This window comes from Streptosporangium minutum (assembly GCF_002149035.1).
GTDB classification, from domain to species: Bacteria; Actinomycetota; Actinomycetes; order Streptosporangiales; family Streptosporangiaceae; genus Streptosporangium; species Streptosporangium minutum.
In genome coordinates, this window is the sequence record NZ_NGFP01000002.1 from 57,672 (window position 1) to 106,437 (window position 48,766).

Genomic DNA, 48,766 nt, shown 5'->3' on the forward strand with positions numbered 1-48,766 from the left:
GGCTGTCCTTGCGGATCGTCCACGCCGTGGACCGGTGGCCGTACGAGATCCTTGAATTTCCCGCACCGGGCCGGCCCGACCACTTGACGCGCCTCGGTAAGCAGGTGCTCGCCGAGGCGGCCAGGGCAGCCGCGGAACGCGGGCCGGACGTCTGCGTGACCACCGAGCTGATCGAAGGGACGCCGGTCGAAGTCCTGTGGGAGCAGGCCGAGACGGCCGTCGAATTGGTGATCGGCAGCCGCGGCCTGGGCGGTTCCGTCGGATCGCTGCTCGGCTCGGTCCCCATCCGCCTGGCGGGTCACGTGCGCGGCGCCGTGGTGGTCGTGAGACCGGGCGTCGGAGAGCCACACGGTGAGGTGGTCGTGGGCATCGGCGGTTCCGCCGAATGCGAGCCCGCTCTGGGCTTCGCCTTCGAACAGGCTCGACTGCGAGGACGCCCGTTGCGGGCGGTCCACGCCTGGCGAGCACCGGTTCACGGGTTCACGCCTGAGGCCGCCCACGACATGGACGAGGTCCGGCAGGGACACCGCCGGGTGGCCGCGGACCGGCTCGCCGGCTGGCAGGAGAAATTCCCGACGGTCGACGTGGTGCAAGACGTGACATGTGCGGACCCGGTGCCGACTCTCGTGGCCGCCTCGGCACGAGCCGGCCTGCTCGTCGTGGGGTCCCGCGGTCTCGGCGCCGTCGGCTCGGCCGTACTGGGGTCGGTCAGCCGCGGGGTCCTGCACCACGCCCCCTGCCCCGTCGCGGTCGTACGGCACGATCCGGCATCGCCGCCGTCTCCGGGGAACGTCGTGGTGGGGCTCAAACAGCACGACTGACAGCGAAAGCTACGTGAAATCGTCGCGTTCGCAGCGCGTACCCGCAGCCTGCTCACTCCATCCATGGACATAACGGGTAGCTCGCTTACCAGCACCTGTCGGGAAACAGGCCGAAAGTCCCTGCGCGGATGGTCCAGCGCCTCTGGGATCTCCCGATCCCCATGTCCGACGCTTGAACGGACAGGAACCCTACGTGGGGAGAAGAACATGTCCTCCAACGACACCAGTCAGCCGGTCGGTCCGGACGCGCACGAGGGCTCCTCGCCGATCGTCGTCGCGGTGGACGGCTCGGCCGATGCGGGCAGAGCGGTGAGATGGGCCGCCGACGACGCCTTCCGCAGGCGGTCGCCGCTGCGGATCGTGCACGTCGTGGAGCGCGGCCCCTATGACATTCACCGGTTCGCCGCCCCCGAGCGGCCCGACACGATGGTCATGAACGGGTGGAAAGTATTGGCCGAGGCCGAGCAGACGGCGCGAAGGCGCCAGCCGTCCGTCGAGGTGGGCACCGAACTGGTCGAGGGAAACCTGACCAGGACCCTGTGCGACCAGGCTGTGGGCGCCACCGCGATCGTGCTCGGCAGCAGAGGCCTGGGCGGCTTCGCCGGAGCACTGCTCGGGTCGGTGAGCACGCACGTGGCCGGCCATGCCCACGGCCCAGTGGTCGTCGTCCGCCCCGGCGACGAGGAAGCGCACCGTGAGGTGGTCGTCGGCGTCGACGACTCCTCGCAGTGCGAGCCCGCGCTGGCCTATGCCTTCGAGCAGGCCAGGCTGCGCGGCTGCGCCCTGCGCGCCGTCCACGCCTGGCAGGTGCCGGTGTACGCCTTCGCGCCCGAGATCTCCTACGACATGGACGAGATCCGCCAGGCACAGTACCGGGCGGTCCAGGAACGGCTCGCGGCCTGGCAGGAGAAGTTCCCCGAGGTGGAAGTGGTCGAGGACGCCCACAGCGCGCACCCCGTCGACGCTCTCACCAACGCCTCCACCAGAGCCGACCTGGTCGTCGTGGGGTCACGGGGGAGGGGGGCGGTCGGCTCGATATTGCTGGGCTCCGTCAGCCGGGGCGTGCTGCACCACGCCCACTGCCCCGTGGCGGTGGTCCGATCCTGAGCACCGAGCCGTCCAGGGGCCGGATGCCCTGATCGGAGCAGATCTCTGCTTCCGGGGCGACTCAGCCCGCCGCAGGAGGCCGAGGACATGAGGCGGTCGCGGCCGGAGAGGGGGGCTTTCGCCGCTGATGCTCTCGACATCACTACAGGATCGTCGTGATTGAGGGGTCTTTGAGGAGGTCAATCATGAAGGTTTCAGACGTCATGGGCACCAGAGCGGTCGCGGTGCGACCGGAGGCGCCCTTCACCGAGATCGTCGAGGCCATGCGGCGTTTCAAGGTCGGTGCGCTCACCGTCATCGACGCCGATGAACACCCCATCGGCGTGGTCTCCGACGATGACCTGCTGCTCAAGGAGACCGACTCCACGTCTGCGGGCGGGGCCTTCGACAGCCCCCGCAGACGCGAGGAGCACCACAAAGCCGCAGGCGTCACGGCGCGAGAGATGATGACCAGTCCCGCGATCACGGTCACGAAGGACACCGCCGTCCGGGACGCGGCGCGGCTGATGCACCGCTACCGGATCAAGCAGCTTCCCGTGATCGAGTCGGCCACCGGACGTCTCGTCGGAACCGTGCAGCAGAGCGATCTGCTGAAGGTGTTCACCCGTCCGGTCGAGGAGATCGACCGCGAGATCACCGAGATCTGCAATCACCTCTACGTCGACCGGGAGCACCTGACGGTCGACGTGGAGGCGGGTGTGGTCACGCTGACGGGTCACGTCGGTTTCCGCTCGCAGATCTCCCGCCTGGTCGCGGCCGTCCATGGGATCGACGGTGTCCTCGACGTGGAGAACCGCCTGGCCTACCGATCCGACGACCTGACCCCCACCCTGCCCCTTCCGTGACGGAGGTGAAGTCATGAGCGCTCGCACCACCGAGGAGATCGCCCCACCCGGGCGCTGGAGATGTTCCACCTGCGGGAGTTCCTGCGGCAGGAGCCGCTGTCGGGCCGGTATCCCCAGATGATCATGCGTCTGGGCCGCACCTCCGGCGACAGCGAGGGCGTCCGGCGGCCGGTCACCGACCTGCTGGAAGAACGCCGGCCCAATGGTGCGCCACCGTCGCGGCGCGGGGGGACGCCAGTGCGAGGAGCGGCTACGTCGTCGGGAGGCCGACCGCGTTGGACGCGTCGGCCTCGAAGTATTCCGTTGTGGCGAAGGGGCCGACGTGATCCTCGAAGAAGCTCCTGACGCCGTCGATCGAGTCATGGACGATGACGTTCACCGCCTTGGTCCCGTCGGTGCCCGCCACCGCCAGCGTCCACTTGGCACCCTTGGGAAGCCGGCCGTACGCCTTCTTCACGGAATCCCAGAAACCGTCGTTGTCGGAAATCGTGGAAACAGCCATGACATGCACCGTGGCGCCCTCCTCGTTGACTCTCGGATTCACTCGGCAATTGATATGGAGATACTGTGCGGCACCGTTCTTGAAGTCGTAGATCGCGACGGTCTGAGGGTCCTCGAGCGGATCGTCCGAAGGCATCAGGAAGTGGGTCTCGCTGATCGGGAACAGCTTGTGGTCGAGCTGTTCCGGTTTATCGAGGAGTCGCGCCTCCATGGGGTTCAGGGTGAATTTGAGGTGGAGCTTCCCGTGGTCGGCCACCACTTCGTAGCGGGTGCCGGGGCGCTCGTAGGAGCCTTCGTACCTGGACAGATCGAGGGCCAGGGCCGGGTCGGGCTCCGGCAGGCCGGGGATCGTGACCGCGCCGAGATCGGCCAGGATTTCGTTGAACACCTTCCGGTAGAAGCTGTCGCGCGGCCCGGCGTTCGCCAGCATCGAGACGGCGATGTTCGATTCCGGCAGGATCCGCAGGCGGGCGCTCTGGCTGACTGCGCTGCCGTCGTGGGCGTAGACGGTCCGGCCGTGCCAATCGCAGACGATGAGGCCGAGTGCCCATTCCGGCCCGAACATGTACGGGTCAGGTATGGGCACCCGCGACTCCGTCATCTCACGGATGACGCCGGGGGAGACGATCCTGGTCCCGTTCGGCGCCTTTCCCCCGTTGAGGAAGACGTGCGCCATCATCAGCAGTTCCCGCGCCGTCGTGCTGACGTTGCCTCCGGGGCCGAAGGAGCGCGGCAGATGACCCAGCGGTGAGAGGACGGGTCCCTCTTCGAGGGATCGGATCAGGTATCCGGTCGCGGCCCGGTCCCGGTCCGCGTGTTCACGCCGGCTGCTCGTCGAGGTCAGTCCCAAGGGGGCGAACAGACGATCCTTCATGATGTCGTCCCACCGCTTGCCGTCGATCACCTCCATGATGCGGGCGAGGATCGCGTAGCCCAGGGCCGCGCTGTAGCCGTGAGTGTGGCCCAAGGGGTGGACCTGGCGTGCGCCGGCGATGTTCTCCACCATGCGCTCGTACACGTCGTCGTCCTCGCCCGGATCTCCGTAGCTCTCCTCGATGCCGTTGGTGTGGTTGAGGAGATGGCGGGGTGTGACCTTGGCGCTGACGCCGGGGTCGGCGACCCGGAAATCAGGGAGGTAGGTCCGCACCGGCTCGTCCAGGGCGACTTTCCCCTCGTCGACGAGTTGCATGAAGGCGAGAGCGGTCCATGTCTTGGATACGGAGCCGCACTGGTAGACGCTGTCGGTCGTCGCGGGCTCCCGCGTGGAGATGTCCTTGACGCCGACCGCGAAGTCGGTGATCCCCCCGTCGTGGAGGACGCCGATCACGGCACTCGGGATCCGGTATTCCGCCAGCAGCTCGGAGACGCGCGCTCGCATCCGGGTCACATCCAACGCTCTTGCCATAAGGGGTTCCTCGTCCTGTCCGATTCTTTCCAAGTGGGAAAAGGCTACGTTGCATTTCAAGATGCGTCAACGAAAAACCCCACTGGTGTGCTTGAAATGCTGGGCTTTCAGTCGATCGTTGCAACGGTATTGTTGATAAATGCAATCCACGCCAACCATCCGTTGCAATGTACTGTTGGTGAACGCACCCGTGAACCCGCACCGACAGGAGGGCGATCCGATGCCCGGAGGCAGGCTGACCCACGAGGATCGCCGGCAGATCGCGACCTGGCTGGCCGAAGGGCTGGGATACGCCGAGATCGCCAGGCGGCTGGGCAGACCCACGTCCACAATCAGCCGCGAAGTGGCACGCAACAGCGCGCCCAGCGGCTACCTGGCCGACCGCGCCCAGCAGGTCGCCGGGCAGCGCGCCCACCGCCGCAGACCGGTTCAAGCCACGGAGCCGCCGGTCGACGGGCGGCCGGCCGAGTCCGTGCGCGGTTTCGTGGAGCAGTTCGCGACGCTGCTGGTCGGGACCGGCCTTCCCCGGATGCCCGCTCGCGTGTTCGTCTGCCTGCTCACCTCCGACTCCGGGGGCCTGACGTCCGCCGAGCTCGTACGCCGGCTACGGGTCAGCCCGGCGTCGGTGTCCAAGGCCATCGGCTACCTCGAGGAGATGGAGCTGGTCAGGCGCACACAGGGTTCCGGCCGCCGCGAACGGTACATCATCGAGGACGACGTCTGGCTCCGGGCGTTCAAAGCGGACACCGGGGCACACGCCGAGGTCGCGATGGCCGCGCGGCACGGGATCGAGATCTTCGGCGCCGGCACGCCCGCCGCCACCCGGCTGGGCCAGATGGCTCAGTTCTTCACCTGGATCAGCGAGCAGATGAACGACAGCGGCCTCACCGACGCCGTCGTCCGCGACGCGCTGACAGTGCTGGCCGCGCTGGTGTACGCCGCTCGGCCACTCACCGTCGACGGACTCGCCACGGCACTGGGCTGGCCCGTCCAGCGGGCGGCCGACGCCCTGGACGCGATCAGCCGTCGTCCGATCCTCTCCGACCCGCTCACCGTGGAGCAGGTCAGGCGCGGCGCGTACGCCGTCACCCCGAGGCCGGACCGCCTGAGCTCCGCACAACGCGACGCACTGATCGTCAGTCCGCGCGGCCTGCGCGACTACCGCATGTAGGTGATCGGAAGAGGAGGCTCTGATAATCGCCGTGCCTCTCACATGGTGACCGGAGGTCCTGTGGGGAAAGGACTTTCGCCGGTGTCGCCGCCGTGCCGTCCAGCGATGTGATGAGGGCGAGGAAGGGAGAACGCCATGATCCTGGTAGGAGTCGACGGCTCACAGGCCGCGCTTGAGGCCGTGAGCTGGGCGGTACGAGAAGCCCGGCTCCGCGACGCCGGGCTGCGCGTCGTGCACGTCATGCCGGCCTGGCCGCTGGAGATGTCCGAGGACGCGCCGTACGCCGACGCGGGCCGGTGGATGCGCGACGGGGCCGCCTCCATGCTGACGGAGGGGGTGGAGCGGGCCCGGGAAGAGGACGGCCGTGTCAGGGTGGAGTCGCAGTTGCTCCCGGGCGACCCCCGGCTCGTCCTGATCGAGGCGGCCAAGGAAGCGGACCTCCTGGTGGTCGGCAGTCACGGGCTGGGCGGATTCTCCGGCATGCTGCTGGGATCGGTCGCGCTGGACGTGGCCGGGCACACCACCTGCCCGGTCGCCGTCGTCCGGAACCTGCCGGCGCAGGCACACGGCGAGGTGGTCGTCGGCATCGACGGTTCCCCGGCCGGCGCGGCCGCCATCGAATTCGCCTTCGCCGAGGCGTCCCTGCGCGGCGCCGCCCTGCGGGCGGTTCACGCCTGGAGCCGGCCCGTCGCCGGCTGCGGCCCCTTCGCCCTGGAGTCCGCGCAGGAGACGGCCGGAGGCGAGCGGCGCCTGCTGGCCGAAGCACTGGCGGGCTGGAGCGATCGCCATCCGGATGTCAAGGTCACCGAGCAGGTGGAGCACATGCATCCGGTGGAGGCCCTGAAGAACGCCTCGGCGAACGCCGACCTGCTGGTCGTGGGGTCACGCGGACGAGGCGGCCTCGCCGGACTGCTGCTCGGCTCGGTCAGCCACGCGCTGCTGCACCACGCCGCCTGCCCGCTGATCGTGACACCCGCTCCGGCGACGCCCCGGCACACCTGAAGTCGTAGACGGGATTCATGAGGGTGCGGGTCTCCTTCAGCCGCCCCTGCGATCATCCGCTGATCGTCGGATCGTGCGGTTTCACCCGCGGTCGGCATCAGGCGTTCGGGGCGCGGACGGCGGTCAGGGGATGCCCGCCACAGGCGGTCAGACGCCTCCGTTACCGCAGTTCAGAGGCTACTCCGGTGGAGATTTCCGCATTGCCGCCGGGTCCCCCCGCCGGGTGGGTGAATGCCTGCCGTCCTTTGAACGGCAGCTCAACCGCGGAGCTCTGCGTTGAGCCGTGCGGCCTGTCGTGTGAGGTGGTCGCGTTCGGGGAGGTTGGGTGCTGATCGGGCGGCTTCGGTGTAGAGCCGTGCTGCGGTCACCGGGTCACCGTCACGCTCGTGCAGGTACGCCGCGGCGGCGGTGTGGCGGGGCAGGGAGGGGTCGAGCCCCGCCAGGGCGGCCAGGCCGGCCCGCGGGCCGTCGGCCTCGCCGACCGCGACAGCCCGGTTGAGGCGGGCCACCGGGCTGCCGGTGAGGCGCACCAGTTCGTCGTACCACTCGACGATCTGCACCCAGTCGGTCTCCTCGGCCGTGCGGGCGTCGGCGTGGAGTGCGGCGATGGCGGCCTGGGCCTGGAACTCCCCCAGCCGGTCGCGGGTGAGGGCTGCCTGGAGCACGTCGACGCCCTCGGCGATCAGGCGGGTGTCCCACAGGCCGCGGTCCTGCTCGGTGAGAGGCACGAGCCTGCCGTCGGGGCGGGTCCGTGCCGGGCGCCGTGCGTGGTGCAGCAGCATGAGCGCGAGCAGGCCCGCCACCTCCTCATGCTTGGTCCTGGCCGCCAGTTGTCGGGTGAGCCGGATCGCCTCGGCGGCGAGGTCGACGTCGCCGGAGTAGCCCTCGTTGAAGACCAGGTAGAGCACGCGCAGCACCGTGGTGACGTCACCGGGCTGGTCGAACTGGGCGGATGAGACGGTCCGCTTGGCCCGGCTGATGCGCTGGGCCATGGTCGCCTCCGGCACGAGGTAGGCCTGCGCGATCTGACGCGTGGTCAGGCCGCCGACCGCGCGCAGCGTCAGCGCGACGGCCGAGGCCGGTGTCAGGGACGGGTGCGCGCACAGGAAGTACAGCTGGAGCGTGTCGTCCACCGCCTCGCCCGGGCCGGGCACGGGCTCGCTCTCGACGAGCACCTCGCGGTGCCGTCGGGAGGTGTCGGCGCGGGCGGCGTCGAGGAACTTACGCCAGGCCACGGTGACCAGCCAGCCTTTGGGGTCCCGCGGCGGGGCGTCCGGCCACACGCGTACGGCCTCGACCAGGGCGTCCTGCACAGCGTCCTCGGCCGCCGCGAAGTCGGCTCCGCGACGGACGAGGATGCCGATCACAGTGGGGGTAAGGGTCCGCAGCGGGGCCTCATCCACCGTCCGTCACTCCGTAATGGTCGGGGCCGCGGACAGGAACGGGCGCACCTCGAGCCACTCGTGGATCGGCTTCCCGCCCGCACCCGGAGCCGCGGACAGCTCGCCGGCCAGCTCGAGCGCCCGCCCGTAGGTCTCGACGTCGATCACCATCCAGCCGGCGATCAGGTCCTTGGTCTCCGCGAACGGGCCGTCGGTGACCGGCGGCCGCCCCTCGCCGTCGTAGCGGACGAACGTGCCCTTCGGGGAGAGCGCCTGACTGTCGACGAACTCGCCGGTGCCCTCGAGCCGAGCGGCGAAGTCCCGCATGTACTGCACGTGGGCCGAGAGCTCCTCCGGGGTCCACTGGTCCATCGGCACGTCGTTGACCGATGCGGGCGCGCCTCGGTAGTGCTTGAGCAGCAGGTACTTGGCCATCATGTTCTCCTTGGTGCGGTACGACCCCCATTGTGGCCGTGTTCACTGCGGGGACGGAGCCGCGCGCGGGTTCTCGACATCCCACCCGGACTTCTTCTGGCGGACACGGCCGGCGGAGGGCTGAGACGGTCAGTGCCTGGACGGCGCCAGATGGGCGCGCTCTCCCTGCGCGCCGAACAGGGTGAGCAGCTCCGCGGGCCGGCTGTCGGCGCTGCCGATCCAGTGCGGTATGCGGGTGTCGAATTCCGCGGCTTCGCCGACGCCGAGCCGGAACTCCTGCTCGCCGAGCACGAACCTGACGTGTCCGTCGAGGACGTAGAACCACTCGTATCCCTCGTGGGTCTGCAGGTTCATCGTGGGCGCTCGGCCGGCGGGCGGATAGATCACCTTGTAGGCCTGGATACCGCCGGCCCGCCTGGTCAGTGGCACTGTCACCAGCCCGGATCGCCGCACTGGCCGCAGGTGGATGCGCGGGTCACCGGTGGGCGGCGCCGCGACGAGATCATCGAGCGGGACGCCGTGCGCCCGGGCCAGAGGCAGTAGCTGCTCCAGCGTGGGGCGGAGCTTGCCGTTCTCGAGACGGGACAGGGTGCTCGCCGTGAGGCCGGTTTCGTCTGCCAGCGCCGCCAGCGTGGCGCTCCGTGCCCGGCGCAGGGCACGCAGACGCGGTCCGACTCCGGCCAGAACATCTCCTGCGGGGTGGTCCATGCCCCGATAATGCGGATCCGCAATTTTTCTTGCAAGTGGGGAACGGCGGTCGCGATGCTGTCGGTACATCACCGGCGTCGAAGGCGGGTATCGGATCACGCTCGGCACGCCGGCCGACGAAGGGGCGACTCAGATGGATTCCACCCGACGCCGACGGCCCGACGCCGCAGGCGACCAGGGCGCGACGGACGAGGAGGCCGAGCTGTTCTGGGAGCGGCACTACCGCACCCGGCGTACCTGGGACGCACGCGTCAACCCGCTGCTCGCCGAGACCGCCGCACCGCTGCGCCCCGGCGCCGCCCTGGATCTGGGCTGCGGCGCCGGCGGCGACGCCATCTGGCTCGCCCGGCGGGGCTGGCACGTCACCGCCGTGGACATCTCCACCACCGCCGTCGAACGGGTGCGGGAACGCGCCCGCGATCTCGGCGTCGCGGACCGGGTCGCCACCGAACAGCACGATCTGGCCGGAAGCTTCCCGGCCGGCCTGTTCGATCTCGTCTCCGCCCAGTACTTCCACACCCCGTTCCCGTTGCTCCGCGGCCGAGTCCTGCGCACCGCCGCGCGGGCCCTGCGTCCCGGCGGTCTGTTGCTGATCGTCGACCACGGCTCCACCGCGCCCTGGTCGTGGGACCAGGACCCCGGCATCCACCACTCCACACCCACCGAGGTCGCCGCCGAACTTGATCTCGACCCCGCGCACTGGTCCGTCCTGCGCGCCGACATGCCCCGCCGCCGGGCCACCGGACCCGGTGGTGAGACCGCCACCGTGATCGACAACATCCTGCTCGTCCAGCGAACCGCCGGATGACCGCCTGAACCACACGACGGCACGTCGGAACGGAGTGACTCGATGCCGGAAAACCAAGCACAGCGATCCAGGACGCGGGCGAAGGACACCACGCCTCCGCGGACCGGCGTCGACGAGAAGGCCACCCTGCGGGGCTTCCTCGACTATCTGCGGAACGCGGTCGCGGACAAGGTCGCGGGCGTGCCGGAACCGCGGGTCCGAACGGGGGGAGTGCCCTCGGGCACCAACCTTCTCGGGCTGCTCAAGCATCTGGCGTCCGTCGAACGGTTCTACTTTCTCGGTGAGGATGTCGGCGACTGGCGCGCGACCATGCGGCCGTCCGCGGAGGACACCGTCGACGGCGTGCTCGCCGACTACCGGAAGTCCGTCGAGCGAGCGAACCAGGTCATCGAGGCCTGCCCAGATCTGGCCCTTCCCGCCCCACGCCCCCCGCGCCCAGGGCCGGCGCCATCGATGCGATGGGTCCTGGTGCACATGATCGAGGAGACCGGCCGGCACGCCGGCCACGCCGACATCCTCCGTGAGCAGATCGACGGATCCGCCGGCCGCTGACAGGAATCCCCGCAGTTCGGCCGCCACGGAGAAGCCGGATGTCCGAGGTGTCCACGTTCACGGGGGAGCACCCCTTTACGGATTCAACGTGTGTAGCTCCGATGCTGCGACCTCGCCCGTCCTCAGGCTCCGGGTCCGCATGCCTCGCACGTGCCGGATAGTCCGTTGCAACGCAGGCCGGCGAGGCGCCGCCGGCGTTACCAGGGTGTGTCCCGTGATCTTGGTGTGGTAGGTATGAGCCCGGTGCCCGCCTTGGGGTTGTCCGGTCCATAACCAGTCGCCGGGAACCTCTAGGGTGGGTGATCGTGGCGATGGAACGATGGGCGTTGGGCGGAGACCTGAGCGTCGCGAGGGTCGGGTACGGCGCGATGAAGCTGACCGGTTGGCCGAAGGGCGACCGGCCCAGCCGGGAAACAGCCCTGACCATCCTGCGCCGGGCCGTGGAACTCGGGGTGAACCACATCGACACCTCGCACTATTACGCACGTGACGGGGTGGCGGCCAACGAGTTGATCCGAGAGGCGCTTCATCCCTACCCGGACGACCTGGTGATCGTGACCAAGGTGGGGGCGCTGGTCGAGGGCTCCGACCTCGCCCTCCCGTCAGACAAGAAGACCGGCCTCACCCCCGACAACCTGCGCCGTGGCATCGAGGCGAACCTGCGCACGCTCGGTGTGGACCGCCTGGATGTGGTGAACCTGCGGATGGGCGATCTGGACCCCAGCCAGACACCGTTGGCCGCCCCCCTGGAGACCTTGCTCGCGCTGCGCGAGGAGGGCCTTATCCGCCATCTGGGCATCTCCAACGTCAGCGCCGCCGAGTTCACCGAAGCCCGCAAAATCGCGCCGATCGCCTGTGTCCAGAACCTCTACAACCTGTCCCGGCGCGATGACGACCTCCTCATCGACACCTGTGCGGAGGACGGCATCGCCTATGTCCCCTTCTTCCCGGTCGGCGGCTTCCAGCCGCTCACGGCCGAGCATCTGAACGCCGTCGCCGCCCGCCACCGCGCGACCGTGGCGCAGGTGGCCCTGGCCTGGCTGCTGGCCCGATCTCCGAATATCCTGCTCATCCCCGGCACCGGCTCACTGGACCACCTCGAAGAGAACATCGCCGCCAGCACGCTGAGGTTGAGCACGGAAGACATCGCCGAACTCGTCGGGTGAGGACGGGCCATGGTGGACGCTCCCGGCACCCCCTGACGGGCGCATGAATCTCGTGACAGCCGACGCCAGAACGGCCTGCGGCACGATCGCGAAAGTACGCCGCCACCGCCAGAACCGCGCCGATCACGGCTCCAGCCGCACCGCCTCCCCGGCCGTCAGCGGGTCACCGGCTTGGACAACGAGCCCACGGACACCCTGTAGGAGCGAGCGACCGGCCGGTGGCATGCCGGGACCACTGAGCCGACCGTCGCCGGTGATGGATCACCGTGTTGCGGCGACCCCTCGAATGCGCCCGTCGCCTTCCTCCCGCTCGCGTTGTCCGCCGAGGTGGTGCGGACCGCGGTCAGCGGCCGACGGCTGTCTGTACCTCCCCTATCAGGATGGCCGCGTCGGCCACGGTCTGCTCGATCTGCTGCGTCGACCCGCCAACGTGACCGAGTAGCCTCTGCGCGCGGGCGGCGAAGTCTCGCGGAGCGATGGGCAGCCGGTCAGTCGAGGCCACCATGCCCTTCTCGTTGATCAGCCACCGGCCTGCGTGGCCGTGCAGGGCCTGGCAGGCGATGCCGATGGCGCGGAACAGGCAGCCGGCCGCATAGGCAGGGTCGGTGCCGACCGCCCCGTACCGCGCCAGCGCGACGGAGAAGTCGGCTTCCCACAGACCGTTCACGAGCGCGTCGCGCAGCGGCGGAGGATAAGTATGGGCGCGTTCCCGCAGGTCGGTGAGCTCCCCGCTGGGATCAGCCAGCACCCGGCACAGTGCCACCTCGCCGACATAGCAGTGGGAGTAAAAACCCAGCGGATGTCCGGCCTGAGCTCCGACTTCGTAGCGGCCTTCCCGGCAGTCGGCCCAGATCCGGTGAACCCGGTCAAGGTCGCGGTAGATCCAGTCGACTCGCCGGCCGTCGATGGTCAGCCAGCCACCGCCGTTCACCCACGGCCCCCAGCCACCCGGCGCGGTCAGCTCGGCCTGTTCGCCGGACGCCTGTACGGCCAGCGCGCGCAGCGCCGCCACGTCCAGATCACCTCGGTAATACAGCCCCAGATCGATGTCCGAATCCGGGCGGTGCGTGCCACGGGCCCTGCTGCCGCCGAGCACTACCCCGACCACTCCCGGGATCTCTGCCAGCCGCTGTGCAAGCGTTCCTAGCGCCACATCATCCACAAGGACATATCTGATCACATACTCGATCCTCCACTTACTCTCGCCCTCACGGGGCCGCGCGGCTGGAGCCGGTCCCGGACTCCCGCCTCTGACCCCCACGCACGGCTCCCACCCACCGAGGCCCTGCGTACCGGGTGGTCAGACGGCGTCCGCCCGCGCGTGGGTGTCGGGCATGGGCGACACCCATGCGCCTGTCAATCCGGTGCGACAACCTCCTTGAGGAAGACGACGCCGTCGATCGTGCCGAGCTGGGCCGGGTCCAGCGGGAAATAGGCGAAATCGTGGGAGATACGCGGGGCGGGCTCCGCGACGGCCCCGGCCAGGCGGCGGGCGTCGACGAGGGAGTGGTCCCACGGGAGCGTGGACAGCATGCCCTCGACGGTGTCCACAGGCGGAGTGTCGTCGCCGACCGTGCCGAGGGCCGAGGCCAGGAAGACGTACCGGTCGCCGAGGTGCGCCCCGGCGATCGCCCCCGCGCTCCACCACTCCAGCGTCTGGTCGCCGAGCGGCATGGAGCTCTTGGTCCGCTGCAGGTGGAGGTTGTGTGTGAAGACCAGAGCCGGGCCGTGCTCGGCGACGGCGCGCAGGTTGGCGGCCATCATCGCGTCCCGCAGGCCCGACAGCCTGGCTATCCGGGCCGGGGACGTGTCGGCCATCCCGTGGTGGTAGCGGAGCAGGCCGACGGCGGTGCGCCCGTACAGCGCCGCTCGCTCCCTGTCTTCCGCGCTCAGCCGCGGCGCCTGTGTGTCGAGCAGCGCCACCAGGTCGTCGGCGAGCAGTCGCAGCCGCTGGGCGTCGGCGGACTGGCCGATCGACTGGGACGGGTCCATGACCGTGGCCTCGTTCGACCACCGGTCGTCCGGGCCCAGCAGCGTGTCGAGGGTTTCGCCGGTGCAGGGGAGCGGGCCGTCGAGGAGGGCGTGGAGGCCGGTGAGCGCCTGGCGCGGGCTCTCGGCCCAGTATTCCAGCGGGCCGTCGAAGCCGAAGAACCGGAGCTTTCCGCCATGCTCCTCGTTGTACGCGCGCATCCAGCGTACGAGGTCGCGATTTGCCGGGAACGCGCCGAAGCCGTGGCTGAAGCCCCGTTCCATCACATCGTCGAGCGTGCCCGTGCCCGTCGTGATGTAGTCGTCCACCACCAGGCCCCTGAGGCAGTCGCTCTCGATGGCGAACGACCGGTAGCCCTCGTGCTCGACGAGGTGCTGGAAGATCTCGTTGCGCAGTTCGCCCAGTTCCCGCACGAAGTGCCTGGCCTCACCCAGGCCGAGCAGCAAGGGTTCGGCGGGAAGCGACCGGAGGAACGCCGAGATGCCTGCGCCGTCGAGCGGACGGGCTGTGTCCTTGATATCCATGCCTTCAACGGTATCGTTGAACTTTCGGTGTAAACTTTTCCCCGCTATACCTGCTCTCGTCGCGATGAACCTTCAACCCGCGATGCACCGATGAGGCCAGTGGGCCCGGCGCGCGAGCATGGCCTGCCCACGCCCGGTGCGGCGGTGACGGCCACCGTGCCGAGCACGCACACGGCGGCCGTTCCGTGGTGACCGGCCGCGCGCCGTCGGCGTCCGTCCCGTGCTCGATGACTCGCGGGACGGACGCCTGTCGCCGCGCCCAGGTCAGGTCTGCTCACGTGGACGCCGTCGAGCCGCGTGTAGTAGCGGTCGGGAGCCGTTCAGTGACCGGCGGCCGTGGCGCGTTCCCGGGCCAGACGTTCCTCGCCCGACAGCGTGTTGAGTGGCTTCTCCTTGATGAACAGGACAGCCACCAGCGCGAGCGCGGTGAGCGGCACCCCGATGAGGAACAGGTCGGCGGTGGCGGTCGCGTACACGTCCTGGATGACGCGGACGACGGGAGCGGGCAGTTTGGAGATGTCGGGTACGGCGTGGCTGTCGCCGCCCCCGCCGGTGGCGGCCATCGGGCCGAGCTTCTCCGTCATGAGGGTGGTGATCCGGTTGGCCAGTACCGCGCCCAGCGCACTGACGCCGACCGCGCCGCCCATGCTGCGGAAGAAGGTCAGCATCGAGGTGGTGGCGCCCAGGTCGTGGGCGGGCACGTCGTTCTGGGCGGCGAGGACCAGGTTCTGCATGAGCATGCCCACGCCGATGCCGAGCACCGCCATGTAGACGCCGAGCAGCACCGTGCCGGTCTGGCCGTCGATCGTGCTGAGCAGGCCCATCCCGCCGAGCATGACGACACCGCCGGCCACCAGGAAGCCCTTCCAGCGGCCCCACTTGGTGATGAGCTGACCCGCCACGGTGGAGGAGACCAGCAGGCCGAACACCATCGGCAGGCTCATCAGTCCGGCGACCGTCGGCGACTTGCCGAGCGCCACCTGGAAGTACTGCGACAGGAAGACCGTGCCGCCGAACATGGCCACGCCGACCAGCACGCTGGCCACGGTGGCCAGGGCGACGGTGCGGTTCCTGAAGATGGACAGGGGGATGATCGGCTCGGCGGCCCGCGACTCCACCCAGACGGCCACCGCAAGGATGAGCACGCCGCCGCCGACGAGCGCGGCGGTCTGCCAGGAGCCCCACGCGAACTGGTTGCCCGCCAGCGACGACCAGATCAGCAGGGTGGACACGCCCACCGTGATGAGCAGGGCGCCCAGGTAGTCGACCTTGACGTCCTTGCGGACCACCGGCAGGTCGAGGGTGCGCTGCAGCAGGATGATGGCCAGGATCGTGAACGGCACGCCGATGAGGAAACACCAGCGCCAGCCGAGCCAGGAGGTGTCCACGAGCACGCCGCCGATGAGCGGGCCCGCCACGGTGCCGACGCCGAACACGGCGCCGAAGATGCCGGCGTAACGGCCGAGCTCACGCGGTGGGATCATGGCGGCCATCACGACCATGGCCAGCGCGGTCATGCCGCCGGCGCCGACGCCCTGGACGACGCGGCTGACGATGAGGATCTCCACGTTCGGAGTGAAGCCCGCGATCAGCGAGCCCACCACGAACAGTCCCAGCGAGAGCTGGATCAGCAGCTTCTTGTTGTACAGGTCGGCCATCTTGCCCCAGAGCGGGACGGTGGCCGTCATGGCCAGCAGTTCCGCGGTGACGATCCAGGTGTAGACGGTCTGCGTGCCCCGCAGGTCGGTGATGATGCGCGGCAGGGCGTTGGCCACGACGGTCGAGGCCAGGATGGACACGAACATGCCCACCATCAGCCCCGACAGCGCCTGCAGGACCTTCCTTCTGGACGTGGGCGCCGCAGCCTCGGGCTGCGTGCTGGCGGTTGTCATCTTTCCTCAATTTCTCGGGTGGGGACCGGCGCTCCCCAGGACTCCTGCGGGCGCCAACTCAACGGAAACGTTCACGGGGACGGTCGAGAGGAGACGGTGATCGGAGCGGTCACGGATTGGGCAGGCCGGCGGCGAGCTGGGCGAAGGCCTCGTCGACCAGGTCGGCCAGCTCCGGGCGGCCGCCCGCGGCGCTCCAGCGGATCATCGCCACCCGGAAGGCCGCCATGGCCGCCGCGGTCGCAAGCTCGGGATAGCCGCTCGTGCCCAGCTCGATACCGGCCCGGCGGGCGACGGCGGCTGTGATGGCGCGTTCGGTCTCGGTGCCGCTGGTGACCAGCCGTGGGAGCAACGATGGGTTCTGCTCGAACACCTTCAGCCGCAGCAGCCATTGCTCGCGCTGTTGCTGGACGTGCTCGGCCTCGACCCGCGACATCAGCCGCAGCGCCTCCAGGACCGGCACGTCGGCGGGCAGTTCCTCCAGCCTCTCGCACAGTTCGGCGGCGGAGGCAGGGCCCGGGCCGATGAGCGCGTCCTCTTTGGACGGGAAGTAGTTGAAGAACGTGCGCGAGGAGACGTCCACTGCCTCGGCGATGTCCTCTACCGTGACCCCCGCCAGGCCGCGCTCGGCCACCAGCGTCAGGGCGGCGCGCTCCAGCGCCGTACGGGTCTCGAGCTTCTTACGGTCCCTCCGGCCGAGCTCGTCAGCGCTGTCCATGGTGGTCACAGTGTCGAGGATAGGGTAAAACTTTCAGGATCTGCAATATTTCAGTGTCCGAAGTGCGGCAGAGCACATGCGGGGCGTGCAGGCGGAACGAGCGAACCAGGCGGAATGCCGGCGGGTGGCGACCGGCCGGGCCTTGGCCGACGCCGCGCCGTCGTCGCGATCCGGGCTACGGCGGGGACGGTCTCCCGGGCGCGCTGGATCCAGTGGCCCGGAGGAAGCGGGCGCCCCACTCCTGGACATGCGCGGCGAACTCCGGCGGCCCCAGCACCTCGAACTCGGCGCCCACGTTGCCCAGCGCCTGGGTCGGCCAATCGAGGGAGGTCGAAGTCATGGTGAGTCGGCAGGTGTCGTGGTCGAGCGGTTCGACGGTGCCCCACTGGCCGACCGCCTGCCGTACCCGGGTGGCGGGGGCATGGACGAGCGCCTCGACCCGGTACGGGGCCGGGGCGTCGCTCGCTGCCTGGACGAAGGCCGCGGCGTCCTCGGCCGGGAGCGGACGCGGCCGGAAGCGCGTGCCGGTCGCGGCCGGCTCGATCAACCTGTCGAGGCGGAAACTGCGCCAGTCGTGCCGGGTCAGATCGTAGGCGACCAGGTACCAGCGCCCGCCGAGGGCGACGACGCGGTGCGGCTCGACCTCGCGGCCGGTGGGTGCGGAGCCTCTGGCGGTGTAGCCGAACCGCAGCCGCTCCTGGTCCCGGCAAGCCTGGGCGACCGTGGTGAGCACCCCCGCCGCGACGACCGGCCCGGACGTGGCGACGGAGAGGGTCATCTCCCGCAGGGCGTCCACCCTGGTCCGCAGCCGGGGCGGCAGGATCCGTACCACCTTGGTGAGCGCGCGCAGCGACGCCTCCTGCATCCCGGCGATCCCGCTCTGTGCCGCGTCGCCGATGCCCACCGCGAGGGCCACCGCCTCCTCGTCGTCCAGCAGCAGCGGCGGCAGGACGGCCCCGGGCGCGAGCTGGTAGCCGCCGTCGGTGCCCCGGGCGGCGCCGACCGGGTAGCCGAGCTCGCGCAGCCGGTCAACGTCGCGGCGCAGCGTCCGCTCGGAGACCCCGAGCCGCGCGGCCAGTTCCAGGCCGGGCCAGTGGCGGTGGGTCTGCAGCAGCGAGAGCAGTCTGAGGGTCCGTGAGCTGGTGTTCGCCATATCGCCATCCTCGCCCGACTTCCAGTCAAGAAGTGACCGGAAGCCTCTTTAAAGTCGATCTCGAAGGCCGTACCGACGTAAGGACCAAGAAATGATCACCCGTGAGATCCAGCTGACCGCGCAGATCGCCGGAGCACCGGCACTCGACGACTTCACCGTCGCCACCACCGAGGTGGACGGCGAGGTTCTGGTCCGGACCGACCAGGTAGGGCTCGCCGCGACCTACCTGGAGTTGATGCGCGCGGACTGCACCATCCCGGTACCGGCCTGGCAGCCGGGCCGGCGGGTGGGCGTGGCCGCCGTCGGCACCGTCATCCGGTCCGACAGCCCCGAGCTCGCGGTCGGCGACCTGGTCCAGTCGATGACCGGCTGGAGCGAGTACTCGGCGGGCCCGGCCGCCCAGTACATCAAGCTTGATCCCATCGCGGACCCCGGCTACCACCTCGGTCAGGGGCCGACCGCCTACTACGGGATGGCCGACGTGGCGGGCGTCGGCGAGGGCGACGTGGTGTTCGTCTCCGGCGCGGCGGGCGGGGTCGGCTCGCTGGCCGGGCAGATCGCCAGGTGCCTGGGCGCGGCGCGGGTGATCGGCAGCGCCGGCAGCCCGGCCAAGGTCGGCTATCTGGTGAACGAGCTCGGCTACGACGCCGCGTTCGACTATCACGACGGCTCGGCGGCCGACCGGCTCCGAGAGCTCGCGCCCGAGGGCATCTCGGTGTTCTTCGACGTCGTGGGCGGCGAGCAGTATCAGGCCGCGCTGCAGGCGGCCAGGCCCGGCGCCCGCTTCGCGCTGTGCGGCTCGCTGTCCAGCCAGCTCGGCGACGCGGCGGAGCGCTTCCCCAAGCCCGATCACGCCGCGGCCCGGGCCCGGGGCGTCGAGCTGCTGCCGTTCTCCTGCTACCACACCCCCGACCAGATCGCCGCCTGGCGGGAACACTTCAGTACCTGGCTGGGCGAGGGCCGCTTCGTCTACCCGCAGACGGTCGTCAAGGGCGGGATCGAGGATGTGCCGCAGGCGTTCTTGTCCCTGCTCCAGGGGTCCTACCGGGGCAATGTCTCGGTGCGGCTGTCGTGACGACCCTCTCGGGCAGGGCACTGAACCGGGCCCTGCTGGGCCGCCAGTTCCTGCTGGCCCGCACCGATCACACCCCGCTGGAGGTGATCGGGCGCCTGGTCACGCTGCAGGCGCAAGAGCCCAACTGGCCCTACGTCGGGCTGTGGAGCAGGATCAACGGCTTCACCCACTCCCGGCTCACCACACTGCTGCAGGATCGGAAGGTGGTCCGCTCCGGCCTGCTCCGCAGCACCCAGCACCTCGCCGTGGCCGACGACTTCCGCCGGCTGCGGCCGCTGCTGCAGCCCGTGCTCGACCGCACCGCCCGCTCGGCGTACTTCGCCCGCAACAGCGCGGGCCTGGACACCGTCTCGCTGGTCGCCACCGGACTTGAACTGCTGGCGGGCGGAACGACACCGCGAAAGGAGCTGGCCCGGCGGCTGGCCGAACGCCACCCAGGCCGCGACGGGCGCGTCCTCGCCGGAGAGGTCGAGCTCAGAGCCCCCCTCATCCACAGCCCGGCCACCGGCACATGGGGCTCGTGGGGCACCCGGTCGGCCGTCTCCGTCACGCCCGCCGGGACCTGGCTCGGCCGGCCCATGGCCCCGGTGACCGCCAAGGACCTGATCCGCCGCTATCTGGCAGCGTTCGGCCCGGCCGGGACCATGGACGTGCAGGCCTGGTCCGGGCTGACCCACCTCGGCGAGATCGTCTCCGACATGCGCGCCGAACTACGCCACTACCACGACCCCGACGGCAGGGAACTGATCGACCTGGCCGACGCGGAACTGCCCGATCCCGACACGCCCGCGCCCGTGCGGCTGCTGCCCGCCTTCGACAACGCCCTGCTCGGCCACGCCGACCGGACCCGCATCATCAGCCACGAGGACCGAAAGCGCGTGATGCCCGGCCAGGCACGGGTACGGCCCACCTTCCTCGTGGACGGCCACGTGCACGGAAGCTGGTCCCTCGAAGGCGACACCCTGCGCCTCACTCCGTTCCGCCCGCTGTCCGCGATCGATCGGGCGGCGTTGGAGCAGGAGACGGAGCGCCTGCTGCCGTTCGTGGGAGGCGAGAATGTGTCCTACAGCGGCCCGATCGCGATCAGGTCGTCCTGAGCGTCCGCCCCGGCATCGACCGCCGGACCCGAGCCGGGCAAGGTGAGCACGGGTCAGCATCGTGGCGCGTGGCCGGTCGACGTCCGCTCAGGCGGTGTCGCCACCGTCGGCGAGCAAGGTGCTGCCCGTCATGAAGGTGGACAGGTCCGACACGCAGAACAGGACGACGCGCGCGATGTCGTCAGGAACACCGATCCGGTTGATCGGGCTGTTCAGCATGAGGTCGGTCGGCGGGACGTCGTCGTCGCCCATCATGGCCGCGGCCATCATCATGTTGCCCTCGGTGGGGACGAAGCTCGGTGCCACTCCGAGCACGCGGATGCCCAGCGGGGCGAGTTCGAGGGCCAGCTCGCGCGTGAGACCGCGGGCGGCGTGCTTCGAGCCGACGTAGGCGGCCAGGCCGGGCGCGCTCCCGCGGAAACCGGCGGTGGAGACGATGTTCACGATGACACCGCCCGTGCCCGCCGCCGACATCCGCCGTGCCGCCTCACGCGCACCGACGAAGACGCCACGCGCGTTCACGTCGAACACCTTGTCCCACGTCTCCTCGCTCATCTCCAGCAGGGGGACGCTCGGGAAGATCCCGGCATTGTTCACCCAGACGTCCAAGCCGCCGAGTTCGGCGACCGCGCGGTCGGCCGCCGCGGCCACGGCCGCCGCGTCGGTGACATCCATGGCGGCGCCGATCGCGCGCACCCCATGGCTCTCCGCGATCTGCTTGGCGGCGGTCACGGCGAGATCTCCGTCGATGTCGCCGATCAGCAGATCGGCTCCCGCCTCGGCCAGGCGGAGCGCGATCGCCTTGCCCAGACCGCGACCGCCACCGGTCACGACCGCACGTCGCCCTCGCAGGGAAACGAGCTCGGCCAGGGACTTGCTCGACACATCGGCAGTGGACATGAATGGTCTCCTCTGTTTCTTCYGTTTCTTCAGGGAACGGGGCGGCACCGGGCGAAGCGGCCCGGGCCGACGTGGGAAGTGCTGCCGACAGCCTGGGTCCTCATCCGCTGCCGTTCTCGTTGATGCGGTAGTGCGCGTTCAACAGCGGCCAGGTCACCTCGGCCATCTCGGCGGAGGTACGGGGACACCCGCCCTCGAGCCAGTCCACGGCCACTCCGATGAGCGCGCCCGCGGTGAACGATGCCGTCACGTCATGCGGGACGCGCTCCGGCCACCCGCCGGCGTCGGCGTGCGCCAGGCGCTCACGGATGACCGCGGCGATGCGGCGGCGGATGTGACCGGCGACGCGTGCGCTGCCTTCCGACCCCAGCAGCGCGCGATACAGCCCCGTGTGCTCGGCCAGGCTGCCGAAGAACGCCGCCAGCGACTCGCTCGCCTCCTGCGCCAGGTCCGGCGAGTCCAGGGCGGGGCCGGGCAGGGACTCGATCAGGCGGTCGATCATCGCGGTGCAGGCGTCCTCGGCCAGTTCGTGAACGTCCCGGTAGTGGTCGTAGAAGGCGGAGCGGCTCACTCCAGCGCCCTCGGCGACGTCCGAGACGCTGATCCGGGACAGGTCGCGCTCCTCGACCAGCTCCATCAGCGCGTGTGCCAAGGCTGATCGTGTCCGGCGCACGCGCCGGTCACCTGACGGGGTGTTGCTCTCTCTGGCGGTCACCACGCCCGGCAGCCTATCCGATAAACGACAGTTGTAAGTTTCCTTGCACTTGTAGGTTAATGTGTCAGCGGGATGACGGAGGGATATCGACCTATAAACCACGCCTCGTGACCGCGTCCGGACACGTGCTGATCGTCGGTGCGTCCGCCGCCGGGCTGAGCACAGCGGAAGCGTTGCGGCGCAACGGCCACCAGGGCCGGCTGACCCTGCTGGACGCCGAGCCCCACCTGCCCTACGACCGGCCGCCGCTGTCGAAGCAGGTGCTGGCCGGGGCCTGGGAGCCGGAGCGGGCCCGGCTGCGCGGCCAGGCGCAGTTGGAGGCGCTGGGGGCGGAGTTCGCCCGGGGCGAGCCCGCGGTCGCGCTGGACGCGGCTGAGCGGACCGTCACCACCGCCTCCGGCCGGGTGCTGCGCGGCGACGCCGTCGTCATCGCCACCGGTCTGACCCCGTGCCGCCTGCCCGGCCAGGACGGGCTGGCGGGCGTACACGTGCTGCGCGGCCTGGACGACGCGCTCGCCCTGCGTGCCCTGCTGACCGCGGGCACGCGCCTGGTGGTCGTCGGCGAGGGCGTGCTGGGCGGGGAGATCGCCGCCACCGCCCGTGGCCTGGGCCTGGAGGTCACCCTCGCCGGCATGGGACGCGCCGTGCTCGGCGACCAGCTCGGCGACGAGATCGGCGGCCTCCTCACCCGGACGCACGCCGAGCGCGGGGTCCGGCTGCGGCTCGGCGCCGCCGTCGACGCGCTGACCGGCGAGGCCGGCCAGGTGACGGGTGTACGGCTGGCCGGCGGGGAACTGCTGCCCGCCGACGCCGTCGTGGTGGCCGTCGGCTGCCGCCCGGCGACCGGCTGGCTGGAGGGCAGCGGGCTCACGCTGGGCGACGGCGTGGAGTGCGACGCGCGCTGCCGTGCCGCCGAGGGCGTCTACGCCGTCGGGGACGTGGCCTCGTTCGTCCATGAAGGGCTCGGCAGGCGGCTGCGGCTGGAGAACCGGACCAACGCCACCGAGCAGGCCCAGACGGTGGCGGCGAACATCCTCGGTGCGGATCGCCCGTACGCGCCGATCCCGTACTTCTGGACCGACCAGTACGACGTCAAGATCCAGGCCCACGGCCTGCCGTCACCGGCGGCCGAGGTGGCCATCGCCGAGGGCGACCCGGAGCAGCGCCGCTTCGCCGCCCTCTACCGCGAGGACGGCCGGGTCACCGGCGTCCTCGGCTGGAACATGCCCAAGCAGGCCCGCCTCCTGCGCCAGCGGACATTGACCACCCCGCCGCTCCCGCCCACCTGAGGAACATCCGGAGGAGACATCGTATGAGCGCCAACGAGCAGGTCCTGAACTACCCGATCCCGAACGACACCGCGCTCGACCCGCCCGCCGAATGGGCCGAGCTGCGCGGCAAGTGCCCGGTCGCCCACGTGACCTTGCCCAGTGGCGACCAGGCGACGCTGCTGACCCGGTATGAGGACGTCAAGCAGGTGCTCGCCGACCCGCGCTTCACCCGCCTGCTGAACGCGCCCGACGCGGCCCGGCTGTCGGCCACCGAGGACGGCGGGCTGTTCAACAGCGAGATGGCGACGATCATCCCGGACAGCGGGGAGGAGCACCAGCACTGGCGGCGGCTGGTCGGCAAGTGGTTCACCGCCAAGCGGATGAACGCCCTGCGCCCGGTGATGGCCCGGATCGCCGAGGACCTCATCGACGACATGGTCAAGCGTGGAGCCCCCGGCGACCTGAAGGCGTCCCTGGGCTTCCCGCTGCCGGTGTACGTCATCTGCGACATGCTCGGCGTGCCCGCCGAAGACCGCGACCGGTTCTCGTACTGGTCCGACACGCTGCTCAACCTCACCCGCTACGGCAAGGAGGAGATCGAGGCCGCCCAGGCAGAGTTCTTCCAGTACATGTCCGACCACCTGGCCGCCAAGCGCGACGGGCCGGGCGAGGACCTGCTGAGCGAGCTGATCGCGGTCGGCGGCCCCGAGGACGGCGGCCTGAACGACCTGCAGATCCTGGTCACCGGCATGGCGTTGCTGGTCGCCGGGCACGAGACCACCGCCAACATGATCGGCAAGATGGTCTCCATGCTGCTGGCCGACCGCAGCCGCTGGGAGGCACTGCTCGCCGACCCGAAGCTGATCCGCACCACGGTCGAGGAGTCGCTGCGCCTGGACGCCAACTCCGGCTTCGGCCTGCCCCGATACCTGAAGGAGGAGACCGAGGTCAGCGGTGAGCACCTGCCCAAGGGGACCACGGTCATCTGCAGCATGGCCGCCGCCAACCGGGACGTGAGCGCGTTCGAGGACGCCGAGCGGTTCGACCTGACCCGCAGCCCGAACCCGCATCTGGCGTTCGGCGCCGGCGCCCACTCCTGCCTCGGGCAGGCGCTGGCCCGCACCGAGCTGCAGGTCGTGCTGGAAGTGCTGCTGCGCAAGCTGCCGAGCTTGGAGCTGGCGGTGCCGGTGGGGGAGCTGGAGCGGGTGGAAGGGCTGGCCGTCGGCGGCCTGCGCACCGTTCCCGTCCGCTGGTGACCCGTACGGATGAGGAGGTAACGCCATGAAAGTCGCTGTCGATGAGGACAAGTGCTGCGGCGCCGGCCAGTGCGTGCTGATCGCGCCCGAGGTGTTCGACCAGCGTGACGACGACGGCATCGTCATCCTGCTGGAGCCCGAGCCGGACGCGGACCAGCACGCCGCGGTCCGGGAGTCCGCCGCGGTCTGCCCAGCGTTCGCCATCGAGGTGATCGAGGAGGCGTGAGGGGGAGGTGCGTTCACCTTGAAAACCCATTTGTCGCCGGCGCGGCTCCGCTGCGAGGATCACACCCCATGAGCCGTCCCGTCATCTCCGAGATCCCGACCGGCCCCGTGACCGTCCCCGACGCCGTCGCGGCGCTCGCCGGCGGCGACACCGTCACTCCGGTGTGGCGCAACGAGCTCGGCGGCCTCACCTTCCGCCTTGAGGACGGGCACGACGGCATCAGGTATGCCAAATGGGTCGCCGCCGGCACCCCGGAGATCGACCTCTCCGCCGAGGCCGAGCGCCTGGCCTGGGCGCGGCGATGGGCGACCGTCCCGCGAGTCATCGAGCACGGGGCGGACGCCGACGGCGCGTGGCTGGTCACCGAAGCGATCCCCGGCCGGTCGGCAGTGGACCCCCGGTGGATCGCCGACCCGGCGACCGCGACGGCCGCGATCGGCCGAGGGCTGCGCCTGCTCCACGACACCCTGCCCGTGGAGCAGTGCCCGTTCGACTGGAGCGTCGATCGACGGCTCCCGCGCGCCGACGAGCGCATCGCCGACGGAGAGAGACCGGCCGGCTGGTCCTCCGAGCACCGGCACCTCGATCTGGCCGAGGCCCGGGCGCGCATCGGCGAGCCGCCCGCGATCGACCGCCTGGTCGTCTGCCACGGGGACGCGTGCGTCCCCAACACCCTGCTGCACGACGACGGCACGTTCGCCGCGCACGTCGACCTCGGTTCGCTCGGGGCGGCCGACCGGTGGGCCGACCTCGCGGTCGCGGCCTGGAGCACAGAGTGGAACTACGGCCCGGGCTACGACGGCATCCTGTACGACGCATACGGGATCACCCCGGACCCGGAGCGCATCGCCTATTACCGCCTGCTCTGGGACATGACCTGATACTCCAACCGCTGATCCCCGGGGCGATCGCGAACAGTCCCGGCTCGGCCCGGGGCAGCCGGCCGGCGGCCACCAGCTTCTTGAGCCTGGCCCGCGTGTCCTCCACCCGGCCTCGCGGCTGCGGCTCACCCGGCGCCCGGGCCACTCCTCGGCCGGCAGCGGCTTGGCTCTGTAGGCGAATTCGAGAGCCGGATGTCGGTCAGTGGCTCCGTGGACGCAACCCGATGTGCAGACCAGGCATCGGGTAGCACCCGGCCGTGCGTCTCCGTAGCACAACGATCAGCGGGCCCACCGCGCTACTCGATCATGAGCTCCTGTCTGCCAGGAGGAACAGCAGATCGGTCAGCTCTTCGTCCTGCGGCGCGCGAGTGCAGGATCCGCGCGCGATGAGCTGTTCGGTGATCTCCCAGATCAACTCGTGGGCGATGACCACGGTGGCCACGGTCCGATCATCGGTGGAGACGTATCTGTACGTCTCCTGGCAGGCGCGGCTCAGCAGGAAGGCGGAGACGGGAGCGGCGACCGCGGAGGCAAGCTCGTCAAGGACATCGCCCACCCCGACGAGCGGTATCGCAGAGCGACCGTCGTCGAGCCTCACACGCCAGCGCCGTCCTTCCGAGTCGGTAACCGCGGTCACGTGGCGATCTCGCAGCGCCTCCCCCAACCGAGGCGTGGTGGCCAAGTCGTGCAGGCGGTGCAGGGTGGCGTCCGACCAGACGGCCACCAGGGTGAGATCTTCCGCCAAGCGGTAGAAGTTCGTGCCGGAACTGCCGGCGCGTGGCGGGTGAACGGCCCAGAAGGCACCGTTCCACCAAGGGCGCTCGGCAGTCAGCGCTGTGTCAGGCACGGCGCCTTCGGCGCGCAACTGGTGCCACAGCAGCAGATCCAGCGCATAGCCGAACACCATCGCGTACAGGCTGTGATCGATCCCGCGCCTCCGCAGTTCTGCGGCGATCTCTCCTACCGGCTTCTCGACGGCGTCCACAAGCGGGATCGCCAGATGTCGGAGAGCGGCCCGCAAAGGGCTCGTCTCGCCCGAGCCCAATACCGGGAAGGCGGTTCGGAGCCGCTCGCCGTCACGTTCCAGAAGCCGGAACTCCAAGAGCTGAGACAGCTGCTCGTCGGAGACATCCAGATCGCCTCTCGCAGCGCCGTGACGTGCCGTGTACAAGGCCCGGCCATTACGTCCGTCGGACACCAGTCGATGCGGCGTCCGCATCGCATTCGGGCAGTAGCAGTGCAGAGCCCAGAGGGCGAGGTCTTCGGGGTCGGAGATCTCATCCACTGCGTCATCCATCCGGCCAGTGTCCGGCATCCTGCGATCTTTGTCATCGTGTCGAAGGCGCCAGATCGCCTCCTACGCCGGGGTGGCCCGGGGATGCGGTGTCAGTCCAGACTCCGGGAAACGGTCTTCGGCCATCCGGGAAGCGGTCTTGCCCATGGCCCTCCTGCTCCAGGTCAGGCCTGTGCGTGAACACCCCCGAGGCCGCCGGCTGCCACCTCTACCGCACAGGCCACGTGCCGGGGCCGGGCCGCCGGCGTGGATCTGGATGACGCGGCCCCCGGGCGGGTCCGAGATCGGCCGGATCCGGTCCAGGGTGGGCGACGGCAGACCTTCGAGAGCGGCCGGGAAGACGGTCGTGCTGCCTCGTGGCCGGAAGCCCTGACGGGTCTACCGAACCGGGGCGACTCCGGGCGAGCGATCCTCATCCCGTCGCGTCACCGCGTAGCCGGGTACCGACGGCCACCGAACCGTCAGCACCACCGACTCTTCTTCCGCGAACCAGGAGTGGTCGACCCCGCGACCCCACACGACGAAATCACCCTGCTCTTGCAGGAGAACGCTGCGGCCGGGAAGTTCGACACGGAAGCGACCGCTGATGAGCACCAGGAGAGCCGTCCGTTCCTCGCCTCTGACCCACTGCAGGCGCTCGTCGCCACGCGGGTGAACACCCCACTTGATCTCTACGGCCTCACTGTGGCGAGGATCATCGGTGTCCTTGAAGTGCCCGAGGAGCCATCCCCGGTCCAGTGCCGCATCCTTGCCCGCGTTGCCCACGTACACGTTGTCGCCCATGCGTCCGGACGCTAGCAGCTGCCTGCGGAAGCGCGATCGGTGCTTTCGCGGCAGCCCCGAGAAGCTCAGCGGCTCTCGACCCTCGGGACGCCCCTCCGGAAGGGCCGCACCCGCTGATGAGGCGGCGGCGTACGGGCGGTTCACGGGGCCGCCGTCGCAGGCTGACCGGGACCAGCCGGGCCGTGACGCCGGATCCGCCCCGCAACCGCACGGGCCCGTCCGGAGTCGTGATCACGTGGCTGGAAAAGGAATGGACGGGATGATGCTCGGGCCTGTAGCTTGCAGTCGACCGTGACACCGCCCGAGGAGGTGAGACCCATGAACGCTGTATCGATGTGGGTGCTCTCCCTTCCCGTCACGGCCGGGCGATTGACGTAGGTGTCGCCGGGAGCGCCTCGCCAACAAGGCACTCCCGAAAGGCAACACCTATGCACTCTGCGCAGTTCACCGCCGAGCCGTCGTCGAACGACACGGTCGAGCGCGACTTCACTGCGGGCGACGTCTCCGGACTCCGGTCGCCGGCCTCCGGCGCCGATCGCGCGCCCCTCATGTTCGACGTGATCATTGCCGGGTGTGGGCCGACCGGCGCGATGCTGGCCGCCGAACTGCGGCTGCACGACGTGCGGGTACTCGTCCTGGAGAAGGAGACCGAGCCCAAGTCGTTCGTCCGCATAGTCGGTCTGCATATCCGCAGTATCGAGCTGATGGCGATGCGCGGACTGCTGGAGCGCATTCTCCAGCATGGAAGACAGCGTCCGGCCGGCGGATTCTTCGCCGCCATCCCCAAACCCGTGCCCAAGGGCCTGGATTCCGCGCACGCCTATCTGCTCGGCATCCCGCAGCCGGTCATCGAACGCCTGCTCGAAGAACATGCGGTCGAACTGGGTGCGCAGGTCCGGCGCGGTTGTGCGGTGGCCGGTTTCGAGCAGGACGACGAGGGTGTGACCGTCGAGCTGGCCGACGGGGAACAGCTGCGTTCGCGCTATCTCATCGGCTGTGACGGCGGACGCAGTACGGTGCGCAAACTGCTCGGCGTCGGCTTCCCCGGCGAGCCCTCACGGACCGAGACGCTGATGGGCGAGATGGAAGTGGGGGTACCGCAGGAGGAGATCGCCGCCAAGGTGACCGAAATCAGCAGGACCCATCAGCCATTCTGGCTCAGGCCCTTCGGCGAAGGGGTCTACAGCGTCGTAGTCCCCGCCGCGGGAGTCGGCGACCGCGCGGAACCGCCCACCCTCGAGGATTTCAAACAACAGTTGCGCACCATCGCCGGAACCGATTTCGGCGTGCACTCCCCGCGCTGGTTGTCCCGCTTCGGGGATGCCACCCGGCTGGCCGAACGTTATCGGGTCGGGCGGGTGCTGCTGGCCGGCGATGCGGCACACGTCCATCCGCCCATCGGCGGACAGGGCCTGAACCTGGGCGTTCAGGACGCATTCAACCTCGGCTGGAAACTGGCCGCACAGATCCACGGCTGGGCGCCGGAAACACTGCTGGACACCTACCAGGCCGAACGTCATCCGGTCGCCGAGGACGTGCTGGACAACACCCGCGCCCAGACGGAACTGCTGTCCACCGAACCGGGCCCGCAGGCCGTACGCAGGCTGCTCACCGAACTGATGGACTTCGACGAGGTGAACCGCCATCTGATCGAGAAGATCACCGCGACCGGCATCCGCTACGACTTCGGCGCAGGCCCCGACCTGCTCGGCCGCCGCCTGCGCGACATCGAAGTGAAACAGGGCCGCCTCTACAGTCTGCTGCACCGCGGCCGCGGCCTGCTGCTGGACCGCACCGAACGCCTGACCGTTGGCGGCTGGTCAGACCGGGTCGACTACCTCGCGGATCCCACTGCGGAACTGAATGTTCCGTGCGTCCTGCTGCGCCCCGACGGCCACGTCGCCTGGATCGGCGACGATCAGCAGGACCTGGACGACCACCTCTCCCGCTGGTTCGGCCAGCCCGCCGACTGATTTCGCCTGAGCAACCGAAAAGGCTCCTGAGGAGGATCGGAACGGCCGGTGGCGACTGACCATCGGGAGGCTGGGGGCAGCATCAGCCGTGGTGCTCTGGCGCTAGGGTCGGCCCTCAGCTCCCGAAGGCGGTCCCGGTCCAAAGCAGAGGGAGCTGCCTTCCGGGGGTGTCGGGATTGGAAGGTTTCCCGGCACCCCACCGATGGTGCCAGGCCCGCGGCGTCGCCCTGCGCGTCCTGTCCGGACCGCTGCCGAACTTCCACGACCTGGCGGCCAACGGCGCGACCAGCCGCCCTGCTCGTCAACGTGATCACCGCCGTCGGGCGGTTCCGGTGCGACCTGCACGGCACGGGCGGTGAACACGCGGCGTAGCAGGTGGCCGGTGGCCGCATGCGACGGCCCGGACTCGTCGTCGACGACGTCCCTTGCCTGGTCGGGCACGGGCCTCACCTCCTGACGCGATGCTAACAGCTTGATGGTTCTTCCAGTGACAGTTGCGTTGGAATTAGTTGGAATGTTGACAGTTGGGAGAGCGTAAATCTAGAGTCCAGGCACACCTCACCGAAGGACTCAACGATCATGCATACTGTCGCCGTCATCGACTCCTACCTCGCCTACACCGAGACAGGGGAGGGGGAGACGCCGGTGGTGTTCCTGCACGGCAGCCCCACCTCGTCCTACATCTGGCGCAACGTCATCCCGCACGTCGCCGATCGCACCAGGGTCCTGGCCCCGGACCTGATCGGGATGGGCGCCTCCGGAAAGCCCGACATCGGCTACCGGTTCGCCGACCACGCCCGATACCTGGACGCGTGGTTCGAGGCCATGGGGCTGGAGGAGGCCGTCCTGGTCGGCCACGACTGGGGCGGCGCACTGGCCATGGACCGCGCCGCCCGTCACCCGGGCCAGGTACGCGGCGTCGCCCTCCTGGAGACGTTCCTGCGGCCGCAGATGTGGGCGGAACTGCCGCAGGAGGTGATCGACCATTCCCGGGCGCTGCGCACCCCCGGGCTCGGCGAGCGGCTGCTGCTGGAGGAGAACGCCGCCATCGAGTACGCCCTGCCCCACCCCTTCGCCGTCAAGACCGGCCTCAGCCCGCACGACCACGACGTCTACCGCGCGCCCTACCCCGACCCGGCCTCACGCCGCCCGCTCCTGCAGTGGCCGCGCGAGATTCCCTACGACCGCGAACCGGCTGATGTGGCCGAACGCGTGGACGCCTACGGCGTATGGCTCGCCACCAGCCCCGAGGTGCCCAAACTGCTCCTCACGGTCGAGGACGGCGTCGGCATCGCCTCCCCGCAGATCGTGGACTGGGCCCGCCGGAACATCGCCGCCCTCGAAGTGGAGGGCATCGGACCCGCCGGCCATCAGGCCCCCGAGGACCAGCCGCACGCCATCGGCCAGGCCGTCGCCGGCTGGCTGGACCGGCACCGCCTCCTCTCGCCGGCGAGGGCTTGATCCACGATCCGGTCGGCGGTCAGTGCTGCCCGGTCGGTCAATACGAGCTCACCGAGATTTTCACTCCGGCCCAGGCCGCTCGGGCCACGTGCAGAGCCGTGCCGCAACTCACCTCGCAACTCGTCGTCGCCCGTCGTCCGAACATCGGGGCGCCGGATGAATTCCCTGGAGTCAAGACCATGATCAAGCCGTTCCGCATCGACGTCCCCCAGGCCGACCTCGACGACCTGACCGACAGGCTCTCCCGCACCCGCTGGCCCAACGAGGTCGCCGACGCCGGGTGGGACTACGGCTTCCCGCTGGGGAGGCTCAAGGAACTGGCCGAATACTGGCGCACCGGCTACGACTGGCGCGAGCACGAGGCCAAGCTCAACGAGCTTCCGCACTTCACCACCGAGATCGACGGCCAGAACATCCACTTCGTCCACGTCCGGTCTTCGAAACCGGACGCGCTCGCGCTGATCCTCACCCACGGCTGGCCCGGTTCGTTCCTGGAGTTCCTCGACGTGATCGAGCCGCTGTCGCGCGACTTCCACCTGGTGATTCCGTCCATCCCGGGGTTCGGCTTCTCCGGGCCGACCCACGAGCGCGGCTGGGACATCGTCCGGGTCGCGCGGGCCTGGGCTGAGCTGATGCGCCGTCTCGGGTACGAGCGTTATGGCGCGCAGGGGGGCGACTTCGGCTCGGGCATCTCGACGGCGCTCGGCGCGGTGGCACCCGAGCAGGTCGTCGGGGTGCACGTCAACTACCTGCCGACCCGGCCGGTCCCGGACGCCGACATCGAACTGTCCGAAACGGATGAAGCCCGGCTGGACAAGGTCAGGCAGCTGATGGCGAATCGTCCGCCGTACCAGGCTTTGCAGGCCCTGACCCCGCAGACCATCGGCTACGCGCTGACCGACTCGCCGGTCGGCCAGCTGGCCTGGATCGCCGAGCGCTTCGCGCAGTGGACCGACCCTCGCTCGCCCATCAGTGACGAGCGGATGCTCACCGACATCTCGCTGTACTGGCTGACCGCCACCGCGGCTTCCTCGGCGCGACTGTCCCGCGAGGCTCCGCGGCGGATGGAGCCGTGCCCGGTACCGGTTGGCGTCGCGGTGTTCGCGCACGACATCACGCAGTCGGTGCGACCGCTGGCCGAGCGGCTGTACGACATCAGGCATTGGTCGGAGTTCGAGCGCGGCGGCCACTTCGCCGCGATGGAGGTGCCGGAGCTGCTTGCCGAGGACGTTCGGGACTTCTTCCTCACCCACATCAAGGACAACCACCGGGTCACCACCGGCTAGCGCTGTGACCACATACGTTCACCGGGTTGGGTGATCACGCGGTGAGTGCAAGGGGGCGTCCGCCGGAGCGGACGCCCTTCTGGCCCGGGACCCGGGAACGCGTGATGAGCCCCAAGTAGCTCCGCGTGATGCGGTGACGGTGTGCAGTTCGCGTAGATGACCTGTTGTGCGAGGTCGGCGCGGCGAGAAGTTTCCGCGGGTCGCCGTTCTGTGAGGCCGTGACCTGCGCCGACGCTCTACTTTTCCGCTGGTCGCACCTTCTCCGAATCCCGGGCCGAGAGGCTGTCCATCCGCGGCCCGGACTCGGCCTGGCAGTGCCGCCCGAGGTCGCTCCGGGTTTGGTGCGGAGGATCTCGCGGGCCTGCTCCGCGGCGCGCGTGATGCTCTCGGAGACGAAGCGGCGGAGCAGGCCACGGTCGAATACGGCGACGGCGTCCTGCGGATCGAGGCCTCGGCGAAGAACCAGATCCTCGGTCCCTCCGGATCCATCGAGGTGACGGTCCAGCTGCCCGCCGGTTCCCGCATCGAGGCGAAGGCTGCCGGCGCCGAATTCCGGGCCGTCGGCCGGTTCGGCGACGTCGCCTTCGACGGCGCGCACGGCTCGATCAAGCTCGACGAGGCCGCGAGCGTCCGCCTCACCGCCCTCGCCGGTGACGTCTCGGTCGGCCGTCTCAACGGCCCCGCGAAGATCAGTACCGCAAAGGGCGACATCCGCATCGCCGAGGCCGTACGCGGCACGGTCGTGCTCGACGGTGTCGACCTGGCCGTCCCCGAAGGAACGCTCTTCTCCCTGCTCGGCCCGGACGGCTCCGGCTTCGCCAAGATCGCAGACGACGACCTGGACCACATCGTCACCATGCCGGGCAGCCAGGAGTACTTCATCGACTCCGCGTCCACTGCCGATACCCCCGCCGGTGTCCCGCGTCCGTGACTGGGCCGGGCGGTTCAACCTGGGCTTCGCGGAGACCTACCACGCAGCCACCCGCCTACCGCCCCGCCCCCATCCCCATCGGTCCCGGGTTGCTCGGCGAACTCTTCGCCTGACCGGTCTCGACGCCCCCCTCCGTCCGACCGCGGGCCCCACGTACCGAGCATGAATAGATATCTGTCAATATAGATACAGATTGACATCGACAATTATCTATACGAGGGAGGGATCGATGGAGCCGCTGGAGCTTCTGGAGTGCAGCCCGCCACTGGCCCGTGAGCCGCTCACCATGCAACAGGCCGCCGGGGTGGCCCAGGTGTTCAAGGCCCTGGGCGATCCGGTACGGCTGCGCATCCTGTCGATCGTGGCCAGCCACACCGGCGGCGAGGTGTGCGTGTGCGACATCACCGGCGCCTTCGACGTCTCCCAGCCGACGATCAGCCACCACCTCAAGGTCCTCAAGGAGGTCGGACTGCTCACCTCGGAGCGGCGCGGCTCCTGGGTGTACTACCGCCTGGTCCCGGAGACGCTGTCGGAGCTGTCGGCCCTGCTGAACGTCCCCGCCACGGTCTGACCCCGCCCTGAAGGAAGACTCATGCCCTCAAGTACCCATGCTCCCGCTCCCGCTCCCGCTCCGGCGGCGGAGGCGGGAATGATCGGCAAGCTGTCCACGCTGGACCGGTTCCTGCCGGTCTGGATCGGCGTCGCCATGGCGGCCGGGCTGTTGCTGGGCCGCCTGGTGCCCGGTTTGGGCGCCGCCCTGGACGCGGTCCGCGTCGGCGACGTCTCGCTGCCGATCGCCCTCGGCCTGCTGCTGATGATGTACCCGGTGCTGGCCAAGGTCCGCTACGACCGCCTCGACACCGTCACCGGCGACCGGCGGCTGCTGATCTCCTCCCTGGTGCTCAACTGGGTGCTCGGCCCCGCGCTGATGTTCGCCCTGGCCTGGCTGCTCCTGCCGGACCTGCCCGAATACCGTACCGGCCTCATCATCGTGGGCCTGGCCCGCTGCATCGCCATGGTGCTCATCTGGAACGACCTGGCCTGCGGCAGCCGCGAGGCCGCCGCCGTCCTGGTCGCCGTCAACTCGATCTTCCAGGTGATCGCCTTCGGCGCACTGGGCTGGTTCTACCTGCAGGTCCTGCCCGGCTGGCTGGGCCTGTCGCAGGCGGCGCTGGAGGTCTCGGCCTGGGACATCGCCCGGTACGTGCTGATCTTCCTCGGCATCCCCCTGCTGGTCGGCTACGCCTCGCGCAAGCTGGGCGAGCGATCCAGGGGCCGCGACTGGTACGAGAGCCGCTTCCTCCCCAGGATCGGCCCCATGGCGCTGTACGGCCTGCTGTTCACCATCGTGATCCTGTTCGCCCTGCAGGGTGAGGTCATCACCTCCCGGCCCGGCGACGTCGCCCGGATCGCGCTGCCGCTGCTGGCCTACTTCTTCCTGATGTGGGGCGGCTCCTTCCTGGCCGGCCGCGCGATCGGCCTGCCGTACGACCGGACCACGACGCTGGCCTTCACGGCCGCCGGCAACAACTTCGAACTCGCCATCGCGGTCGCGGTCGGCGTGTTCGGCGTCACCTCCGGCCAGGCCCTGGCCGGAGTGGTCGGCCCGCTCATCGAGGTGCCCGTCCTGGTCGCCCTGGTCTATGTCAGCCTGTGGGCCCGGCGTCTGTTCACCACCACAGCCAAGGGGTCGGTCCATGCCTGACAAGCCCAGCGTCCTGTTCGTCTGCGTGCACAACGCCGGACGCTCCCAGATGGCCGCCGGCTGGCTCACCCACCTGGCCGGCGACCGCATCGAGGTCCGCTCGGCCGGATCCGCCCCGGCCGAGACGATCAACCCGGTCGCGGTCGAGGCCATGCGCGAGGCCGGCGTCGACATCACCGCCGCCCAGCCCAAGGTTCTCACCGCCGAGGCCGTCCAGGCCTCCGACGTGGTCATCACCATGGGCTGCGGCGACGCCTGCCCCCTCTTCCCCGGCAAGCGGTATGAGGACTGGAAGCTGGACGACCCCGCCGGCCAGGGTCTCGAGGCCGTCCGGCCGATCCGCGACGAGATCCGCGCTCGGATCGCGAAGCTGATCGCCGAGCTCGACGCCCGATAAGCCGGTCTCAGCGCACGCCTACCTGGTCAGGACGGCGCCGACGCCCACACGCCCCGCGCGTGCGCGCTCGCCAGCAGCCACACGGTGGCCACCAGCAGTCGTGCGGCGGCCAGCAGCGTGTCCGGCTCGACGCGCTCGGGCGTCTCGGCTGGGGTCTGGTAGCCGGGCATTCCCATCCCGATGCCGATCGCGGCCAGGCCTGCTGCGGCGTAGCGGCGGTTGTCGGAGGCCATCGCCCCGGCCCGCAGCGGCACTCCGGTCAGCCGCGCGGCCTGGTCAAGGGCGGCCAGCAGAGCATGCGCCGGCCCGCCCGCCTCGACCGCGGCGGCCTGATGCAACTGCGCCGCACCGTCCAGGTTGATGACCCGGGTGCTCGGCGCCACACTGGGGGCGTGGCGGGCCGAGCCCCGGGCGCCTGCCTCCTCCGCGTCCAGGAAGGACACCGACAGGTTCACCGGCGCGGTCAGGGCGGCCCGCAGGACGCGGGCGGCCTCCAACACCGCGGCCACCCCGGAGGCGTTGTCGGCGGCGGCGGGCAGGCGACGGCCCGGGTCATCGCCCACCCCGTCGAAGTGCGCGCTCAACAGCACCCGAGGGCCGCCCGCCGCCCCGTTCAGCTCGATCGGCAAGTGGCCGTGGACATTGACCCCTTGGACGTCGACCGGCCGCAGCGGCATCGACGCGGTCACCGTCACCTCGCCTGAGATGAGAGCGTCGGCCAGCTGCCTGTGCAGGTCGGTGCGGACCCCGATGACCGCCACCGCGCGCCGGGCCGGCCCTGCGATCATCTTGGGCATCCACCCGTCGGTGTCCGTGCCCCGCGCCATGAGCACGCCGACCGCGCCCTCTGCCTCGGCCCGGCGGCAGGCCCGCGCCCATTCACCGGCCGGGGCCAGCACCCAGCGGTCCCTGAGATCCGCCGCACCCGCCTCCGCCAGCGGCGCCGAGCGCGGGTCGGGCAGCTCGGCCGAGGTCAGGTGCTCGGCGAACTCCCGCCGATGTTCCAAGCTCCGGGTCATCTCGCCGTCGCTCCACCGCAGCACCGGCGTGCGATACAGCTCCCGCACGCTGGAGACACCGAACGGGTCGGACTGGACAGCGGCGCCCAGCTCGCGCAACTGCCCGGCGAGCCAGGCGGCGGCGGCCCGGCCACCGGGGGTGCCGACCCGGCGGCCCGCATAGCCGTCGGAGGCCAGCTCCGCAACGGATGCCGCCATCAGCTGCGCGTTCACCTGCTCCAGGGCGGCCGCCAGGCCCGGGGACCCGATCGTCTCAGGCGGCACGAGTGGCGGGGAGCTCATCCACAGCACCCGGCGGAGGCAGCGGCCGAAGCGGTCGCCGGTGCCTGCCCGCAGCACCCGGCCTCGACCGCCTGTGTGGCCTCGGCCTCGCTTCCGCAACACGACACCGCAGTGCCGGAGACGGCGGCGTCGGACGCGGTGGCGGTCGCGGGACTCCCGCAGCATCCTCCGGCCGCGGGCGGGGTGAAAGCGTCTTCGAGGTTCCCGATGAATCCACCGGTGACATCGCTTGCCATCATGTGCTCCTTTCGGACCGGCGGCGCACGCCACCGCGCCGATCGACCCTCTTGAATTGACAGATATCTAAGTAGAGCCAGCGTTCCACGCTGATTCGAAGGATGTCAAGATAGAAAACTATCTAATCAATGGAGGGTCCGGCCGCTGACCGCTTCTCGTTCGGGCGCCCTGCCGAGTCCGGGCAGCCGACTCAGGATCATCTTCAAGGGCCGGTCGCCACCTGTCATCCCGCAACCGTCACTCCTGCGCGTCGATCTCCTCGATCTCCTGGACGTCGCCCCGGAGCCCTCCGCCGAAGACCGGCCATGTGCGGCACCGGGGCTAGCCATGCTGCCGGTGACCTGCTGAACTGGGGGAGAGCAGGGAAGAGGTCATGTCGAGGACTCCCGTCAGCCATCCGATCTTCGCCCGGTGCTACGCCCGTATCAGCCAGGTGGTGGAACATCGCGGCCTGGCGGAGCGCCGTCAGGCGCTGCTGGCCGGGCTGTCCGGACAGGTGATCGAGGTTGGCGCGGGCAACGGGCTGACCTTCGCCCACTATCCGCCGACCGTTGCCCGGGTGCTCGCGGTCGAGCCCGAACCGCGGCTGCGCCGGCTCGCTCAGGCCGCCGCGGACCAGGCTCCGGTCCCGGTCGAGGTGGTCGGCGCTCTGGCCGACCGGCTCCCCGCCGGGGATCGGAGCTTCGACGCCGCGGTGGTGTCGCTGGTGCTGTGCTCGCTGCCCGAGCCGGTGGCGGCGTTGCGGGAGATGTACCGGGTGCTCAAGCCCGGCGGGCAGCTGCGTTTCCTGGAACACGTCCGCGCCGATTCACCCGGCCTGGTCCGGGTGCAGGACCTGCTGGACGCCACGGTATGGCCGCGTCTGGCCGGAGGCTGTCACACCGGTCGCGACAGCGCCGCGTCGATCGACCACGCCGGGTTCACCGTGGAGCGTCTGGAGCGGTTCCTGCTTCCGAAGGTCCGCACGCCGGTCTCCTTCTTCATCCTGGGTACGGCGTCGCGTCCGCCGACCGGCGGTGGATGAGGTCACCACGTACCGGGTTCAGCCCGAAGGACGGGTTCAGCCCACCGGCAGGTCAGTTCGCACGCCGATACGCGGATCTCCTCCCGGCCCCGCCGCCGGTTCGGTCCGCCAGCAGGGCGGCCAGGTCTCCGGGCAGCGGCTGAGGCCGGGTCAGTGGAACCGTGGCGCGGCCGGTGTTGCCTTCGGGGTAACGGCCCAGCGCCGAGCCGGGCGCCGCGACGATGATCCGGATCACCTGTCCGAAGGCTTCACGACGGTCACGCTCGCGCACGGCAAGGACGAACATCGCCAGATGGTTGCGGGTGTGCGGCCAGGGCCAGGGTTGGGACAGGATGTGGGCCCGCTCCAGGTGCCGCCACCGTGCCTCGGCGCCGGTAGCGGTGCGGGCGGCGGTCATCTCCGCGGAGTAGGCGGCACGCACGGCCGCCGGCATCGCTCGGTGCCTCATTGTTCCTTTCCCTCCCCGTTCCGGCAGCAGGCGTCGGTGCAGCCCGGCGCGCAGCCGCATTCACCCACCGAGCCGTCGCCCTCCTCGTCGCCGTCGCCGTCGCGGTCGCCGTTCCCGTCGCCGGAGGCGGGGACGGGGACGGGAACGGCGCAGTCGGCGCACTGTTCACCGCGCCAGGCTTCCACGCCTTCGCGCAGCGCGACGGCGGTGATGGCCAGCGCCGCGACCGGATCGGCCCACGACCAGCCCAGAGTGGCATTGAGGACCAAGCCGATCAGCAGCACCGCTGACAGGTAGGTGCACAGCAGGGTCTGGGTGGAGTCGGCGACCACGGTGGCCGAGCCGAGCTCACGGCCGGTGCGGCGCTTGGCCCACACCAGCAGCGGCATCACCACCACCGAGGTCACGGCGAGTCCGATCCCCACCGGCGAAGCCTCGGCACCACCCCCGCCCAGCAGTGAGCGGACGGCGTCGAAGCCGATCCACGCGGCCAGCGCGAAGAACGAGACGGCGATCAGGCGCAGCGCCAGGCGCTCGCGCGATTCGGGGACCCGGGAGCGGAACTGCCAGATGACCACCAGCGCCGAGGAGACCTCGACGAAGGAGTCGAGGCCGAAGCCGAGCAGCGCGGCCGAGGAGGCGGCCGCACCGGCGGCGACCGCGACGACGCCTTCGAGCAGGTTGTATCCGGCCGTGGCGTAGGCCAGACGCAGGCTGCGCCGGTTGAGGACCTGCCGCCGCCCGGCGGTCAGGGCCGGGGCGGTCACGTGCTCGCCTCCGGCCGGGATGACCGGGCGGGGTGGGCGTAGGCCGGGCACAGTGCGACCGCGTGGCCGGTGGCACCCAGCAGGTGCTCGGCGGCGGACAGCAAGTCGATCAGCTCTGGGCGGGTCAGGGCGTAGAAGGACTGACGGCCCTCGGCCCGGTAGTCGATCAGCCCGCAGTCACGCAGGCACGCCAGATGCTTGGAGACGGTGGACTGGGCCAGTCCCAGCTCACCGGTCAGGTCCACCACCCGGGCCTCACCCGCCGCGAGGCGCCGCACGATACGCAGCCGGGTCTCATCGGCCAGCGAGTGAAACAGCGCGGCGGCCGGGGTGATGCCCGCCGCGATGTCGGCACTCACACATCGCCCGCCCTCATTCATCGCCATATGGCGATGATAGCCCTAAAAAGTGATGTCTCATAGTGGCGCCCTCGCCCATCATGGACGCGACCTCCTCTGAGCGCGGTAGACGCTGTCCCACGCCCGGCGTGCGGGACATCGGTGCCGCGAGCCTGCTCGCCGATGTCGGTCACGGAGCACCTACCGAGCTGCTGCCGAGCCTGCTCACCTCCATGCTCGGCGCTCCCGCCGAGGCGTCCGGCCTGATCGAGGGGGCTCGGACGCACTGGCGGGCAGCGCCCGGCCCACCCGCCAGCCCGCCGAGGGCAGCCGCGGTCTGTCCGACGAGATCGCCGCCCTGGCCGTGCCGCCGGGACGAACGGCCCTATCCGGAAAGGTCTACTTCCTCTACTTCCGATAGGTCCCCACCCGAGATTCTGGAGCCACACGCTGACATCGAAGGGTCATAATGTGCAACTACTGCGGCTGCCGGGACTTCCCGCTGATCGGCCGGCTCTCCGAGGAGCACTGGCAGATCGAGGAGACCGCCGGGGCACTGCGCCGGGCCATCAACGAGAGCCGGTACGGCGACGCCGTATCCCTCCTCGACGAGCTGCTCGCACAGCTCATCCCGCACACCACCCTCGAGGAGAACGGCCTGTTCGCCGAACTGCGTGCCGAGGGAGCCCTGGCCGAGGCGGTCGACAGGCTCTGCGCCGAGCATGACGAGATCCACGGGGTGTTCGGCGCGATCGACCGCGCGGCACCGGACTGGGCGGCCGTGCTGGAGGCGATCGGGAAGTTGCACCGGCACATCGACAGCGAGGAGCACGGCCTGTTCCCCGCCTCGGTGATCATGCTGCCGATCTCCGCCTGGGACCGCATCACTCCGGAGCAGTCCACGGCCGGAGGGTAGGAGTGGTCGCCCTCCGGCGGGTGCACGGTCCCCGCCCCCGTGGACCGTGCGCCTCCCGGAGGGCGACCCCTGCCGCGCCACCGCACCCAGGCGAGGCCTGTGAGGCCGCCGGGGGCCGAAGGTCCCGTAGATCCAGGGTCCAGGGTCCCGTTCCGGAGTGACCTGAGGCGGTGACGGGCCTCTGAGGGCCGCGCCTAGTGTTCCGGTCATGTCCCATGTGTGCCCGCTCCGCCGCCTGGCCGGCGCGCGGTGCCCATGGCCGGTGTCCATGCCAGGCAGTCTTCGACGAGCGCTGTCCCGCGGCCTGACGCCGCCTTCGGATGTCCGGGTCACCCTCCCCGGACGCCGTCGGCGTCGTCGCCGTGCGGCCGGAGAGCGAGAGCCGCCTCGTCGTGGTGGGCCCCCGCCACCGGAGAGCGCTGCCTCAGCACCCCGCTGTTCACCGCGCAGGGGCGCGCACCTCGGGGTCTTCCCGCCATCCGGGACGGCCCCCTCGGAAAAGGGCCCGGAACACCCCCGGAACCCGCGGCAACCACCGGCGCACCGGCCGGAGAACAGACAAGGAGTCCCCCCATGACCACGCAGACGGCGGGAAGCCCGCAGGACACCGTCCTGGCGACGATCCGCGCCCACCACGACCAGCTCGGCCGGACGATGTCCGACCACGCTGTGACCATCGTGCGCTCCATCGACAAGCTGCAGTCCCCGTCCGCCCGGCAGGAGGTGCTGGTCGCCTTCTGCGCCGAGGAGGTGCTCCCGCACGCCGAGGCCGAGGAGGAGACGCTGTACCGCGTCGCCGACGCGCTGCCCGCGACCAGGCTGCTCGCGCAGGCCATGCGCGACGAGCACGTCCTGCTGCGTGACCGGGTCGGCGAGCTGGAGCGGGCGAGCACGCCGGGGGAGGCCGTCGCGGCCGCCGCCACGCTGAACGCCCTGTTCCAGTCGCACCTGGACAAGGAGAACGAGCTTCTGCTGCCCGCGCTCGCCGACGCTGGCGTCGATCTCGCCGCCCTGCTCGACGGGATGCATGAGATCCTCGGTGCCCCGGCCGAGACCGACGGGTGCGGATGCGGCGGATGCGGATGCGGCGCCGGAGAGCCGGCGGCGGAGGACGCGGACGGCGCTCTCGTCGTCGGCGAGCTCGACGTGCGCCGGCTGATTCCGGCCCAGCGTCACGAGCAGATCTTCGCCACGTTCCGGGAACTGCCCGCGGGCATGTCGTTCGTGCTCGTCAACGACCACGATCCCAAGCCCCTCTACTACCAGTTCGCCGCCAAGCACCCCGGCGAGTTCACCTGGGACTACGCCGAGTCCGGTCCGGCCGTGTGGCGGGTGCGCATCGGCCGTCCCTGACCGCCGGCGGTCAGGGACGGCCGATGCGCCGGTGCACCCAGGTCCGGGGCTGCCGCATCCGGGTGCGCTCGACAGCCGCGCGGCTTCGGACCTATCCGCGGATCATGAGAGTGGGGTCATCCGGCGTCACCGGCGAGATCGCCGGGTGGCCTCTGCCCTCTTCGCGTGCCGGGCGGGATCAGCCGGCACGACGGGTCCCTCTACCCCCCACCCTCTCGCATTCACCGTCGGGACGAGCGGGACGCGCCGCAGCGTCCCGGGCACACCAGCCAAAACGACAAGGACGAACACCATGAGCACCGATATCGCCCCTCCCAACGCCCCCAGTGGGATCCCGCGCGGGCCAGTGTTGATGCTGACGTTGGCCACCATAGGGTTCGCGGTGAACTTCTGGGCGTGGGCGCTGCTGAGCCCGCTGGGTCCGCGGTTCAAGGACCTGTTGAGCCTGTCGGCCTCCGAGCAGGCGCTGCTGGTCGCGGTCCCGGTGATCGTCGGCTCGCTGGGCCGCATCCCGGTCGGCGCGCTCACCGACCGGTTCGGCGGCAGGGTGATGTTCCCGCTGATCTCGGCCGTCACCATCGTGCCGGTCCTGTTCATCGGCGTGGCCGGGCAGAACTCGCTGGCGGCGCTGCTGGTGGGCGGGTTCTTCCTGGGCATCGGCGGCACGGCCTTCGCCATCGGTGTACCGCTCGTGAACGCCTGGTTCCCGCCCGAGCGGCGCGGTCTGGCCATCGGCGTCTTCGGTGCGGGCATGGGCGGCACCGCGATCAGCGCCCTGACCACGGTCAAGCTGGTCAAGGCCGGTGGCGCGGCCACCCCGTTCCTGCTGACGGCCGTCGTTCTTGCCGTCTACGCCGTCGTGGCGTGGTTCATGCTGCGCGACGCGCCGGGCCGCGTCGTCCCGGACCAGCCGCTCGCCGCACGCCTGGCGGCCACCGCGAAACTGCCGATCACCTGGCAGGCGTGCGTGCTGTACGCGGTGGCCTTCGGCGGCTACGTCGCCTTCTCCGTCTACCTGCCGGCCTACCTGCAGACCGCCTACGGCCTGGAGCAGGCCGACGCCGCCAACCGGATGGCCGGCTTCGTGCTCCTGGCGGTCGTCATGCGTCCGATCGGCGGCTGGCTGTCGGACCGGATCGGCCCGCTGCCCGTCCTGGTCGGAGTGTTCGCCGTGGTCGCCGTGTGCGCCGCGGTACAAGCCTTCACCCCGAGCCTGATGCCGGTGGGCACCATCGCGTTCCTGACCATGGCCGCGGCCCTGGGCGCGGGCAGCGGAGCGACCTTCGCGCTGGTCGCCAGAATCGCCCCGGCCGACAAGGTCGGCTCGGTCACCGGTCTGGTCGGCGCCGCCGGCGGCCTGGGCGGATTCGTCCCGCCGCTGGTGATGGGCTTCGTCTACAGCCGGTTCGGCTCCTACGGGCTGGGCTTGGCGCTGCTGTCGGCGGTGTCGGTGCTGACGTTGCTGCTGACGGTTACCGTGGTGCGGGCCACGGCCCGGCAGCGCGTGAGCGCAGCGGCCGGACACTCCCCGCGCTGAGGCCCGTGCCCTTGCCGGCGAAAGACCGCACCCGTTCACGGTGCCGGCCCTGCACCCTCGGGGTGCGAAACATGAAGGACGTCAGGAGCATGATGGCCCGCACGACCCGAACAGCCCCGCCCATCTCCTTCCGCGTCGCCCCGGTGCGGAGCGTAGGGCGGGGAGATGGCCGAATCCAGGCCGGGACACACGGCTGCGGCGATGAACGCACCCGGGCGGCAGCCGGCACGGTATCGGCATGATCTCCGCCACTACCAGCGCCGACAGCGCTGCAACGGGGTTTCGCGACATGCCCTGGCAGCAGGCACGCCGGCTCGCCCATGCCTCGGCGCGGCCGGTGCCGGCGCGGCCGGCCGACCTGGCCCAGGCCGCCGGGCTGACCCTCGCCCAGGAGATCGTCACCCGCTCACCGGCTCCGGCCTTCGACACCGCGGCGATGGACGGATTCGCCGTGGCGGGCGCCGGACCGTGGCAGGTGTGCGGCGCGGTGCGGGCCGGAACCGTCTTTCCCGCCGGTGAGCTGCAGGCGGGACAGGCGGTGGAGATCTCCACCGGCGCTCCGGTGCCCGCCGGGGCCGATGCGGTCCTCCCGGTGGAGCTGGCCGTACGCGATGCCGACCGGGTCCTGGGGCCGCGGCTTACGCCGGGCCGGCACATCCGCCGCACGGGTGAAGACGCCCCCGCCGGAACCCGCCTGGCCCCCTCGGGCAGCCGGATCGGCCCCGCGCTACTCGGCCTGGCCGCCGCATGCGGCTATGACACGCTTCAGGTCCGGCCCCGGCCCCGGATACAGATCCTGGTCACCGGCGACGAGCTCGTCCACCACGGCCGGCCTGGCCCCGGCCAGGTGCGCGACGCCCTGGGCCCGATGCTGCCATCGCTGGTGCAGGACATGGGCGGGCAGGCTGCGGCCGTCTGCCACGTACCCGACCGGCCCGGCGCGCTGGCCGATGCCTTCGCCGCCGCCGGCGCGGCGGAGGTGCTCGCGGTGACCGGGTCCACCTCGGTCGGTGTCACCGACCATCTGCGGTCGCTGCTCGACAAGCAAGCGGCACGCTGGATCGTCGACACGGTGGCCTGCCGTCCCGGCCATCCACAGTTACTGGCCCAGCTCGCCGACGGCCGGTGGGTGGTGGGTCTTCCCGGTAATCCCTACGCCGCCCTGGTCGCGGCGCATACGCTGCTGGCCCCCCTGCTGGCCGGACTGGCCGGGCGGCGGCTGCCGGTCCTGCCGCGTGTGCCGCTGACAGGTCAGGTCCCGCTCTCCCCCGACCGCACCCAGGTCCTGCCGGTGCGGTGGGACGGCGCTGTGGCCCGCGTGCTGGGCGAGCAGCGTTCCGCGTTTCTCAACGGCGCGGCCATCGGCGACGCGCTGGCTGCGGTGCCTGCCGGCTGGAGGGGCCACGAGCCCGCCCCGCTCATCCTTCCGGCCGGGCTGTAGGCGCAGACCCGAAGCTCCGTGTGGCGCGTTTGACGAAGAGCTCCTAAGAGGGCGTCGATCGAGGAGGGAGCTTTGTTGTGGCGGGCCGGTAGGCCTAGAGTTACGTTAGATGAGAGTTGACGGCGGGGCGGGACGCCCTTCCCCTGCAGCGGCTGAGGCGCGCGACTCCGTATCGATCAGCCGGTAAGGCCGCGGACGGTGGCGAGCATGCCGCGCACGGCGGCAGGGGCCGTTCCGGGCGGACCGCCCGCCTTGCTCTTCAAGCGGACGGCCGCCACCGTGGAGATACGATCGGCCCCGGCCGCCGCCGGCATCCACCGCGAACGCAGTCGGGGCATGCGCCATGTCGGCTTCTGCGACGAACGCGGTCAGGACGTTGTCGCCATGCGACATGTGGCAGAAGTCTCCCGTCACGACGGGCCGGACTTCTTCACGGTCGCCGAGCCGGACCGTCCACAGCTCTCCGAAGCAGTGCGTCACGCAGCCGCCGGTATCGCTTCGCCCGGGGTCGGCTGTGCTTTCCGCACCGTCGAGGGCGGGTGGAAGACTTATCCCGGACAGGCAGTTCAGCCTCACTCAGGGAAAAGGAGCCGGGATGGGCGAGAAGTCGTTGCTTCCGAGCATACGGCTGGATGACCTGCTGGCCGAGCTGCAGGGCCAGCTGGAGGCGGTGCTGGCCACCCGGGACCGGGTGCACGCCCTGCTGGAGGCCGTGGTCTCGGTCGGCAGCGACCTGGACCTGGAGACGGTGCTGCGGCGCATCACACAGGCCGCCACCCAGCTGGTCGAGGCCCGCTACGGGGCGCTCGGCGTGATCGGCGAGGGCGGCACGCTGGAGCGGTTCATCCCGGTGGGAATGACCGAGGAGGAGATCGCGCGGGTCGACCACTGGCCGCACGGCAAGGGCCTGCTCGGACTGCTGATCAAGGAACCCGGGACGCTTCGACTGGCCGATCTGAGCGAGCACTCGGCTTCCTATGGCTTTCCGGAGGGGCATCCGCCGATGCGCAGCTTCCTGGGCGTGCCGATCGTGGTGCGCGAGGAGGTGTTCGGCAACCTGTATCTGACCGAGAAGGCCGGCGGCGCGGCCTTTGAGGAGGAGGACGAGATCGTGGTGGGCGCGCTGGCCACCGCTGCCGGTGTGGCGATCGAGAACGCCCGGCTGTATGAGGAGAGTCGGCGCCGGGAGAACTGGCTGCGGGTGTCCGCGGAGGTGACCAGCAGTCTGCTGTCGGGTGACGACCCGGGCGAGGTGCTCACCGTCATGGCCCGGCGCGCCATGGAGCTCACCGACGCCGACACGGTCACCGTGAGCTTCCCTCTGGCTGAGACCATGCGCATCGAGATCGCCGAAGGGCTCGGCGCCGAGCACCTGCGCGGTTGTGCGGTGCCGATGGAGGACTCCCTGGCCGCCGCCGTGGCGCGCACCGGGCAGTCGCAGACCGCACTGGATGTGAAAGAGCGCATGGCTTATCCGGCGCATCTGGAGCAGGTGCCGCTGAGAGCGGCGATCGCCGTCCCGCTGGGCAAGCCGCAGGCGGTCCACGGCGTGCTGAGCCTGGCCAAGCAGGCCGGGTCGCCGCCGTTCAACGAGGCGGACCTGCGCACGGCCGAGGCGTTGGGCGGGCAGGCCGCGGTCGCGCTGGAGCTGGCCGACGCGCGCCGCGACGCCGAGCGGCTGGGCCTGCTGGAGGACCGTGACCGTATCGCCAAGGATCTGCACGACGTGGTCATCCAGCGGCTGTTCGCGGTGGCGATGACGCTGATGAGCACAGTGGAGATGGTCGGCAACCCCACCGCGACGACCCGGATGCAGCACGCGGTGGACGAGCTGGACCAGACCATCAAGGAGGTCCGCTCCACGATCTTCGCGCTGCAGTCGCCGCCACAGGCCGGTCAGGTCTGCGGCCTGCGCGGCCAGGTGACGGAGCTGGTGGAGGCGGCGCGCGACCAGCTCGGTTTCATACCCGGCATCCGGATGGAGGGCCCGCTGGACAACACGGTGCCCGAGGAGGTGGCCGAGCAGCTGCGGGCGGTGCTGCGCGAGGCGCTGGCCAACGTCGCCCGGCACGCCCGGGCGAGCAGGGCACAGGTGCTGGTGGAGGTCAGGGAGGGCACGCTGCTGCTGGAGGTGAGCGACAACGGGGTCGGCATTCCCGAGGACGGGCGGCGCAGCGGGCTGCGCAACCTCGCCGACCGGGCCGCGCGCCTGGGCGGCGCGTTCACCGCGGAGCGCGCCGAGGGCGGCGGGAGCCGCCTACGCTGGCGGGTGCCCCTGGGACGGGGATGAGCGCGGCGGGAGGGCCCGCCCGGCCGGCTGAGGCCCGGCTCCCCGCCCCGCGCGGAGACCCGCCTGCGAGACCGCCGGGGGGACGCTGGAACTTCCCGTGCAGCAGGTCCATCTCACTGACGATGCCCGCCAGGCGCCCGTCCTCGTCCAGGACCGACGCGGCGGTACCGCCGCGTCGGTGACGCCGGCCGCATGCGAGAGATTTCCCTGCCCCTGGCTGCCCGAGCCCGTGGATGGGACTTTCAGCCCGAACATCAGGGACCGGTGGCCCTGCCCGGTGCCCGTGCTGAGACCGCACCCTTTTCTTTGAAAAAGGCCCTGCATCGGGACCGGTCGCAGGCCGGCCGCCCATCCCATGGGTCTCATCGTTAGTCGGTAAGGAGAAGAACCGGTGGACAACGCGCGAAGGCTGAAGCTGATGCTGCTGCTGGGCGGTGCCGGTGTCGGCATGTTGACAGCCGGCGCCGTCATGACGGTCCGCGGCGTGCGCGGCAAGGGGGAGATCCGCGACGAGCTCATCCGCCAGAAGATCACCTTTCCGGCCCAGGGCCTGCCCGCCGAGTACGGCCGCTACGCCGGACGACGGGTGGAGAACGGCGCCCACGCCCGCGTCTTCTCCGAGATGATCGGCGGCAACGTGCGCAAGGCCACCGAGGGCCGCACTTACTCGGAGATCAGCGCCGACCTGCACGCCGTTGGCGGCCAGGACGAGAGACTCACCGAGCTGCGCCAGACCGCGTTCATGGGGGAGACGCTGCGCGCCTCCCTGATGAGTGCCTACCAGGCCTGGCAGGTCACCTCCCTGGCAGTCGGCCTGGGCGCGGTGCTCATGGGCGCCGGTGCCGCGTTCGTCGCGGTCGGCGCCGTGCTGTCCTCGGCGCGGTAGCGATCCGCCTCAGGGCGGCGTCCGTCGACTCCCGGGCTCCTCCGTGGTGAGCACGGCCCGGCGGGCCGCCCGCCTGGACACTGCACGGTGATGATGAGCAGCCTGAGCCGATTCCGCCCGATTCCCCATCCGTGGCAGTCCGCGGACCGGCATCGCCGACAGCTTGAAGCCCTCCGCCGCGACGGACATCGGTAGGTGACCAGGGGCCTGTGCCTTCAGGACTTTGGTCACTACGCCGCACGCGCGTGGGTCCGGTTGACTCTTTCCCGTGCCCGCATTCGGCCGGGACCGCCGGCACCGCGCGGGCGGCTACGCCGAGCCGCCGCCGCTGCCCCCCGGCCAGGACCTGGCCTTCCTGCAGGACCTGGCCGCCGACTACACCGCCGCCGACGTCGCCGGCCACCCGCTCGGCACCGGCCGGGACGAAAGGACCACCCCGTGAACCGACCCGCCGCACCGCAGGCCTGCCCGGGCGAACCGAGTGAGCGGACGGCCCGCCCGGTCCGGCACGTCCACCGCGACGTCGCCGCCGCCCCCTTCATCGTCATCTGGGAGGCGACCCGCGCCTGCCCCCTGGCCTGCCTGCACTGCCGGGCCGAGGCCAGGCCCGAGCGCGACCCCGCCGAGCTGTCCACCGCCGAGGCCGTGGACCTGATGCGGCAGATCACCGCGTTCGGCCGCCCTGCCCCGCTGTTCGTCATCACCGGCGGTGACCCCTTCGAACGCCCCGACCTGTACGACCTGGTCGAGCGCGCCCGCGAGCTCGGCCTGTCCCCGTCGGTCTCCCCGTCGGCCACCCC

Annotated in this window: 47 protein-coding genes (1 of these 47 running past the window's edge); 30 read left to right on the plus strand and 17 right to left on the minus strand. The window is 70.5% G+C overall.

The window, feature by feature from the left end:
* The 3 genes from CA984_RS00675 to CA984_RS00685 form a co-directional block, all read left to right on the plus strand.
* A protein-coding gene (locus CA984_RS00675; RefSeq protein ID WP_086566667.1) for a universal stress protein crosses the window boundary here: on the plus strand, positions 1-821 show its 3' portion. The gene continues 88 nt to the left of window position 1, outside the view; only the last 821 of its 909 coding nucleotides appear in the window; its start codon lies beyond the left edge, outside the window; it ends in the stop codon at positions 819-821.
* A 207-nt stretch (positions 822-1,028) separates the two neighbouring features.
* Positions 1,029-1,928: a universal stress protein gene (locus tag CA984_RS00680; RefSeq protein WP_086566669.1), complete on the plus strand. Its 900-nt coding sequence runs from the start codon at positions 1,029-1,031 to the stop codon at positions 1,926-1,928.
* Between the two features lie 185 nt (positions 1,929-2,113).
* Positions 2,114-2,773 carry a CBS domain-containing protein gene (locus CA984_RS00685; protein WP_086566672.1) on the plus strand — a complete coding sequence of 220 codons (660 nt, stop codon included), beginning with the start codon at positions 2,114-2,116 and terminating at the stop codon, positions 2,771-2,773.
* A gap of 250 nt (positions 2,774-3,023) precedes the next feature.
* Here the strand turns inward: CA984_RS00685 and CA984_RS00695 are convergent, their stop codons facing one another.
* On the minus strand, positions 3,024-4,679 hold the full coding sequence (locus CA984_RS00695) for a serine hydrolase domain-containing protein (protein ID WP_086566678.1): 1,656 nt from the start codon (positions 4,677-4,679) through the stop codon (positions 3,024-3,026).
* 220 nt (positions 4,680-4,899) lie between these two features.
* Here CA984_RS00695 and CA984_RS00700 point away from each other — a divergent pair, with 220 nt between their 5' ends.
* Positions 4,900-5,850, plus strand: a complete 951-nt coding sequence (locus CA984_RS00700) for a helix-turn-helix domain-containing protein (protein ID WP_086566681.1) — start codon at positions 4,900-4,902, stop codon at positions 5,848-5,850.
* A 135-nt stretch (positions 5,851-5,985) separates the two neighbouring features.
* On the plus strand, positions 5,986-6,852 hold the full coding sequence (locus tag CA984_RS00705) for a universal stress protein (protein ID WP_086566686.1): 867 nt from the start codon (positions 5,986-5,988) through the stop codon (positions 6,850-6,852).
* A 257-nt stretch (positions 6,853-7,109) separates the two neighbouring features.
* On the opposite strand, the gene CA984_RS00710 is transcribed toward CA984_RS00705, so the two are convergent.
* From CA984_RS00710 to CA984_RS00720, 3 genes are all read right to left on the minus strand, one after another.
* Positions 7,110-8,255 carry an RNA polymerase sigma factor gene (locus tag CA984_RS00710; RefSeq protein ID WP_086566689.1) on the minus strand — a complete coding sequence of 382 codons (1,146 nt, stop codon included), beginning with the start codon at positions 8,253-8,255 and terminating at the stop codon, positions 7,110-7,112.
* A gap of 6 nt (positions 8,256-8,261) precedes the next feature.
* Positions 8,262-8,669 carry a YciI family protein gene (locus tag CA984_RS00715; RefSeq protein WP_086566691.1) on the minus strand — a complete coding sequence of 136 codons (408 nt, stop codon included), beginning with the start codon at positions 8,667-8,669 and terminating at the stop codon, positions 8,262-8,264.
* 129 nt (positions 8,670-8,798) lie between these two features.
* Positions 8,799-9,377 carry a helix-turn-helix domain-containing protein gene (locus tag CA984_RS00720; RefSeq protein ID WP_086566694.1) on the minus strand — a complete coding sequence of 193 codons (579 nt, stop codon included), beginning with the start codon at positions 9,375-9,377 and terminating at the stop codon, positions 8,799-8,801.
* 133 nt (positions 9,378-9,510) lie between these two features.
* Here CA984_RS00720 and CA984_RS00725 point away from each other — a divergent pair, with 133 nt between their 5' ends.
* The 3 genes from CA984_RS00725 (at position 9,511) to CA984_RS00735 (ending at position 11,903) form a co-directional block, all read left to right on the plus strand.
* Positions 9,511-10,185, plus strand: coding sequence for a class I SAM-dependent methyltransferase (locus tag CA984_RS00725; protein WP_086566697.1), 675 nt, complete (start codon positions 9,511-9,513; stop codon positions 10,183-10,185).
* Positions 10,186-10,227: 42 nt separating this feature from the next.
* Positions 10,228-10,737: a DinB family protein gene (locus CA984_RS00730; RefSeq protein ID WP_086566699.1), complete on the plus strand. Its 510-nt coding sequence runs from the start codon at positions 10,228-10,230 to the stop codon at positions 10,735-10,737.
* 311 nt (positions 10,738-11,048) lie between these two features.
* Positions 11,049-11,903 (plus strand): oxidoreductase, encoded by an 855-nt coding sequence (locus CA984_RS00735; protein ID WP_165781051.1) that lies wholly within the window; start codon positions 11,049-11,051, stop codon positions 11,901-11,903.
* 343 nt (positions 11,904-12,246) lie between these two features.
* Here the strand turns inward: CA984_RS00735 and CA984_RS00740 are convergent, their stop codons facing one another.
* The 5 genes from CA984_RS00740 to CA984_RS00760 all read right to left on the minus strand — a co-directional run bounded on the left by CA984_RS00740 (position 12,247) and on the right by CA984_RS00760 (position 18,177).
* Positions 12,247-13,083 carry a nucleotidyltransferase domain-containing protein gene (locus CA984_RS00740; RefSeq protein ID WP_207620617.1) on the minus strand — a complete coding sequence of 279 codons (837 nt, stop codon included), beginning with the start codon at positions 13,081-13,083 and terminating at the stop codon, positions 12,247-12,249.
* A 176-nt stretch (positions 13,084-13,259) separates the two neighbouring features.
* A complete protein-coding gene (locus CA984_RS00745) occupies positions 13,260-14,417 on the minus strand; it encodes an erythromycin esterase family protein (RefSeq protein ID WP_086566706.1) in 1,158 nt (385 codons plus the stop codon).
* Between the two features lie 320 nt (positions 14,418-14,737).
* Positions 14,738-16,309, minus strand: a complete 1,572-nt coding sequence (locus CA984_RS00750) for an MDR family MFS transporter (RefSeq protein ID WP_086566709.1) — start codon at positions 16,307-16,309, stop codon at positions 14,738-14,740.
* Positions 16,310-16,418: 109 nt separating this feature from the next.
* Positions 16,419-17,024, minus strand: coding sequence for an acyl-CoA-like ligand-binding transcription factor (locus CA984_RS00755; RefSeq protein ID WP_086566797.1), 606 nt, complete (start codon positions 17,022-17,024; stop codon positions 16,419-16,421).
* 175 nt (positions 17,025-17,199) lie between these two features.
* Positions 17,200-18,177 (minus strand): helix-turn-helix transcriptional regulator, encoded by a 978-nt coding sequence (locus CA984_RS00760; RefSeq protein ID WP_086566712.1) that lies wholly within the window; start codon positions 18,175-18,177, stop codon positions 17,200-17,202.
* A gap of 91 nt (positions 18,178-18,268) precedes the next feature.
* On the opposite strand from CA984_RS00760, the gene CA984_RS00765 reads away from it, so the two are divergent.
* Both CA984_RS00765 and CA984_RS00770 read left to right on the plus strand, forming a co-directional pair.
* Positions 18,269-19,252, plus strand: coding sequence for an MDR family NADP-dependent oxidoreductase (locus CA984_RS00765; RefSeq protein WP_086566714.1), 984 nt, complete (start codon positions 18,269-18,271; stop codon positions 19,250-19,252).
* On the plus strand, positions 19,249-20,349 hold the full coding sequence (locus tag CA984_RS00770; RefSeq protein ID WP_086566717.1) for a winged helix DNA-binding domain-containing protein: 1,101 nt from the start codon (positions 19,249-19,251) through the stop codon (positions 20,347-20,349). The genes CA984_RS00765 and CA984_RS00770 overlap by 4 nt, the downstream gene beginning before the upstream one ends.
* Positions 20,350-20,436: 87 nt before the next feature.
* Here the strand turns inward: CA984_RS00770 and CA984_RS00775 are convergent, their stop codons facing one another.
* On the minus strand, positions 20,437-21,249 hold the full coding sequence (locus CA984_RS00775; protein ID WP_086566720.1) for an SDR family NAD(P)-dependent oxidoreductase: 813 nt from the start codon (positions 21,247-21,249) through the stop codon (positions 20,437-20,439).
* A 100-nt stretch (positions 21,250-21,349) separates the two neighbouring features.
* Complete coding sequence (locus CA984_RS00780) at positions 21,350-21,967, minus strand: TetR/AcrR family transcriptional regulator (protein ID WP_086566722.1); 618 nt, start codon at positions 21,965-21,967, stop codon at positions 21,350-21,352.
* Positions 21,968-22,071: 104 nt separating this feature from the next.
* Here CA984_RS00780 and CA984_RS00785 point away from each other — a divergent pair, with 104 nt between their 5' ends.
* From CA984_RS00785 to CA984_RS00800, 4 genes are all read left to right on the plus strand, one after another.
* The gene (locus tag CA984_RS00785) at positions 22,072-23,253 is read left to right on the plus strand and encodes an NAD(P)/FAD-dependent oxidoreductase (RefSeq protein ID WP_086566725.1); all 1,182 of its coding nucleotides are present in this window, start codon (positions 22,072-22,074) and stop codon (positions 23,251-23,253) included.
* Positions 23,254-23,276: 23 nt separating this feature from the next.
* Positions 23,277-24,491, plus strand: a complete 1,215-nt coding sequence (locus CA984_RS00790; protein WP_086566728.1) for a cytochrome P450 — start codon at positions 23,277-23,279, stop codon at positions 24,489-24,491.
* A gap of 25 nt (positions 24,492-24,516) precedes the next feature.
* Positions 24,517-24,717: a ferredoxin gene (locus tag CA984_RS00795; protein ID WP_086566730.1), complete on the plus strand. Its 201-nt coding sequence runs from the start codon at positions 24,517-24,519 to the stop codon at positions 24,715-24,717.
* A 68-nt stretch (positions 24,718-24,785) separates the two neighbouring features.
* Complete coding sequence (locus tag CA984_RS00800; RefSeq protein WP_086566732.1) at positions 24,786-25,598, plus strand: aminoglycoside 3'-phosphotransferase; 813 nt, start codon at positions 24,786-24,788, stop codon at positions 25,596-25,598.
* Between the two features lie 304 nt (positions 25,599-25,902).
* Here CA984_RS00800 and CA984_RS00805 read toward each other — a convergent pair whose 3' ends face one another.
* Together CA984_RS00805 and CA984_RS00810 are read right to left on the minus strand one after the other, a co-directional pair.
* Entirely contained in the window at positions 25,903-26,895 is a 993-nt protein-coding gene (locus CA984_RS00805; protein ID WP_133061497.1) for a hypothetical protein, read from the minus strand.
* Positions 26,896-27,270: 375 nt separating this feature from the next.
* On the minus strand, positions 27,271-27,675 hold the full coding sequence (locus CA984_RS00810) for a cupin domain-containing protein (protein WP_086566737.1): 405 nt from the start codon (positions 27,673-27,675) through the stop codon (positions 27,271-27,273).
* Positions 27,676-28,223: 548 nt separating this feature from the next.
* Between CA984_RS00810 and rox the strand changes: the two genes are divergently transcribed.
* From rox to CA984_RS00845, 7 genes are all read left to right on the plus strand, one after another.
* Positions 28,224-29,648 carry a rifampin monooxygenase gene (gene rox / locus CA984_RS00815; RefSeq protein ID WP_207620621.1) on the plus strand — a complete coding sequence of 475 codons (1,425 nt, stop codon included), beginning with the start codon at positions 28,224-28,226 and terminating at the stop codon, positions 29,646-29,648.
* Positions 29,649-30,224: 576 nt separating this feature from the next.
* The gene (locus CA984_RS00820) at positions 30,225-31,109 is read left to right on the plus strand and encodes a haloalkane dehalogenase (RefSeq protein ID WP_278248965.1); all 885 of its coding nucleotides are present in this window, start codon (positions 30,225-30,227) and stop codon (positions 31,107-31,109) included.
* Between the two features lie 179 nt (positions 31,110-31,288).
* A complete protein-coding gene (locus tag CA984_RS00825) occupies positions 31,289-32,395 on the plus strand; it encodes an epoxide hydrolase family protein (RefSeq protein WP_086566745.1) in 1,107 nt (368 codons plus the stop codon).
* 493 nt (positions 32,396-32,888) lie between these two features.
* Positions 32,889-33,326: a DUF4097 family beta strand repeat-containing protein gene (locus tag CA984_RS47595; protein WP_242675653.1), complete on the plus strand. Its 438-nt coding sequence runs from the start codon at positions 32,889-32,891 to the stop codon at positions 33,324-33,326.
* Between the two features lie 229 nt (positions 33,327-33,555).
* The gene (locus tag CA984_RS00835; protein WP_086566747.1) at positions 33,556-33,897 is read left to right on the plus strand and encodes an ArsR/SmtB family transcription factor; all 342 of its coding nucleotides are present in this window, start codon (positions 33,556-33,558) and stop codon (positions 33,895-33,897) included.
* Between the two features lie 21 nt (positions 33,898-33,918).
* Complete coding sequence (arsB, locus tag CA984_RS00840) at positions 33,919-35,031, plus strand: ACR3 family arsenite efflux transporter (RefSeq protein ID WP_086566750.1); 1,113 nt, start codon at positions 33,919-33,921, stop codon at positions 35,029-35,031.
* Positions 35,024-35,428 carry an arsenate reductase ArsC gene (locus tag CA984_RS00845; RefSeq protein WP_086566753.1) on the plus strand — a complete coding sequence of 135 codons (405 nt, stop codon included), beginning with the start codon at positions 35,024-35,026 and terminating at the stop codon, positions 35,426-35,428. Before arsB ends, CA984_RS00845 begins: the two co-directional genes overlap by 8 nt.
* A gap of 26 nt (positions 35,429-35,454) precedes the next feature.
* Here CA984_RS00845 and CA984_RS00850 read toward each other — a convergent pair whose 3' ends face one another.
* A complete protein-coding gene (locus CA984_RS00850; RefSeq protein WP_242675654.1) occupies positions 35,455-36,729 on the minus strand; it encodes a M28 family peptidase in 1,275 nt (424 codons plus the stop codon).
* Between the two features lie 610 nt (positions 36,730-37,339).
* Between CA984_RS00850 and CA984_RS00860 the strand changes: the two genes are divergently transcribed.
* Positions 37,340-37,990: a class I SAM-dependent methyltransferase gene (locus CA984_RS00860; protein ID WP_086566762.1), complete on the plus strand. Its 651-nt coding sequence runs from the start codon at positions 37,340-37,342 to the stop codon at positions 37,988-37,990.
* Between the two features lie 52 nt (positions 37,991-38,042).
* On the opposite strand, the gene CA984_RS00865 is transcribed toward CA984_RS00860, so the two are convergent.
* Genes CA984_RS00865 through CA984_RS00875 form a run of 3 tightly spaced genes read right to left on the minus strand, consistent with a single transcriptional unit; the run spans position 38,043 to position 39,591 of the window.
* Complete coding sequence (locus CA984_RS00865) at positions 38,043-38,438, minus strand: DUF3703 domain-containing protein (RefSeq protein ID WP_207620619.1); 396 nt, start codon at positions 38,436-38,438, stop codon at positions 38,043-38,045.
* Positions 38,435-39,205 (minus strand): cation diffusion facilitator family transporter, encoded by a 771-nt coding sequence (locus CA984_RS00870; RefSeq protein WP_086566768.1) that lies wholly within the window; start codon positions 39,203-39,205, stop codon positions 38,435-38,437. Before CA984_RS00870 ends, CA984_RS00865 begins: the two co-directional genes overlap by 4 nt.
* A complete protein-coding gene (locus CA984_RS00875; protein ID WP_086566774.1) occupies positions 39,202-39,591 on the minus strand; it encodes an ArsR/SmtB family transcription factor in 390 nt (129 codons plus the stop codon). Before CA984_RS00875 ends, CA984_RS00870 begins: the two co-directional genes overlap by 4 nt.
* 421 nt (positions 39,592-40,012) lie before the next feature.
* On the opposite strand from CA984_RS00875, the gene CA984_RS00885 reads away from it, so the two are divergent.
* From CA984_RS00885 to CA984_RS00915, 8 genes are all read left to right on the plus strand, one after another.
* Positions 40,013-40,459 (plus strand): hemerythrin domain-containing protein, encoded by a 447-nt coding sequence (locus tag CA984_RS00885; RefSeq protein WP_086566777.1) that lies wholly within the window; start codon positions 40,013-40,015, stop codon positions 40,457-40,459.
* Between the two features lie 573 nt (positions 40,460-41,032).
* Entirely contained in the window at positions 41,033-41,812 is a 780-nt protein-coding gene (locus tag CA984_RS00890) for a DUF2249 domain-containing protein (protein WP_086566779.1), read from the plus strand.
* Positions 41,813-42,104: 292 nt separating this feature from the next.
* Entirely contained in the window at positions 42,105-43,349 is a 1,245-nt protein-coding gene (locus tag CA984_RS00895) for an MFS transporter (protein ID WP_086566782.1), read from the plus strand.
* Between the two features lie 238 nt (positions 43,350-43,587).
* Positions 43,588-44,790: a molybdopterin molybdotransferase MoeA gene (locus CA984_RS00900; RefSeq protein ID WP_242675655.1), complete on the plus strand. Its 1,203-nt coding sequence runs from the start codon at positions 43,588-43,590 to the stop codon at positions 44,788-44,790.
* A gap of 595 nt (positions 44,791-45,385) precedes the next feature.
* The gene (locus CA984_RS00905) at positions 45,386-47,080 is read left to right on the plus strand and encodes a sensor histidine kinase (protein WP_086566787.1); all 1,695 of its coding nucleotides are present in this window, start codon (positions 45,386-45,388) and stop codon (positions 47,078-47,080) included.
* Between the two features lie 391 nt (positions 47,081-47,471).
* Positions 47,472-47,966 carry a hypothetical protein gene (locus CA984_RS00910; protein ID WP_086566789.1) on the plus strand — a complete coding sequence of 165 codons (495 nt, stop codon included), beginning with the start codon at positions 47,472-47,474 and terminating at the stop codon, positions 47,964-47,966.
* A 268-nt stretch (positions 47,967-48,234) separates the two neighbouring features.
* On the plus strand, positions 48,235-48,408 hold the full coding sequence (locus CA984_RS45770; protein ID WP_165781049.1) for a hypothetical protein: 174 nt from the start codon (positions 48,235-48,237) through the stop codon (positions 48,406-48,408).
* On the plus strand, positions 48,405-48,766 hold a 362-nt coding region (locus CA984_RS00915), incomplete at its 3' end, for a radical SAM protein (protein WP_133061499.1). The genes CA984_RS45770 and CA984_RS00915, both read left to right, overlap by 4 nt.

Coding starts and splice junctions, on each gene's coding strand:
- rox (WP_207620621.1), top strand. CDS start 28,224: ATGTTCGACGTGATCATTGCCGGGTGTGGGCCGACCGGCGCGATGCTG.
- CA984_RS00715 (WP_086566691.1), bottom strand. CDS start 8,669: ATGGCCAAGTACCTGCTGCTCAAGCACTACCGAGGCGCGCCCGCATCG.
- CA984_RS00685 (WP_086566672.1), top strand. CDS start 2,114: ATGAAGGTTTCAGACGTCATGGGCACCAGAGCGGTCGCGGTGCGACCG.
- CA984_RS00895 (WP_086566782.1), top strand. CDS start 42,105: ATGAGCACCGATATCGCCCCTCCCAACGCCCCCAGTGGGATCCCGCGC.
- CA984_RS00745 (WP_086566706.1), bottom strand. CDS start 14,417: ATGGATATCAAGGACACAGCCCGTCCGCTCGACGGCGCAGGCATCTCG.
- CA984_RS00695 (WP_086566678.1), bottom strand. CDS start 4,679: ATGGCAAGAGCGTTGGATGTGACCCGGATGCGAGCGCGCGTCTCCGAG.
- CA984_RS00750 (WP_086566709.1), bottom strand. CDS start 16,309: ATGACAACCGCCAGCACGCAGCCCGAGGCTGCGGCGCCCACGTCCAGA.
- arsB (WP_086566750.1), top strand. CDS start 33,919: ATGCCCTCAAGTACCCATGCTCCCGCTCCCGCTCCCGCTCCGGCGGCG.
- CA984_RS00805 (WP_133061497.1), bottom strand. CDS start 26,895: ATGGATGACGCAGTGGATGAGATCTCCGACCCCGAAGACCTCGCCCTC.
- CA984_RS00810 (WP_086566737.1), bottom strand. CDS start 27,675: ATGGGCGACAACGTGTACGTGGGCAACGCGGGCAAGGATGCGGCACTG.
- CA984_RS00825 (WP_086566745.1), top strand. CDS start 31,289: ATGATCAAGCCGTTCCGCATCGACGTCCCCCAGGCCGACCTCGACGAC.
- CA984_RS00680 (WP_086566669.1), top strand. CDS start 1,029: ATGTCCTCCAACGACACCAGTCAGCCGGTCGGTCCGGACGCGCACGAG.
- CA984_RS00775 (WP_086566720.1), bottom strand. CDS start 21,249: ATGTCCACTGCCGATGTGTCGAGCAAGTCCCTGGCCGAGCTCGTTTCC.
- CA984_RS00890 (WP_086566779.1), top strand. CDS start 41,033: ATGACCACGCAGACGGCGGGAAGCCCGCAGGACACCGTCCTGGCGACG.
- CA984_RS00730 (WP_086566699.1), top strand. CDS start 10,228: ATGCCGGAAAACCAAGCACAGCGATCCAGGACGCGGGCGAAGGACACC.
- CA984_RS00850 (WP_242675654.1), bottom strand. CDS start 36,729: ATGAGCTCCCCGCCACTCGTGCCGCCTGAGACGATCGGGTCCCCGGGC.
- CA984_RS00835 (WP_086566747.1), top strand. CDS start 33,556: ATGGAGCCGCTGGAGCTTCTGGAGTGCAGCCCGCCACTGGCCCGTGAG.
- CA984_RS00885 (WP_086566777.1), top strand. CDS start 40,013: ATGTGCAACTACTGCGGCTGCCGGGACTTCCCGCTGATCGGCCGGCTC.
- CA984_RS00905 (WP_086566787.1), top strand. CDS start 45,386: ATGGGCGAGAAGTCGTTGCTTCCGAGCATACGGCTGGATGACCTGCTG.
- CA984_RS00845 (WP_086566753.1), top strand. CDS start 35,024: ATGCCTGACAAGCCCAGCGTCCTGTTCGTCTGCGTGCACAACGCCGGA.
- CA984_RS00860 (WP_086566762.1), top strand. CDS start 37,340: ATGTCGAGGACTCCCGTCAGCCATCCGATCTTCGCCCGGTGCTACGCC.
- CA984_RS00705 (WP_086566686.1), top strand. CDS start 5,986: ATGATCCTGGTAGGAGTCGACGGCTCACAGGCCGCGCTTGAGGCCGTG.
- CA984_RS00765 (WP_086566714.1), top strand. CDS start 18,269: ATGATCACCCGTGAGATCCAGCTGACCGCGCAGATCGCCGGAGCACCG.
- CA984_RS00755 (WP_086566797.1), bottom strand. CDS start 17,024: ATGGACAGCGCTGACGAGCTCGGCCGGAGGGACCGTAAGAAGCTCGAG.
- CA984_RS00735 (WP_165781051.1), top strand. CDS start 11,049: ATGGAACGATGGGCGTTGGGCGGAGACCTGAGCGTCGCGAGGGTCGGG.
- CA984_RS00700 (WP_086566681.1), top strand. CDS start 4,900: ATGCCCGGAGGCAGGCTGACCCACGAGGATCGCCGGCAGATCGCGACC.
- CA984_RS00795 (WP_086566730.1), top strand. CDS start 24,517: ATGAAAGTCGCTGTCGATGAGGACAAGTGCTGCGGCGCCGGCCAGTGC.
- CA984_RS00720 (WP_086566694.1), bottom strand. CDS start 9,377: ATGGACCACCCCGCAGGAGATGTTCTGGCCGGAGTCGGACCGCGTCTG.
- CA984_RS00790 (WP_086566728.1), top strand. CDS start 23,277: ATGAGCGCCAACGAGCAGGTCCTGAACTACCCGATCCCGAACGACACC.
- CA984_RS00725 (WP_086566697.1), top strand. CDS start 9,511: ATGGATTCCACCCGACGCCGACGGCCCGACGCCGCAGGCGACCAGGGC.
- CA984_RS00800 (WP_086566732.1), top strand. CDS start 24,786: ATGAGCCGTCCCGTCATCTCCGAGATCCCGACCGGCCCCGTGACCGTC.
- CA984_RS00875 (WP_086566774.1), bottom strand. CDS start 39,591: ATGGCGATGAATGAGGGCGGGCGATGTGTGAGTGCCGACATCGCGGCG.
- CA984_RS00865 (WP_207620619.1), bottom strand. CDS start 38,438: ATGAGGCACCGAGCGATGCCGGCGGCCGTGCGTGCCGCCTACTCCGCG.
- CA984_RS00760 (WP_086566712.1), bottom strand. CDS start 18,177: ATGGCGAACACCAGCTCACGGACCCTCAGACTGCTCTCGCTGCTGCAG.
- CA984_RS00900 (WP_242675655.1), top strand. CDS start 43,588: ATGATCTCCGCCACTACCAGCGCCGACAGCGCTGCAACGGGGTTTCGC.